This is a genomic window from Sphingomonas bacterium (assembly GCF_028289855.1).
Classification (GTDB): Bacteria; Pseudomonadota; Alphaproteobacteria; order Sphingomonadales; family Sphingomonadaceae; genus Sphingomonas.
In genome coordinates this window covers 1-49,101 of the sequence record NZ_JAQGKZ010000054.1, presented here as the reverse complement: position 1 = coordinate 49,101, position 49,101 = coordinate 1, and the positions used below count along the sequence as shown (strand labels likewise).

Annotated in this window: 52 protein-coding genes, 1 tRNA gene, 2 other RNA genes and 1 pseudogene; 17 read left to right on the top strand and 39 right to left on the bottom strand. The window is 65.5% G+C overall.

Annotated elements, in window-relative coordinates; all coding sequences use genetic code 11:
• From JWM94_RS05275 to JWM94_RS05265, 3 genes are all read right to left on the bottom strand, one after another.
• Positions 1–520 (bottom strand): ATPase domain-containing protein (locus JWM94_RS05275; RefSeq protein WP_299422842.1); only part of this gene is annotated, 520 nt, incomplete at its 3' end.
• A 51-nt stretch (positions 521–571) separates the two neighbouring features.
• Positions 572–1,360, bottom strand: a complete 789-nt coding sequence (locus JWM94_RS05270) for an energy transducer TonB (RefSeq protein ID WP_299422838.1) — start codon at positions 1,358–1,360, stop codon at positions 572–574.
• A 27-nt stretch (positions 1,361–1,387) separates the two neighbouring features.
• Positions 1,388–2,095: a glutathione S-transferase N-terminal domain-containing protein gene (locus JWM94_RS05265; RefSeq protein WP_299422835.1), complete on the bottom strand. Its 708-nt coding sequence runs from the start codon at positions 2,093–2,095 to the stop codon at positions 1,388–1,390.
• Positions 2,096–2,162: 67 nt separating this feature from the next.
• On the opposite strand from JWM94_RS05265, the gene JWM94_RS05260 reads away from it, so the two are divergent.
• Positions 2,163–3,314 carry a glycosyltransferase family 1 protein gene (locus JWM94_RS05260; RefSeq protein ID WP_299422832.1) on the top strand — a complete coding sequence of 384 codons (1,152 nt, stop codon included), beginning with the start codon at positions 2,163–2,165 and terminating at the stop codon, positions 3,312–3,314.
• Between the two features lie 4 nt (positions 3,315–3,318).
• Here the strand turns inward: JWM94_RS05260 and JWM94_RS05255 are convergent, their stop codons facing one another.
• The 10 genes from JWM94_RS05255 to JWM94_RS05210 all read right to left on the bottom strand — a co-directional run bounded on the left by JWM94_RS05255 (position 3,319) and on the right by JWM94_RS05210 (position 11,414).
• Positions 3,319–3,858: a J domain-containing protein gene (locus JWM94_RS05255; protein ID WP_299422829.1), complete on the bottom strand. Its 540-nt coding sequence runs from the start codon at positions 3,856–3,858 to the stop codon at positions 3,319–3,321.
• Between the two features lie 140 nt (positions 3,859–3,998).
• An RNA gene (gene rnpB / locus JWM94_RS05250) (RNase P RNA component class A) lies at positions 3,999–4,354 on the bottom strand.
• A 10-nt stretch (positions 4,355–4,364) separates the two neighbouring features.
• On the bottom strand, positions 4,365–5,054 hold the full coding sequence (locus JWM94_RS05245; RefSeq protein ID WP_299422826.1) for an N-acetylmuramoyl-L-alanine amidase: 690 nt from the start codon (positions 5,052–5,054) through the stop codon (positions 4,365–4,367).
• A gap of 38 nt (positions 5,055–5,092) precedes the next feature.
• Entirely contained in the window at positions 5,093–5,911 is an 819-nt protein-coding gene (locus JWM94_RS05240; protein ID WP_299422821.1) for a protein-glutamate O-methyltransferase CheR, read from the bottom strand.
• Entirely contained in the window at positions 5,905–6,963 is a 1,059-nt protein-coding gene (locus JWM94_RS05235) for a chemotaxis protein CheB (RefSeq protein ID WP_299422816.1), read from the bottom strand. Before JWM94_RS05235 ends, JWM94_RS05240 begins: the two co-directional genes overlap by 7 nt.
• A gap of 27 nt (positions 6,964–6,990) precedes the next feature.
• The gene (locus JWM94_RS05230; protein WP_299422811.1) at positions 6,991–7,356 is read right to left on the bottom strand and encodes a response regulator; all 366 of its coding nucleotides are present in this window, start codon (positions 7,354–7,356) and stop codon (positions 6,991–6,993) included.
• Between the two features lie 62 nt (positions 7,357–7,418).
• Positions 7,419–7,862 carry a chemotaxis protein CheW gene (locus tag JWM94_RS05225; RefSeq protein WP_299422806.1) on the bottom strand — a complete coding sequence of 148 codons (444 nt, stop codon included), beginning with the start codon at positions 7,860–7,862 and terminating at the stop codon, positions 7,419–7,421.
• On the bottom strand, positions 7,859–10,165 hold the full coding sequence (locus JWM94_RS05220; protein ID WP_299422803.1) for a chemotaxis protein CheW: 2,307 nt from the start codon (positions 10,163–10,165) through the stop codon (positions 7,859–7,861). Before JWM94_RS05220 ends, JWM94_RS05225 begins: the two co-directional genes overlap by 4 nt.
• A gap of 57 nt (positions 10,166–10,222) precedes the next feature.
• Positions 10,223–10,867 (bottom strand): histidine phosphotransferase family protein, encoded by a 645-nt coding sequence (locus JWM94_RS05215; protein WP_299422799.1) that lies wholly within the window; start codon positions 10,865–10,867, stop codon positions 10,223–10,225.
• A gap of 157 nt (positions 10,868–11,024) precedes the next feature.
• Positions 11,025–11,414, bottom strand: a complete 390-nt coding sequence (locus JWM94_RS05210) for a M67 family metallopeptidase (protein WP_299422796.1) — start codon at positions 11,412–11,414, stop codon at positions 11,025–11,027.
• 18 nt (positions 11,415–11,432) lie between these two features.
• Here JWM94_RS05210 and JWM94_RS05205 point away from each other — a divergent pair, with 18 nt between their 5' ends.
• The 5 genes and pseudogenes from JWM94_RS05205 to mtgA all read left to right on the top strand — a co-directional run bounded on the left by JWM94_RS05205 (position 11,433) and on the right by mtgA (position 15,906).
• Complete coding sequence (locus JWM94_RS05205) at positions 11,433–12,383, top strand: RluA family pseudouridine synthase (protein ID WP_299422792.1); 951 nt, start codon at positions 11,433–11,435, stop codon at positions 12,381–12,383.
• A gap of 66 nt (positions 12,384–12,449) precedes the next feature.
• Positions 12,450–13,352, top strand: a complete 903-nt coding sequence (rpoH, locus tag JWM94_RS05200) for an RNA polymerase sigma factor RpoH (protein ID WP_299422789.1) — start codon at positions 12,450–12,452, stop codon at positions 13,350–13,352.
• A gap of 42 nt (positions 13,353–13,394) precedes the next feature.
• Positions 13,395–13,892: a hypothetical protein gene (locus JWM94_RS05195; protein ID WP_299422785.1), complete on the top strand. Its 498-nt coding sequence runs from the start codon at positions 13,395–13,397 to the stop codon at positions 13,890–13,892.
• A 7-nt stretch (positions 13,893–13,899) separates the two neighbouring features.
• Positions 13,900–15,093, top strand: a pseudogene (locus tag JWM94_RS05190) (flavin monoamine oxidase family protein); the annotation flags it as partial.
• A 102-nt stretch (positions 15,094–15,195) separates the two neighbouring features.
• Positions 15,196–15,906, top strand: a complete 711-nt coding sequence (mtgA, locus tag JWM94_RS05185) for a monofunctional biosynthetic peptidoglycan transglycosylase (RefSeq protein WP_299422850.1) — start codon at positions 15,196–15,198, stop codon at positions 15,904–15,906.
• A gap of 102 nt (positions 15,907–16,008) precedes the next feature.
• Here the strand turns inward: mtgA and JWM94_RS05180 are convergent, their stop codons facing one another.
• The 8 genes from JWM94_RS05180 to JWM94_RS05145 form a co-directional block, all read right to left on the bottom strand.
• Positions 16,009–16,332, bottom strand: coding sequence for a YbaB/EbfC family nucleoid-associated protein (locus JWM94_RS05180; protein ID WP_299422781.1), 324 nt, complete (start codon positions 16,330–16,332; stop codon positions 16,009–16,011).
• Positions 16,329–17,957 carry a DNA polymerase III subunit gamma/tau gene (locus JWM94_RS05175; protein WP_299422776.1) on the bottom strand — a complete coding sequence of 543 codons (1,629 nt, stop codon included), beginning with the start codon at positions 17,955–17,957 and terminating at the stop codon, positions 16,329–16,331. The genes JWM94_RS05180 and JWM94_RS05175 overlap by 4 nt, the downstream gene beginning before the upstream one ends.
• A 50-nt stretch (positions 17,958–18,007) precedes the next feature.
• Positions 18,008–18,349 (bottom strand): hypothetical protein, encoded by a 342-nt coding sequence (locus JWM94_RS05170; protein ID WP_299422772.1) that lies wholly within the window; start codon positions 18,347–18,349, stop codon positions 18,008–18,010.
• A 161-nt stretch (positions 18,350–18,510) separates the two neighbouring features.
• Positions 18,511–18,607, bottom strand: an RNA gene (gene ffs, locus JWM94_RS05165) — signal recognition particle sRNA small type.
• Between the two features lie 42 nt (positions 18,608–18,649).
• A complete protein-coding gene (locus JWM94_RS05160; RefSeq protein ID WP_299422768.1) occupies positions 18,650–18,907 on the bottom strand; it encodes a hypothetical protein in 258 nt (85 codons plus the stop codon).
• Positions 18,908–19,009: 102 nt separating this feature from the next.
• Entirely contained in the window at positions 19,010–19,339 is a 330-nt protein-coding gene (locus tag JWM94_RS05155) for a 2Fe-2S iron-sulfur cluster-binding protein (protein WP_299422764.1), read from the bottom strand.
• Positions 19,336–20,409 (bottom strand): cysteine desulfurase family protein, encoded by a 1,074-nt coding sequence (locus JWM94_RS05150; RefSeq protein WP_299422759.1) that lies wholly within the window; start codon positions 20,407–20,409, stop codon positions 19,336–19,338. Before JWM94_RS05150 ends, JWM94_RS05155 begins: the two co-directional genes overlap by 4 nt.
• Complete coding sequence (locus JWM94_RS05145; protein WP_299422756.1) at positions 20,406–21,479, bottom strand: aminotransferase class V-fold PLP-dependent enzyme; 1,074 nt, start codon at positions 21,477–21,479, stop codon at positions 20,406–20,408. The genes JWM94_RS05150 and JWM94_RS05145 overlap by 4 nt, the downstream gene beginning before the upstream one ends.
• 111 nt (positions 21,480–21,590) lie before the next feature.
• On the opposite strand from JWM94_RS05145, the gene JWM94_RS05140 reads away from it, so the two are divergent.
• Both JWM94_RS05140 and JWM94_RS05135 read left to right on the top strand, forming a co-directional pair.
• Entirely contained in the window at positions 21,591–22,247 is a 657-nt protein-coding gene (locus tag JWM94_RS05140) for an alpha/beta hydrolase (protein WP_299422753.1), read from the top strand.
• On the top strand, positions 22,244–22,798 hold the full coding sequence (locus tag JWM94_RS05135) for a hypothetical protein (RefSeq protein WP_299422749.1): 555 nt from the start codon (positions 22,244–22,246) through the stop codon (positions 22,796–22,798). The genes JWM94_RS05140 and JWM94_RS05135 overlap by 4 nt, the downstream gene beginning before the upstream one ends.
• Positions 22,799–22,803: 5 nt before the next feature.
• On the opposite strand, the gene JWM94_RS05130 is transcribed toward JWM94_RS05135, so the two are convergent.
• Positions 22,804–22,971 (bottom strand): hypothetical protein, encoded by a 168-nt coding sequence (locus JWM94_RS05130; RefSeq protein ID WP_299422746.1) that lies wholly within the window; start codon positions 22,969–22,971, stop codon positions 22,804–22,806.
• Between the two features lie 115 nt (positions 22,972–23,086).
• Positions 23,087–24,091: a threonine/serine dehydratase gene (locus JWM94_RS05125; RefSeq protein WP_299422743.1), complete on the bottom strand. Its 1,005-nt coding sequence runs from the start codon at positions 24,089–24,091 to the stop codon at positions 23,087–23,089.
• Positions 24,092–24,262: 171 nt separating this feature from the next.
• Here JWM94_RS05125 and JWM94_RS05120 point away from each other — a divergent pair, with 171 nt between their 5' ends.
• The 5 genes from JWM94_RS05120 (at position 24,263) to JWM94_RS05100 (ending at position 27,792) form a co-directional block, all read left to right on the top strand.
• Entirely contained in the window at positions 24,263–25,468 is a 1,206-nt protein-coding gene (locus JWM94_RS05120; protein WP_299422846.1) for a type III PLP-dependent enzyme, read from the top strand.
• Positions 25,469–25,588: 120 nt separating this feature from the next.
• Complete coding sequence (locus JWM94_RS05115) at positions 25,589–26,641, top strand: deoxyhypusine synthase (RefSeq protein WP_299422739.1); 1,053 nt, start codon at positions 25,589–25,591, stop codon at positions 26,639–26,641.
• A 63-nt stretch (positions 26,642–26,704) separates the two neighbouring features.
• Positions 26,705–27,145 (top strand): MAPEG family protein, encoded by a 441-nt coding sequence (locus tag JWM94_RS05110; protein WP_299422736.1) that lies wholly within the window; start codon positions 26,705–26,707, stop codon positions 27,143–27,145.
• Entirely contained in the window at positions 27,138–27,323 is a 186-nt protein-coding gene (locus JWM94_RS05105; protein WP_299422733.1) for a hypothetical protein, read from the top strand. Before JWM94_RS05110 ends, JWM94_RS05105 begins: the two co-directional genes overlap by 8 nt.
• Positions 27,324–27,336: 13 nt before the next feature.
• Positions 27,337–27,792, top strand: coding sequence for a DUF6790 family protein (locus JWM94_RS05100; RefSeq protein WP_299422730.1), 456 nt, complete (start codon positions 27,337–27,339; stop codon positions 27,790–27,792).
• Here JWM94_RS05100 and JWM94_RS05095 read toward each other — a convergent pair.
• The 13 genes from JWM94_RS05095 to JWM94_RS05035 all read right to left on the bottom strand — a co-directional run bounded on the left by JWM94_RS05095 (position 27,789) and on the right by JWM94_RS05035 (position 44,050).
• Positions 27,789–28,901 (bottom strand): 2OG-Fe(II) oxygenase, encoded by a 1,113-nt coding sequence (locus JWM94_RS05095; protein ID WP_299422726.1) that lies wholly within the window; start codon positions 28,899–28,901, stop codon positions 27,789–27,791. The two genes, JWM94_RS05100 and JWM94_RS05095, sit on opposite strands and share 4 nt — an antisense overlap.
• 24 nt (positions 28,902–28,925) lie before the next feature.
• Complete coding sequence (locus tag JWM94_RS05090) at positions 28,926–30,806, bottom strand: XrtA/PEP-CTERM system amidotransferase (RefSeq protein ID WP_299422722.1); 1,881 nt, start codon at positions 30,804–30,806, stop codon at positions 28,926–28,928.
• Positions 30,807–32,339 carry an exosortase A gene (xrtA, locus tag JWM94_RS05085; RefSeq protein ID WP_299422718.1) on the bottom strand — a complete coding sequence of 511 codons (1,533 nt, stop codon included), beginning with the start codon at positions 32,337–32,339 and terminating at the stop codon, positions 30,807–30,809.
• Positions 32,336–33,532, bottom strand: coding sequence for a TIGR03087 family PEP-CTERM/XrtA system glycosyltransferase (locus tag JWM94_RS05080; RefSeq protein ID WP_299422714.1), 1,197 nt, complete (start codon positions 33,530–33,532; stop codon positions 32,336–32,338). The genes xrtA and JWM94_RS05080 overlap by 4 nt, the downstream gene beginning before the upstream one ends.
• Complete coding sequence (locus JWM94_RS05075; protein WP_299422710.1) at positions 33,532–34,605, bottom strand: FemAB family XrtA/PEP-CTERM system-associated protein; 1,074 nt, start codon at positions 34,603–34,605, stop codon at positions 33,532–33,534. Before JWM94_RS05075 ends, JWM94_RS05080 begins: the two co-directional genes overlap by 1 nt.
• The gene (locus JWM94_RS05070) at positions 34,602–35,441 is read right to left on the bottom strand and encodes an XrtA system polysaccharide deacetylase (RefSeq protein WP_299422706.1); all 840 of its coding nucleotides are present in this window, start codon (positions 35,439–35,441) and stop codon (positions 34,602–34,604) included. Before JWM94_RS05070 ends, JWM94_RS05075 begins: the two co-directional genes overlap by 4 nt.
• 20 nt (positions 35,442–35,461) lie before the next feature.
• Entirely contained in the window at positions 35,462–36,502 is a 1,041-nt protein-coding gene (locus tag JWM94_RS05065) for an AAA family ATPase (protein WP_299422703.1), read from the bottom strand.
• A 39-nt stretch (positions 36,503–36,541) separates the two neighbouring features.
• Positions 36,542–38,167, bottom strand: coding sequence for a hypothetical protein (locus tag JWM94_RS05060; RefSeq protein WP_299422699.1), 1,626 nt, complete (start codon positions 38,165–38,167; stop codon positions 36,542–36,544).
• On the bottom strand, positions 38,164–39,114 hold the full coding sequence (locus JWM94_RS05055; RefSeq protein WP_299422695.1) for an AAA family ATPase: 951 nt from the start codon (positions 39,112–39,114) through the stop codon (positions 38,164–38,166). Before JWM94_RS05055 ends, JWM94_RS05060 begins: the two co-directional genes overlap by 4 nt.
• Positions 39,111–40,622 (bottom strand): XrtA system polysaccharide chain length determinant, encoded by a 1,512-nt coding sequence (locus JWM94_RS05050; protein WP_299422691.1) that lies wholly within the window; start codon positions 40,620–40,622, stop codon positions 39,111–39,113. The genes JWM94_RS05055 and JWM94_RS05050 overlap by 4 nt, the downstream gene beginning before the upstream one ends.
• A 15-nt stretch (positions 40,623–40,637) precedes the next feature.
• Entirely contained in the window at positions 40,638–41,285 is a 648-nt protein-coding gene (locus JWM94_RS05045) for an XrtA/PEP-CTERM system exopolysaccharide export protein (protein ID WP_299422687.1), read from the bottom strand.
• Positions 41,286–41,390: 105 nt separating this feature from the next.
• The gene (locus tag JWM94_RS05040; protein WP_299422683.1) at positions 41,391–42,566 is read right to left on the bottom strand and encodes a pyridoxal-dependent decarboxylase, exosortase A system-associated; all 1,176 of its coding nucleotides are present in this window, start codon (positions 42,564–42,566) and stop codon (positions 41,391–41,393) included.
• Entirely contained in the window at positions 42,563–44,050 is a 1,488-nt protein-coding gene (locus JWM94_RS05035) for an acyl-CoA ligase (AMP-forming), exosortase A system-associated (RefSeq protein ID WP_299422680.1), read from the bottom strand. Before JWM94_RS05035 ends, JWM94_RS05040 begins: the two co-directional genes overlap by 4 nt.
• A 79-nt stretch (positions 44,051–44,129) precedes the next feature.
• Between JWM94_RS05035 and JWM94_RS05030 the strand changes: the two genes are divergently transcribed.
• From JWM94_RS05030 to JWM94_RS05020, 3 genes are read left to right on the top strand one after another with little or no spacing between them, the layout of a single operon-like run.
• Positions 44,130–44,411 (top strand): acyl carrier protein, encoded by a 282-nt coding sequence (locus JWM94_RS05030; protein ID WP_299422676.1) that lies wholly within the window; start codon positions 44,130–44,132, stop codon positions 44,409–44,411.
• Positions 44,408–45,100, top strand: a complete 693-nt coding sequence (locus JWM94_RS05025; protein WP_299422673.1) for a hypothetical protein — start codon at positions 44,408–44,410, stop codon at positions 45,098–45,100. Before JWM94_RS05030 ends, JWM94_RS05025 begins: the two co-directional genes overlap by 4 nt.
• On the top strand, positions 45,088–45,852 hold the full coding sequence (locus tag JWM94_RS05020) for a hydrolase 1, exosortase A system-associated (RefSeq protein ID WP_299422670.1): 765 nt from the start codon (positions 45,088–45,090) through the stop codon (positions 45,850–45,852). Before JWM94_RS05025 ends, JWM94_RS05020 begins: the two co-directional genes overlap by 13 nt.
• A 1-nt stretch (position 45,853) precedes the next feature.
• Here JWM94_RS05020 and trxB read toward each other — a convergent pair whose 3' ends face one another.
• Positions 45,854–46,822, bottom strand: coding sequence for a thioredoxin-disulfide reductase (gene trxB / locus JWM94_RS05015; RefSeq protein ID WP_299422667.1), 969 nt, complete (start codon positions 46,820–46,822; stop codon positions 45,854–45,856).
• A 144-nt stretch (positions 46,823–46,966) separates the two neighbouring features.
• Between trxB and JWM94_RS05010 the strand changes: the two genes are divergently transcribed.
• Positions 46,967–47,977: an alpha/beta hydrolase gene (locus tag JWM94_RS05010; protein ID WP_299422663.1), complete on the top strand. Its 1,011-nt coding sequence runs from the start codon at positions 46,967–46,969 to the stop codon at positions 47,975–47,977.
• 535 nt (positions 47,978–48,512) lie between these two features.
• Here JWM94_RS05010 and JWM94_RS16100 read toward each other — a convergent pair.
• Positions 48,513–48,884 carry a DUF6538 domain-containing protein gene (locus tag JWM94_RS16100; protein ID WP_367185868.1) on the bottom strand — a complete coding sequence of 124 codons (372 nt, stop codon included), beginning with the start codon at positions 48,882–48,884 and terminating at the stop codon, positions 48,513–48,515.
• Between the two features lie 91 nt (positions 48,885–48,975).
• A tRNA-Ala gene (locus tag JWM94_RS05005) sits at positions 48,976–49,051 on the bottom strand.
• Between the last annotated feature and the right edge of the window lie 50 nt (positions 49,052–49,101).

Here is a 49,101-nt window from a genome sequence, read left to right as displayed (position 1 = left end):
CGATCACCAGCATCGCGGGCGGCTGCCCCTGCCCCAAGGTCGTCAGGATATCGCGAGTCGATGTCGCCGCGGCGAGCTCAACGTGCGCATCGCCCAGCCCGAGCCGTCGCGCGCGCAGCCGCACCTGATCGGCGGCTTCCTCGCCCGACACATACACCACGCGCTGCCCGCGCCGCGCGAGTTCGGCGGCCGCCTGGAGCAGCAAGGTCGACTTCCCGATCCCCGGATCGCCCCCGATCAGCGTGGCGGACGATTCGACGAACCCGCCCCCCATCGCACGGTCGAGCTCGGCGATCCCGGTCGCCATGCGTTCTGGCAAGGTCACTTCGGCATCGAGCCCGATCAGCTGGATCGATCGCCCGCCGGATTGCAGATTATGCTTGGCCTGAAACGGCGTGACGTTGCCGCCGACCTCTTCGACCAGCGTGTTCCACTCACTGCAATCGACGCATTGCCCCTGCCACCGCGACCCGACCGAGCCGCACGATTGGCAGACGTAGCGTTTTTGCGGTTTGGCCATATGAGAGGGTTTAGACGACTTGGAACGTTAAGGGAACAAAAAGCTTAGGCTTCAATTGTCCAGCGCCCATCGCAGCGAGACCACGGTATACCGCGTCGTGGAGATTTTGGTCGGGGGAAAAGAACCGCGTTTTACAACGGCGGCACACGAGGCTTCATCGAGGTCAGGTGCCCCGGCGCTTTGCACGACACGACACGACACCTTCCCGTTTGAACCGGCAGATACGATCATCACCGCCACTCCCTGTACGCCGCTGCGTTTTGCGGCGGGCGGGTATCGCACGTCGGCGAACCAACTCTGAGTTGTTTTCGCGAGAAGGGCTATCACTTGCTTTTCGTCCAAACCCCAATCGGCAATTCGGCGCGATCGGCAAGCGTCGAGCGACCGCGCAACCGATTCGGGCGAACCAAGCGGCAAGCTGAACGAACTACCATCGCCGCTATCCACCGTGACCGTAGTGCTACGGGTGAACTCGACATATCGCGCGGTCGGCAAATCCGCGACATAGCCCGAGCTGATCGTCCCCCTGTAGAGGAGGTCCAGCATCAAGCCCGAGGGTGCGAACGTAATCGTCGGCTCAGGATTGATTGCGACGCTTTGATTGCCCTGCCGGTCGGTACCGTTGTTTACAGCGCCGCGTCGTTCGAACTTCAATATTATTCCGGCAGGATTAGCACTTGAAAAAGCCCGTTTTATGGAGATTTCGACTGGCGATCCCTGCACGTCGTATCGGCGCGTTGCACTACACGAAGCGCCGGTAACTGGGTCATTCTGCCAATCGCTCAGCGGAGTCGCCAAAATCGTCGCGGCCTGCCCCAATACTGCCAGCACAATCCACACGACATTTTTCCCTCAGCCCCCGATACCCTAGCTTGCCCGCGCCGGAATCGTTAGCCCCTTCTGCACCGCCGGCCGCGCCAGCCCGCGATCCAGCCAGGCCGCGACGTTCTGGAAACCGTCGAACCCGACAATCTCCCGCGCCTCGTAAAACCCGATCAAATTCCGCACCCAACCCAACGTCGCGATATCGGCGATCGTATACTCATCGCCCATGATCCACGTCCGCCCATCGAGCCGCGCGTCGAGCACACCGAGCAACCGCTTGCTCTCCTCGACATAGCGGTCGCGCGGGCGCTTATCCTCCCACTCCTTCCCGGCGAACTTGTTGAAGAAGCCGAGCTGCCCGAACATCGGCCCCAGCCCGCCCATCTGCCACATCAGCCACGCGATCGTTTCCCAGCGCGCGGCAGGATCGGCGGGGATGAACTTCCCCGTCTTGTCGGCGAGGTATAGGAGAATCGCGCCGCTTTCGAACAAGCCAATCGGCTGGCCGTCCGGGCCGTTGGGGTCGATGATCGCCGGGATTTTGCCGTTGGGGTTGAGGCTGAGGAATTCGGGCGACTTCTGGTCGTCCTTGGCGAAATCGACCAGATGCGCCTCGTACGGCAGCCCCGTTTCCTCGAGCATGATCGACACCTTCACGCCGTTGGGCGTGGGCAAACCGTAAAGCTGAATGATATCAGGATTTTCCGCCGGCCATTTGCCAGTGATCTTGAAGTCCGAAAGGTCCGCCATCACTATCTCCGCGTCTTGTCGTACGGCTTAGATAGGCAAGCCCCATTCATCCCGCTATGGGCGGCGAATGGAACCGGGCGATCTTCGCGTCGCGCTGTTCTCGGGCAATTACAATTATGTCCGGGACGGCGCGAATCAGGCTCTGAACAAGCTCGTCGGGCATTTGCTCGCGCGCGGGGTCAAGGTGCGCGTCTATTCGCCTACGACCGACACCCCGGCCTTCCCCCCGGTCGGCGACCTGGTCAGCGTGCCCGCGGTGGCGATGCCGGGCGGGCGCGACGAGTTCAAGCTGGCGCGCGGCTTTCCGGCCAAAATCCGCCGCGATGTCGAGGCGTTCGCGCCCAATATCGTCCATCTGTCAGCGCCCGACATTCTCGGCCACCGCGCGCTGACCTGGGCGCGCAAGCAGGGGCTGCCCACGTTCATTTCGATGCACACGCGCTTCGAAACCTACCCGCCTTATTACCATATCGGGTTCGTCGTACCGTTGGTGATCAAGCTCGCGACGCGCTTCTATAATCGCGCCGAGCAGATCGTCGTGCCCGCGCCGTCGTCGGGCGAGTTGCTGCGCAGCTGGGGCGTGACCACGCCGATCAGCATCTGGTCGCGCGGGGTCGATCACGACCGGTTCAATCCGCAGGCGCGCAGCCTGGAGTGGCGGCAGTCGCTGGGGATCGCCGACGACGAAGTCGCGATCGGCTTTCTCGGCCGGCTGGTGCTCGAAAAGGGCCTCGACATCTTCGCCGAGGTAATCGCGGCGCTGAAGGCGCGCGGCATCCGCCACCGCGTGATGGTGATCGGCGAAGGCCCAGCACGCGGATGGTTCGCCAGCCAGGTTCCGGAAGCGGTGTTCACCGGTTTCCAGAGCGGCGACGCACTGGGCCGCGCGGTCGCGTCGATGGACGTGTTCTTCAACCCCAGCGTGACCGAGACGTTCGGCAACGTGACGGCGGAGGCGATGGCGGCGGGCGTGCCCGTGGTCGCGGCGATCGCGACCGGCGCGGTCGACCTGGTGCAGGATGGAGTCACCGGGTTCCTGGTGCCGCCGCGCGACGTTGGCGCCTATGCCGACGCGATCGGGCGGCTGGCGCAGGACGATGCGCTGCGGCTGGCTGCAGGCCGCGCCGGGCACGAGGCCGCCAAGGTCTATGAATGGGACCCCGTCAACGAAGCCGTGATCGACGCCTATCTCGCGATGCTGGCGCGGCGCGCCAGTTAGACGGCTAGGCGGTCGGCTTCCACTCGCGTTCTTCTTCCGCGACGCGCAGCACATCATACGCCGCCTGGATCGCCTGGAAGCGCTTTGCCGCTTCGGCGTCGCCGGGGCGCAGGTCGGGATGGTTTTCCTTGGCCATCTTGCGCCACGCCGTGCGGACCTGGTCGAAACTGCAATCGGGTTCGAGGTCGAACAGGTCGAGCGCGCGCATTTCGTCGCGCGACCGACTGCCATCCCCCGGCCCGGCCCAGGCATTATGCTTCGATGCGGTATAGCCTTCGGCAGTGCGGGTTTCGGCCGCTTCGCGCTCAGCGGCTTCCTCGGCGGTCAGCCCTTCGAAGTAATTCCAGCCGCGATTATACTCGCCGGCATGCTCCTGGCAGAAATACCAGCGTTCGGGGCTGTTGGGCGATTTGGGCGCGGGGCAATCGCCCTTTTCGGTGCAGCCATGACGGTCGCACAGCCGCACCGTCGTCGCCTCGCGCGACGAGCCGTAGCCGCCCCAGCGGGGGAAACCCCAATTATCGGTCCGTGTCGCGCGCGCCATGCGGGGGCACTTAGGGGCGCCGGGAAAGAAACGCCACATCTCCCGACCGTCATCCCCGCGAAAGCGGGAACCCAGCTTCTTTCCTCATGCGGTTCAAGAAAGCTGGGTCCCCGCTTTCGCGGGGATGACGGAAAGAGAAAAATGCCAGAGGGTCTGTAAGCCGGGTTCTGTACTCCCGAAGGAGCGGCGACCATTCCTCTAGGGCGACGCTTGCGCGCCGCCTCAAGCAACCAACCCGGACGACGAGCTGAAACGAAGCCCATATGCCGCCCCTATTCGGTCTTGCTCCCGGTGGGGTTTGCCATGCCGCGACCGTTACCGGCCACGCGGTGCGCTCTTACCGCACCCTTTCACTCTTACCGGGCGAACCCGGCGACCTGCTCTCTGTGGCACTTTCCCTGGGGTCACCCCCGGCGGGCGTTACCCGCCACCGTCGTTTCGCGGAGCCCGGACTTTCCTCGCGTGCTTGCGCACCCGCGGCCGCCCGACCCTCTGGCGGATCGGCCTTACTCGTCGCCTTGCGGTTTGGGAAGCAGCAGAGCGAGGAGCAGGCTGCGGCATTCGCCGTCGATCTCGCCGTCGATCAGTTCGGGGCGGAAACGGCGCTGGAACGCGACGACTGCGGCGAGCTTGTCGGTGACCTCGTAGCCGAAGCGTTCGAGCGCGAGCAGGAAACCGGCGTCGCTCCACAGCGGGTCCATCAGGTTCTTGGTCGGACGCGGCATCGCGAGGCGGACCTTGGCGAGCTTCCACCACGGGAACAGCTCGCCCGGGTCCTGCTTGCGGGTCGGGGAAATATCCGAATGGCCGACGATATTGCCGCGGGTTATGCCGTGCCGCTGCTTGATGTCCGCCAGCAGCGGGAGCAGCGCGTCGATCTGCGCGGGCGCGAAGTCGCGATAGCCGAATTCGTGGCCCGGATTGACCAGTTCGATCCCGATCGAAGCCGAATTGACGTCGGTGATCCCGCGCCAGTGCGCCGCGCCGGCATGCCACGCGCGTTTTTCCTCGGCTACCAGCCGATGAACGGTGCCGTCCTCGTCGATCAGGTAATGCGCTGACACTTCGGCGGCCGGGTCGGTCAACCGCTGGAGCGCGGCCTCGGCGCTTTCCATGCCGGTGTAATGGAGCACGATCATCGTGACCGGCAGTTGCCGCTCGTTGAAATTGGGCGACGGGGTATCGACGATGCTCACGCCCTCAGAATTGCGGCGTTCGAGCCGGAATGTAAACCTCAGGCCGCGGCAGCGGCGGGCCAAGTCGGCTCGTACAGTCCGCGATAGCGCTGGCTCGGCTTGAACGCGTCGGTCTGGCCGATCACCGTCTCGCCCGCGCCCAGCACCAGCAACCCCTCTGGCCGCAGCACCTGCGCCAGCCGCTCGAGCACCTTGCGGCGCAAATCGAGCGAGAAATACAGCAGGACGTTGCGGCACAGGATCACGACCAACCGCCCGATCGGCAACGGATCGGCGACCAGGTTCATGCGACGGAACGACACCATCCGGGTCAGGCCGGGGTTGGCGATCCAATCGCCATCGACGGTGTCGAACCATTGCATCATGCGCCGGATCGGCAGCCCGCGCTGGATTTCGAATTGCGTAAAGCGCCCCGCCTTGGCGCGATCCAGCGCCGAGGCCGACACATCGGTCGCGACGATTTCGGGCATCTGCTCGTCGAGCTTTTCGGCGAACAGCATCGCCAGGCTGAGCGGTTCCTGCCCAGTCGAGCAACCCGCCGACCAAATCCGCGGACGGCGCGTGGCCGGTACGGCTGCAATGACGTTCGCGATCAGGTCGAACACCGGTGCGTCGCGGAAGAACGAGCTCTCCTGGTTGAGCAATTCGTCGACCACGCGGTTGGCCAGCGCGCCGGTGCGATCGGCCTTGATCGCGGCGGCCATGCTGTCGAGCGACTCGTGCCCGGTGTCGCGCATCGAGGGTTTGAGCGCGGTTTCTATCCGCCAGCGGCGGTTGGCATCGATCTGCTGACCGGTGCGCGCCTCCAGCAACGCGGCGAATTCGGCGATCGGGCCGGTGGGGCAAGGGTTCAACATACGGGACGCCGCCGCCGCGCGATGAGCTGGCCGATTTCATCGGGCGGCAGGATCGCGTCGGCGATGCCGCCCGCCACAACCGCGCCGGGCATGCCCCAGATCACCGACGATGCACGATCCTGCACGACGACACTGCCGCCTGTACTGGCGAGCGCGGCGGCGCCGATCGCGCCGTCGCGGCCCATCCCGCTCAGCACAACGCCGAGTGCACGTGCGCCATAGGTTTCGGCGACCGATTCGAGCATCGGATCGACGGACGGCACACAGCCGCTCGGCGCGGGCATGGTCGATAGCCGCACCGCGGCGCCGTCTCCCATCGACACGCAACGCATGTGCGCGCGCCCAGGGGCGATCAGGATGCGGCCGGGGCGAATTCGCGCGTGATCCTCGGCGACTTCGCACGGGCGCCCGGCGAGCACCGCCACTTGCGCCGCGAAATACGGCATGAACGAGTCGGGCAAATGCTGCGTGATCAGCACCGGCAACCGGAACTCTACCGGCAACGACCGCAGTAACAGGCTGAGCGCGTGGATGCCCCCGGTCGAGGCGCCGATCGCGACGATGTCGAAATCGTCGCCGGGCGCGATGCTCGCCGCAGGCGTGCGCGGCGCAACCACCGCGTCGGGCTCGACCAGCCGCTCGATCTTTTCGTTGAGCAGGTCGGCGAAGCGGCCCGCGAACGCGCCGACGTCGGGCTTGACCAGCGTATCGGCGGCGCCGAGCGCCAGCGCCTGAACCGTGGTCGCGGCGCCATCCGCACAGGCCGATGACACAATTAGCACGCGTGCGCCGCGGCTCGCGGCGAGCAGGTCCGGCAAGGCGGTCAGCCCGTCGATCCCCGGCATTTCGATGTCGAGCACGATCACGTCGACTCGGTGCTTGGCGAGGAACGCCTGTGCTGCGTACGCGTCTTGAACCGCCCCCGCGACGATGAACCGCCCGGCACCGTCGATCGCGCGCGCCATCACGGCCCGCGCGACAACCGAATCGTCGACGATCAGGACCGACGGCGGGGCGTCGAATTCTTCGCTGTCTGGGACCGGCACGGCCATCTCGGCAAAGCCGCTACTGGGCCGAAATCAAGCCATACCGACGATTTGGAGCTTACTTTCCAGCGTCTCGCGATCGAACGGCTTCATGACATATTCGTCGGCGCCCGCTTCGATCGCGGCGCGGATATAGGCCATGCCGTTCTCGGTCGTGCAGAACACCACCTTAGGGCGGCTGGCGAGCGCCGTGTCGCGCAGCGCGCGCAGAAAATCCATTCCGCTCATCACCGGCATGTTCCAGTCGAGCAGGATCACGTCGGGTACGTTCGCCATGCAGCTGTCGAGCGCCTCGCGCCCGTCAGCGGCTTCGCTCACCTCGAAATCGAGCGTCTCGAGAATATGGCGGGCGACCTTACGGATCACCTTGGAATCGTCGACAACCAGACACGTCTTCATGACCGAAACACCCTGTTACTTGGCCCCTACCAAGGATTTAGCGGCAAACTGTGAGTGGCGAGTTAATTGACCGCCACCGAATCGACCGACGGGCCGTGAATCAGCGCGGTCAGGTCGATCGCGAGGATCGGCTCGCCGTCGCGCTCGATCTGGCCGCAGCCCGCCTCACGCCACCCCCCGTCGAGCGCAATGCCCGAGGGCAATGGCGAGGACACGAACGGCGCGACATCCTCCAGCGAATCGACCAGCACCGCATAATGATGCCCGTCGATCACCGTGATGACCGCGCGCGATCCGGCGATGCCGAGCGGCGGCATGCCGAGCGCTGCGTGCGTGTCGATTACCGTGACGACTCGGCTGCGCAACGCGGCAAGCCCGCGGATGTGCCGGGCGACTCGCGGGGTCGGGGTGACGTGACCGATATCGACCACCGATTCGACTTGCGCCGAATCGATCGCGACGCCGCGCCCGGCGATGTGCGCGATCAGGAAAAGCTGTTCGGTCATGCTGCCTCCACGCGTTTGGCGACCGCCGCCAGCAATCCGGCGCGGTCGTAGCGATAGACGCGGTCGGCGGACCCGATATCGCGGCGGTCATTGCTCAGGTGCAGCGTCCGGCCATCGCGGCTTGCGCCCGCGTCGGCGCTCAGGATCACAACCGGCTGCTCGCCGTCGTCGGCCTTGGTCGCGACGCGATAGCCGGCGGCCTCGAGCACCGGCTTGAGAAAGGTGGCGATCCAGGCATCCGATTCGCCGTCGATCAGGCACAAAGGCGCGCCGGGCTGAACCGAATCACCGGTGTCGGGGCCGAGCAGCCATTGCGGGTCGAGCAATTCGATCTGCTCGTCGCCGATCGTAACGACGCCTAGGATCGGGCCCGCCTGTGCGGAAGGAATGATGTCCGCCGGGATCGCGACGATATCGACCGGCTCGGCGATCGCGTACGCAACCTCGGCGTCGCCGTCCTTGATCCGCAGCACCGCCAGCTCGGACCGCCCGGCGGTTTCGCCCAGCGCCGCGAGCGGGATGATCCGCCCATCGACCAGCAACCGCATCCGCCCGCCGGTAAAGCGCGCGGCGTCGGCAGGCACCGTCTCGACCCGGTCGATGATCGCCAGCGGGACGGCACGGCGGCGGCCGTCGAGATCCTCGAACAGCAGCGCGTCGACCGTCGGCGCGGCGGTTTCCTCGGGCTCGTCGTCCTCGACCACGGCATCGCGCGTGAAATTGATCCCGGCCTCCGCCGCGATCCCCGCGCAATCGAGCAGCAGCATCGGCGATCCGCTGTCGGGCAAGGTCTGGCCGGCATAGATACCCGCTGCCATCACCGCCGGCGCGGCGGGCTTGATGACGAGCTCTTCGTGATCGAGCACCGAATCGACCGCGACCGCGAAACTGCCGCCGCTCGCGCTGATGATCGCCAGCATATCGACCGTCGTCGAATTGGCCGCGCACAAGCCCAGCAGCGCGCCGAGATCGACCAAAGGCATGCGGCGGTCGCGCACCGTCGCGGTAGCGGTATCGCCAAGGCGGTCGATCCGGATTGTGTCGCCGCCGACATGAACGATTTCTTCGATCGCCTGGCGGGTCACGGCGAAACGTTGCCCGGCAATGCCGATGACGATCGCCGGAATGATCGACAAGGTCAGCGGCACGTGGATCAAGATGCGCAGGCCCCGGCCGAGCGCGTTGACCAGTTCGATCCGCCCGCCGATCTGCTCGATATTGGCGCGCACCACGTCCATCCCGACGCCGCGGCCCGAAATCGCGGTGACCTCGTCCTTGGTCGACAGGCCGGGTTCGAAGATCAAATCGAGCTTGGCGCGCTCGCTCAGCGCCGACAAATCGCGCCCGCGCGACTGGCCTGAAGCGGTCAGTTTCTGGACGAGCCGGTCGGTGTCGATCCCGCGTCCGTCGTCGGCGATTTCGATGATAATCTGGTTGCCCGACTGGCGCGCGCAGACGACCAGCCGGCCGACTTCGCGCTTGCCTGCGGCGCGGCGATCTTCGCTGGTTTCGATGCCGTGGTCGATCGAGTTGCGGACGATGTGGACCAGCGGGTCGCGCATCATCTCGATCATCTCGCGGTCGAGTTCGACGTCGGCGCCCTCGATGACGAGTTGCACCGATTTGCCGACCTCGGCGGCGGTGTCGCGCACCATGCGCGGCAGCGCAGAGAACAGCGCGTCGACCTTCTGCATGCGCGTCCGCGTGACGGTGTCGCGCATTTCGGCGACGGTCAGCGACAGGCGGTCGAGCGCCGCCTCGATCGCGGGATCGGCTTGCTGGTCGCGCATCCGTCGCGCGAGTTCGTTGCGCGCCAGCACCATGTCGGACATGCCGCTCATCATGCGGTCGAGCAATTCGGTGGAAAGCCGCACGCTGCGTTGCGACACGCGCTGGTTGGTCGGCGCCTGTTGCGCAGCCGGCGCGGCGGCTTCGGCCCCGGCATCGAGCGCCGCGATCAGCATGTCCTCGCCGCTATCGGGCAGCGCCACCCCGACATCGATCGCCTCGACGATCTCACCGATGCGGTCGACGATTGCTAGGACGGCAGAGACCAACGGCGCGTCGGGCTTGCGATCACCCGCGCGCACCGCCGCGAGCACATCCTCGGCGGCGTGGCTCAGCCGCGCCAGACGCGGCAGGTCGAGGAAGCCGCAGCTGCCCTTTACCGTATGAACGAAGCGAAAAATGGCATCGAGCCGCGCACGGTCCTCGGGCTGAATTTCCCACGCGACGATTTCACCCGAGAGCGCCTCGAGCGTCTCGCGCGTTTCGGCAATGAATTCCTGGAGCAGGTCGTCCATGGGTCCCCGGGGCTAAGCGCTGGGCGGACCTTGGCCGACGATTGGTTAAGGAGGGCTTTACCCGGCGTGAATTGTCACGCCGAACAGGAGGATAGGCGCGTCGGGATCTGAAATCTGGACGCTGCCGTTTCCGGCGGCGACCAGCGAATGGACCAGATAGGCGGCGGCACCGCGCGGCGTGACCGCGTCGTCGCCCAACTCTCCCATCAGGGTCGTGCGCAATTCCTGGTCGAGTACCAGCCGCGGCCCTTCCGCACGCACCACGATCTCGACCTTGTCGCCATTGGCCTCCGCGTCGATGTCGAGCTGCCCGCCGCGGACCAGCGCGTCGCCCGCGATCAGCGCGAGGTTGAGCAGCACCTTGATCGCCGGCTTGGGCAGTGCGCCTTCATCCACCATCCAGCCGATCGTGACCTTACCGCCCTCGCCGAACAGCCCCTCGATCGCTGCGCGCGCTTCGCGCGTGTCGACCGTCTCGCCGAACCCGCCGGCGGCGCCGAAGGCGAGGCGGAAGAATTTGAGCTTGTTCGCCGACGCCCTGGCGCTTTCGTTGAGCAGATCGAGGCACCGCGCGCGCATTTCCGGGTCGTGCTCGTCGGCGAGCAGTTCAAGCCCGTTGTTGAGCGCTCCAACCGGCGAGAGCAGGTCGTGGCACAGGCGCGAACAGAGCAGGCTGGCGAAATCGACCGGGGTGATGGTCATTGCAGGCGGTTCTTTCTTATTTGCTGGCGCGCGTTCTGGCGAAGCGCGAGGCGGCACGCAAGCACCACACCCAAAGCCGTCATGCTGAACTCGTTTCAGCATCCACTGCGCCACAAGCGGCGGCGGTCATTGCTGCACGATGGATACTGAAACAAGTTCAGGATGACGGATGGATAGGTAGATGCGCAAAACCCTCATCAATGGCCAACCAGGCCCGAAGCTCTTTCGACGTTACGATCACCCAAACCTCACCACCACTCGCCGCCGCCGCATCGCGCGCCGACGGCTCGGCCCGTCCAGTCGGATGCGAATGGTAATGCCCGATCACCGCCGGCCCGCCTGCCCGCGCAGCCTTGTGTGCGGCGATCAGTGCCTGCGGGCCGATCTCGAACCCTATCGCCGGTTCGTCAGCCACGTTGCGGCACGGAACCACCCGTTCGACCCGCAACTCCTCGCCCAGCAACAGTCCGCAAACCTCCACATCGGGCGACGCCGCCGCCTCCGCTCGAATGCCTGCCAGCGCCTCCCTTGAAATTTCCAGCCTCATGCCCATTTCCCTAGCCGAATGGTCTCGGGGGTTTCCATCCTGCAAGCGATGATTTCGGCGAATGCCAATGGGTGGCGGTTCGACCGCGCCCTGGCCGACGCCCTCCCCACTCTATCGCGCGAGCGCTTGAAGGCGCTGATCTCCTCCGGGCACGTGAGCAGCAGCGATGGTGCACTGATGCGTGATCCAGCGAAAAAGGCGGTCGCGGGTACCACATTCAGCGTCACCGTGCCCAACCCCACGCCGGCACATAACGAAGCGCAGGATATCCCGCTCGTCGTCGCGTTCGAGGACGAGCATCTGATCGTGATCGACAAGCCGGCAGGTCTCGTTGTCCATCCCGCCGCGGGCAATCTCGATGGCACCCTAGTCAACGCCCTGCTCCATCATTGCGGCGGTAGTCTCTCCGGGATCGGCGGCGTCGCGCGGCCCGGGATCGTGCACCGGATCGACAAGGACACGTCGGGGCTGATGGTCGCCGCCAAGACCGACCGCGCCCATGTTGGATTAGCTAAGCAATTCGCCGACCACTCGATCGACCGCCGTTACAAGGCGATCGTGTCTGGGCAACCTTCGCCGCTTTCGGGCACGGTCGATGCGCCCCTCGCGCGCAGTCCGCAGAACCGCAAGAAGGTCGCGATCGTCCGTACCGGCAAGCGCGCGGTGACGCATTACAGAACGCTCGAACGCTTGCGCGACGCGACGCTGGTCGAGTGCAAACTCGAAACCGGCCGCACGCATCAGGTGCGCGTTCACTTGGCATCGATCGGTCACCCCTTGCTGGGCGACCCGGTTTATGGTAGAACAAAACAGGCTCACCGGAAGGATTTGGAAACCCTGAATTTCCGCCGCCAGGCGTTGCATGCGGCGGTTCTCGGGTTCATCCACCCCATCACAAGAGAAGCTTTGTCGTTCGAAAGCGAAATGCCTGCCGATATGCAGGAACTGTTCGATATACTCAGTCATTAGGTTTTGTTGCAGCGCGGCATGTCGCCTCATCTGGGGCATGCCGGCTCAGTTAAGGGAGAAGTGATCATGGCAAACCGCAGCAACGTCCCCGCGACGATTCCTGCCCTTGGCGGAGAGGCGAGCCTCAACCGCTATCTGGCCGAGATCAAGCGTTTCCCCGTCCTGACCCCCGAACAGGAATATATGCTCGCCAAGCGCTTCGAGGAGCATGGCGACACCGATGCCGCGCATCAGCTGGTCACCAGCCACCTGCGCTTGGTGGCCAAGATCGCGATGGGCTATCGCGGCTATGGCCTGCCGGTCAGTGAGCTGATCAGCGAGGGCAATATCGGCCTGATGCAGGGCGTGAAGAAGTTCGAGGCCGATCGCGGCTTCCGTCTTTCGACCTATGCGATGTGGTGGATCCGCGCGTCGATCCAGGAATTCATCCTGCGCTCGTGGAGCCTGGTGAAGATGGGCACCACCGCCGCGCAGAAGAAATTGTTCTTCAACTTGCGCCGGATGAAATCGAAGCTCGACGCGTTCGACGACGGAGACTTGAGCCCGGCCAACCTCGCCAAGATCGCCAAGGATCTCGGCGTGACCGAGGACGAGGTCACCAGCATGAACCGCCGCATGTCGATGGGCGGCGACACGTCGCTCAACGTCTCGGTGCGCGAGGACGGCGAAGGCCAGTGGCAGGATTGGCTGCAGGACGATTCGCCCTTGCAGGACCAAGTCGTCGCCGAGACGCAGGAGGCGGACGTCCGCCACAGCCTGTTGACCGAGGCGATGGACGACCTCAACGAGCGCGAGAAGCATATCCTGACCGAGCGCCGCCTGACCGACGACCCAAAGACGCTCGAGGAGCTCTCGCAGGTCTATGGCGTCAGCCGCGAACGCGTCCGTCAGATCGAGGTTCGCGCGTTCGAGAAGCTGCAGAAGGTGATGATGCGGCTCGCCGGCGAGAAACGGTTGCTCGCGGCGTAACGGGCGCGGTAGCGTCGGTCCTCAATCAAAAGGGGACCGGCCATGTGGCGTTACGTCAAAATACCCAAGGCGATCGCGCTGCTCGCGTTCCTGTTGCCGTGGATGACCGTTTCCTGCTCGGGCACGAAGGTCGCCGAGGCGAGCGGCTGGGAGCTGGTGCTCGGCCACATCCGGCCAGTGATCGCGGCCGCCGCAGACAAGCCGCAGGCGACCCACCTGAATTACTACCTTGCCGCCGCGGTCGCGCTGAGCGCGATCGGGCTCGTATTGTCGTTGATGCGGCGGCGCCTAGCGATGGCAGTCGTCGCAACCTCGCTTGGCGCGGTAGCGCTGATCTGGGCGGGTACCAATCAGTACAGCAACACGCGGCTGGCCGAAGCGGCGGCGAAGAGCGGCAAGGAGTCGGGCCTCGATTCGGTCGCAGCGTCGATGATCCGGGTCGACTGGCAGGTCGGATATTGGGTCGCGCTGGCGGCACTGGCGGTCGCAGCCGTGCTCGCTTTCCTCGCAATCCGCGACCCCGACGAGCCGCCAGCCTGACGCTGCGATGAAGCACGACTTTGTTGTCATCGGCGGCGGTGCGTCCGGGATCGCGGCAGCGCGCCGGCTGCACGAGGCGCGTGCTGACGTGTTGCTGGTCGAGGCGAGCGGGCGGCTCGGCGGGCGGGCGCATAGCGTCCGCGTGCGGGGCGAAGTGCTCGACCTAGGCTGCGCCTGGTTGCATTCGGCCGACCGCAATCCGTGGACGCGGATCGCGCTGGCCGAAGGCTTCCAGATCGACCGCACCCCCGCGGGCTGGCGAACACAATGGCACGATCTCGGCTTTCCGAAGGACGAGCGCGCGGCATTCGAGGAAGACTACGTTAAGTGGCACGACCGCGCCGAGGGTTTCGTCCACGGTCCCGATCGCCCGCTGAGCGATTTCATTCCCGCCGATTCGCCGTGGCGCCCGCTGATCGACGCGATCTCCGGCTATGCCAACGGCGCGAATCTGGGCGACGTGTCGCTCCATGACTGGGCGGCGTATGAAAATACCGCGGGCGACGACAATTGGCGGCTGCAGGAAGGCTATGGTTCGCTGATCGCCGCGCACGCCAAGCGGTTGCCGGTCAAGCTCGACACGCCCGTGTCGCTCATCGACCATCGCGGCGCCTTGATCCGGCTGACCACACCGGGCGGCGTGATCGAGGCTGACCGAATCATCGTCGCGGTGCCTACGCCGATCATCGCCGACGGCGATCTGGCCTTCGACCCGCCGCTCGACGCCAAACGCCACGCCGCCGCCGCGCTCCCCCTTGGGCTTGCCGACAAGATCTTCCTCGGCATCCGCGACGGCGACTATCCGCACAATGCGCACCTGATCGGCAACCCGCACAGCTCCAACACCGCGAGCTATCAGGTCGGCTGGCTCGGACGGCCCTTGGTCGAAGCGTTCTTCGGCGGCGATTGCGCCGAGGCGCTGGAGCGACAGGACGATCGCGCCGCCGCCGACTTCGCGATCGGCGAACTGGCGGGGCTGCTCGGCAACGACTGGCGGCTACGGCTTCAGCCGCTCGCGCGGACGCGCTGGCGCGCGGAAAAGTTCATTCGGGGCAGCTATTCGCACGCGAAGATCGGCCAAGCCGCACAGCGCGGTATCCTCGCACAACCTCATGACGACCGCCTGTTCTTCGCCGGCGAGGCTTGCCACGCGAGCGACTTCTCGACCGCGCACGGCGCCTACGAGACGGGGATCGCCGCCGCCGAAGAGGCGCTTGCCGCCCAGCGCCGTCCCCGCGTAGTGGCGACGATACCGCTGACCGCGGCCCCTGTCCCATCCACGCCAGAGCCGCCAACCGAGCCAATGCCAGCCAAGCCCGCCAAACCCCGCCGCTCGTGGCCACGCCGTATTTTCGGCTGGGTATGGAAGGGCACGCTCGCCTTCATCGTGCTGAGCGTGGTCTGGGTCGGGCTATATCGCTTCATCGACCCGCCGGTCACATTGACGATGCTCGGCGACGGCATATCGGGCAACGGCATCGTCAAGAGATGGATGTCGCTCGACGAGATGGACCCGCGCATGGCGCGCGCCGCCATTGCCGGTGAGGATTCGCGCTTTTGCCTCCACAACGGCTTCGATTTTCGGGCGATCGAGCAAGCGTATAGCCGCAACCAGAAAGGCGGGCGCATCCGCGGCGGATCGACGATCAGCCAGCAGACCGCGAAAAACGTCTTTCTGATCCAGAGCGGGGGGTACGTCCGCAAGGCGTTCGAGGCGTATTTCACTTTTCTGATCGAGCATCTGTGGGGAAAGCGGCGGATCATGGAGGTGTACCTCAACGTCGCCGAAACCGGGATCGGCACGTACGGCGCCAATGCCGGGTCGATCCGCTATTTCGGACACGATGCGTCGCGGATGACCGCGGTCGAGGCGGGGCGGATCGCGGCAGTGTTGCCGCTGCCGAAGAAACGCGATGCCGTCGATCCGACCGGCTTCGTGCGGCGCCATGGCAACGTCATTGCCCGCTACGTCGATATCGTGCGGGCCGATGGGCTGGACGGGTGTTTGAAGTAGCGCGGACCGCCATGGGCAAAGCCCATGGCGTCGGACGGGCCTAAAGGCTCGCCGGCCGGTCTTGCGCGAGTCAGCCCGGCGTGGCCGGCTGCCGCGCTGCGACTAGAACGGCAGTTTGAACCCCGGCGGCAGCGGCAGGCCCTGAGTCATTTTCGCCATCTCGGCATTCGACGCCGCATCCGCCTTCGCCCGCGCATCGTTGAACGCCGCGACGATCAGATCCTCCAGCATCTGCTTTTCGGACACCTGGACCAGCGAATCGTCGATCGCGATGCCGATGATCCGGCCCTTGGCCGATGCCGTAACCTTGACCAGCCCGCCGCCCGACGCTCCCTCAACCTCGATCGCGTCGAGCCCGTCCTGCGCCTTGGCCAGTTCGGCCTGAACGTTCTGCGCCATCGCCATTATGTCTTCGAGACTCTTCACGCTTGTGCTTCCTTGTTCCAGTTTTCGAGGACCGCATCGGGAAACGCCTCGAACGCGGCTTTGACGATTGGGGTTTCAAGGATCGCGGCGCGTTCCGCCTCTTCGGACGCCTTGCGCCGCTCGGCGAGGGTTGCCTCACCCTCGGCATCCTCGGTCAAAATCTTCCATTTGACGCCAGTCAGGTCGTGGAGCCGTGCCGCGAGCGCTGCCGGCAGATCGGCAGGAAGCGGGCGCTGCGTGCTCAGCGTGAGTTCGGGCGGTGCGTAACGCACCGGGCGAGCATTGGCGTTGAGGTGCGACAATAACGAGCCGCCGCCGTTGCGCTGAATCAACGCGACCATGTCATCGAAGGTCGCGGGCAGCGCCTGGACCGGTGCAGCGGCCGGTACCGGCGCTGTGCTGGATGGTGCAGCGGCGGTACCGACCGCTGCACCGGCGGCGATCTGCCGCGCCAATTCCCCCGGATCGGGGAGGCTGGAGGCATGGACGACGCGCAGCAGCGCCATCTCGCCTGCCTCGATCGGCAAAGCGGCGCGCCCGATTTCATCATGCCCCTTGAGCAACAATTGCCACAACCGGTGCAGCGCCGGGAACGACAAGCTCCGCGCCCAGCCTTGATACGCCTCGCGCTCTTCGACCGATTGCGCCGGGTCGGCATCGCCGCCGAGCTTGGCGAGTGTTGTCGCGTGCACCGTCTCGAGCAGCCCGCGCAGCACCGATTGGGGGTCGACGCCTAGGTCATATTGTATCCGCAACGCGGCGAGCGCGCTCGCCGCGTCGCTGACGAGCAACAGCCCGAACAGATCGCGGATCGCGGCGCGGTCGGACAGCCCGAGCATCGCGCGCACCGCCGATGCGGTCACGCCACCGCCCTCCATCCCGGCATGCGCGATTGCCTGGTCCAGGATCGAGAGGCCGTCGCGCGCCGACCCGTCCGCCGCGCGCGCGATCAACGCCAGCGCCTCGAATTCCGCCGTCGCGCCCTCCAATTCGGCGATCCGTGTGAAATGCGTCGCCAGTTTATCCGCGGGAATACGTCTCAAGTCGAACCGCTGGCACCGCGACAGAACCGTTACCGGTACTTTTTGGACTTCGGTGGTGGCGAGTAGAAACTTCACATGTTCAGGGGGTTCTTCGAGTGTCTTAAGAAGCGCATTGAACGCATTCTTCGACAACATATGGACTTCGTCGATGATGTAGATCTTGAACCGCGCACCGAACGCCGCCAGCCGCGCCGCGTCGATTACCGCGCGCATATCGTCAACGCCAGTGTGCGACGCCGCATCCATCTCGATCACATCGATATTACGCCCCTCGGCGATTGAGATACAGGGCTCGCAAACGCCGCACGGGTCGATCGTCGGGCCGCCCTCCCCGTCCGGGCCGATGCAATTGAGCGCCTTGGCAATCAGCCGCGCAGTGCTGGTCTTGCCGACGCCGCGGACACCAGTGAGCAGGAAAGCGTGCGCCAGCCGCCCACGCCGGATTGCGTTGGCCAGCGTCTGGACCATGGCTTCCTGCCCGATCAGCTGGTCGAAATTCTGCGGCCGGTATTTGCGCGCGAGCACGCGGTAAGCGGTGTTGTCGGGCTGTGGCGGCTCGCCAAGGTCGAAGGAGTCGGACATCGACTCCTATCTAGGCACGGCGAGCCGCGATGTCGAAGGGCTAACCGCGCTTAATAGACGCGATAACAGCGCCGGATCGGACGACGGTGGTACCAAGTGGTCTGGCACACGAGTCGGCCACGCCGCCACCTGCGGTTGGACCGGTAGGCGTAACCGCCACGAAAACGGGAATTGCTGCGCCAGCCATTGCCGCCACGCCAACCGCGATCGCCACGCCAGCCACGCCGGTCGCCGCGCCAGCCGCGATACTGGTCGGCGGTCGTGGCGCTACCTGGCTGCGCGACCGGGGCAACCGCGACCGTTTTGGTCAGCGCAGTTTCGGCGGCAGCGGGGGCGGCGCTTGCGATACCAGCAAGCGCAAGCATCGCGGCGAAGATCGAGGTGAAACGCATTACAGGACTCCTTTGACTAGAGACACTGGTGGACGTTCGTGAGATTTGGGATTGTAGCAAAATCGGCGCGCCGCAGCAAAGCCGCTTCGTCGGACGGGCCGTCGGCCCGCCGGCCGCGCTTGCGCGTCTCGACGGCGGCTTCGCTGCCGGCGTGCGCGCTGCGCGGTGAGAGCCGGACGACCCGGGGCAAAATCGTTGTGGCTGCTGCCTTCCGGCTCTGACCAGGTTGGCGACGACCCCGTCCGCCCGACTCTCGCCACGCATATGGCGGGGTCGGGCGGCGGTTTCAAGCGGTTAGGATTACCAGCGCACGCGCACGTTGCGGCACGTCCGGACCTTGCGGCCATGATGCCACCGCACGGTGCAGGTGCGCTTCATGTGCCAGCCGCGCCGCACGCCTGGACGCGTTACCACGACGCGCGTCGTCGCCCGCGGGGCATCGGTCGTGACGGTACGCGTACGCACGGTCGTCGTGGTCTGCGGCGAAGCGTCGGCGGACATGGGAACCAAGGTGGCGCCGGCGACGAGCGCAGCACCGATAGCGAAGATCATTTTCATGCGAACATTCCCTTTCAACAGCCCCCCGATGGCGTCCAAACGGCCGAAAGCACGTGTCGTTCCGTATCCGAAATATCGTTACGGATCGGTCGGAATTTATCGTCAGCGACCGCGCATGTTCTTGGCTTCGGGAGGAATTCGCACGGTGATCGCGTCGATCGCATCCAGCCAGATCTGGCACGACAGCCGGCTGTAGCGCGTCGCCCCGGCGGCGAGGTCGAGCATGTCCTCCTCTTCCTCCACCGCACGGGGTAGCCGGGCAAAATCGTCGGGATCGACGATCACATGGCAGGTCGAGCAGGCCATTTGCCCCTCGCACGTGCCCTCGAGCGGCTGATCGGTATTCTGTGCCACGTCGAGCAGCCGGTCGCCGGGCCGCGATTCGACCTCGCGCCGCGTACCGTCGCGTTCGATGAAGGTGACGCGCGTCACACCGCAATCCGTTGCGCGCGGGCGGCGGTGTCGATCCGGGTCAGGGCCTCAATGAGTTCGGCTTCTGTGGTGTAGCGCCCGAAACCCAGTCGAATGCTCGATTTCGCCTCCGCATCGCTCAACCCGATTGCGCGCAAGACATGGCTCGGCCTGCCGGAACCGCTGGCGCAGGCCGAACCGGCGGAAAAAGCGACGTCGCGCAGGTCGGACATCAACCGCCCCACGTCGAGACCGTCGCGGCGGATGTTGAGGTTGCCGCGATAGCGGTGATCGACCGCGCCGTTGATCGTCCAGCCATCGAGGCGACCAATGGCCAAGCCCCAGAGCAACTCGACATGCGCGGCGTCCCGCTCCCGCCGCTCGCCCATCAAGGCGGCAGCGACGCCGAACCCGGCGCACAAGGCCGGCGACAGCGTGCCCGATCGCCCGCCCTCCTGATCGCCGCCATGCAGCAGCGTCGCGAGGTCGACGCCGTCGCGGATCCACAACGCGCCGATGCCCTTGGGACCGTGGATCTTGTGCGCGGAGACGGCGATCAAATCGCAGTCGTCGGGGATCGGCACGCGCCCATAGCCTTGCACTGCGTCGCACAGGAACAGCGCTCCTGCTTCGTGCGCCAGCGCCGCGAGTTCGGCGACGGGCTGAAACACCCCGCTCTCGTTGTTGACCAGCATCGCCGCAACTAGCTTCACGCCGGGGCGGATCGCCGCGCAGGCCGCGCCGAGATCGACCAAGCCGTCACGTCCCACTGGCAGGATCGTCGCGCTCCCCATTGCCTCGGCCGTGTCGAGTACGGCGGCATGTTCGGTCGCGATGGTGACGACCGGCCCACCGGCCCCCTTGATCGCCCAGTTGAGCGCTTCGGTCGCACCGCCCGTGAATGCCACGCGTCCGCCCGGCGGCAGCAACGCAGCGACTTGCTCGCGTGCCACCTCAACCGCCGCCTTTGCCGCGCGGCCCGCGCTGTGCGCCGAATGCGGATTGGCGTGCCGGTCGCGTAGCCACGGAAGCATCGCTTCGAACGCCTCCGGGGCGAGCGGTGTCGTCGCCTGATAATCGAGATAGATCATGCCGCCTGTGCCCGGCTGGCGGCGATCTCTCGCCAGACCGCGATGAACGCGTCGCAATCGGCTTTCGTTGTGGATCGCCCGAAACTTACTCTCACGACCTCCCGCGATGCCGTCATGTCCCAGCCCATCGCGGTCAGGACGTGGCTCGGCTTCATGCTACCCGAAGCGCAGGCACTACCTGCTGACACAGCGATCCCGGCCATGTCGAAGCGGATCAACTGAGTGGTCGAACTCACGCCGGGCAAGCGGTACGATCCTATTGCCGGATGCCGCAATGCCCCGGCCAGCACGGGTTCGGCGCCAAGTGACGTCAAGGCGTCGTCGAGGTAGCGGCGCAGCTCGGCGTAGCGCACAACATCTTCCGGCTCAGCCAACGCAGCGGCATAGCCCAGCACCCCGGGCACGTTCTCCGTCCCCGGCCGATACCCCCGCTCCTGCCCCCCGGTGGGGTCAAGCGTGGCGAGATCGCGCACCAGTAGCGCACCGACCCCGATCGGCCCGCCACGCTTGTGCGCCGATAGCGCGACGAAATCGGCGTGCCGCGCGACGTCGCGGTCGGCGCCGGCGGGCATCTGCGCCGCATCGACCAATAGCAGATGGCCAGCGGCGTGAATCTGCTCGGCCAGCGTAGCGATCGGCTGGCGAACGCCAGTTTCGCTGTTGCACCACTGGATCGCGACAACCGCGCGTCCCTCTCCTGTCGTCGCCGCGTCGAGCGCGTCGGTATCGACGATCCCGTCCGCACCGACCTTCACCAGCGCGATGTCATACGTCGCGCGCAACACCGCATCGTGCTCGACCGCCGAGGCCAGCCTTCGCTCGACCGCACTCCGCGTCAGCGCGACGTTCAGCGACTCGCTCGCCCCGCTGGTGAACAGCACTTCGCCCGACCAGCCATAGGCCCCGGCGATCTGCCCTCGCGCCGCCTCCAGAGCCGCTTTTGCCGCGCGTCCCTCAGCATGCGGCGACGACGGATTTGCCCAGCGCGCGAAGCCGTCTGCCATCGCCTCGCGCGCCACGGGCAGCAACGGCGTCGTCGCGGCATGATCAAGATAGATGCGAGTCGTCACCGGTCCGATTCGTTCCAATTGCGCGAAAGCGCTTCCTGCCTATATAGCGCGCAACCTTTCCCGCCACACCGGCGGTCGCAATTCGCCAAAAGACCAAGCTGTCAGGATACCATGCCCGAAGTCATCTTCCCCGGCCCCGAAGGCCGTCTCGAAGGCCGTTTCAACCCCGGCCCCAAGCCGCGCGCACCGGTCGCGATGATCCTCCATCCGCATCCGCAAGCGATGGGCACGATGAACAACCGCATCGTGATGGAGCTCTACAAGACCTTCCAGCGCCGCGGCTTCGCGACCTTGCGCTTCAACTTTCGCGGCGTGGGGAAGAGCCAGGGCACGTTCGACAACGGCATCGGTGAGCTGAGCGACGCCGCGTCGGCGCTCGACTGGGTACAGAGCTTCCACCCGGAAGCCTCGACGACGTGGATCGCCGGGGTCAGCTTCGGCGCATGGATCGGCATGCAGCTATTGATGCGCCGCCCCGAAATCCGCGGCTTCATCTCGGTAGCACCCCCCGCCAATCTCTACGACTTCACCTTCCTCGCGCCGTGCCCGGCGAGCGGCATCCTGATCGCCGGCGAGAATGACGAGGTGGCGACCCCGGTCGCGATCCAGAAGCTGGTCGACAAGCTGCGCACCCAGCGCCACATCACGATCCACCACGACACGATCCCGAAGGCGAACCACTTCTTCGAGCACGAAATGCCGGAGTTGATGGGCAGCGTGGACAAGTATCTGGATATGAGGCTCGACCCTAATTCGCCGATCCGGTGAGCTGGGAGCAGCGATTAGCGCCAGCTAATCGCGTCACGATGTCGAGCCGGCCGGCGGCGCAAGCGCCGTCCGACGACATGGGCTTTGCCGACGTCAGCCAACTAAGTTGGTCGGCCAACCTGACATACTTGACAAGGGCCCAGCCGAGCCCGCCATATATCCATATGATTTTGTCAGCGATTTTGGGGGCCACTCTGATGTCGGGGAATGTGCAAACTGATGAATTAGAGTGGCTATCGTGTCGCTTTGAAAGCGGAGAAGAATCCCTCGTTTTGGCGCTAGACGGTCCAAGTGAAGGATATTCGATGCAGGGCGACGAGCTTATTAAGTTGATAAACATCGATTTACCCAACGGCGTGAAGGTTCGGTCGTCCGTCACGCCGGATTTGGTGCGGTTCGAATTTTCTAAGGCTGACGGCGTGAGTTGGGTCGATATCGTTGATCGCCATACCCTCAAATACACTAAGTTAGTGACGAAGGAGGGAAAGCCATACGAAGGCCGCGGAACCTGCGTCCGTATTCCGCCAAGGCCATATACGCGCAAATTCTGATCGGACTACAACGTCCAAATCACCACATTTCCCACCAGTACCAGCGCCATCACCACCATCAGCACGCCCTTGGTCCGCGTATCTGGCCGCATCGCCAGCCTGACCCCGAACCAGGCCAGCACGAACGCTGCGATCATCGCGATCGCGGGCGCGACTTGCTCCAAGCCGGTCATGTGGAAAGAGTTCGTGCTCCGGCGAAGGCCGGAGCGTTGGAGATCGAAGGCTGCGACTGCCAACACTCCGGCCTTCGCCGGAGCACAGTGCAATAGCCGATTGGTAGAAGTCCCATCATGTCTCGCTGAGCGCCGGAAATGCTGATGCCTCGGCCGGCTCAGACGCGATCGCGGCGGCATAGGCCTCGATATCGACGTTTCCGCCCGACAGGATCACCAGCATCCCCGCCTCCGCCGCGACCTTGCCGGTGAGCAGCGCCGCCAGCCCTACCGCGCCGCCGGGCTCTATGACCAAGTGCAGCACGCTCGCAGCCCAATGCTGCGCCGCGCGCACCTCGGCCTCGCTGACCGCCACGCCCTTGGCATCGCGCCGCGCCAGCACCTCGAAGGTCAGCGGCGACACCTCGGGCGTCTGCAACGCATCGCACGCGGTCGGCGGCGGGTTGGGGCCGACCGGCTCGATCCAGCTCGCCTCCAGGCTGCGGCGCATGTCGTCCCAGCCTTCGGGCTCGACGACGGTGATCTTCGCCTCCGACAGCCCCAGTGCGATACCCGACGCGAGCCCGCCGCCGCCGCACGGCACCACGACATGCGTTGGCTCGCCCAGCCCGATTGCCTCCATCTGGCGCCGCGCCTCGATCCCGACGCTGCCTTGCCCCTCGATGATCCACGGATCGTCGAAGCTCGGCACCAACGTCGCGCCCCGCGCCTCGGCCAGCGCCGACGCGATCGCGATTCGATCCTCGGTCATGCGGTCGTACGCCACCACTTCCGCCCCCAGCGCGAGCGTACCGTCGCGCTTCGCCTTGGGCGCATCGCCGGGCATGACGATCGTCGCCGGCATCCCCAGCCGCTTCGCCGCCCATGCCACGCCCTGCGCGTGATTCCCCGACGAAAAGGCGACCACGCCCTTCGCACGCTGCGCGTCGTCGAGCGCGGTCAGCCGATGCCACGCGCCGCGCAGCTTGAACGCGCCAACCGGTTGCAGCGACTCTGCCTTAAAAGCGACTTGCACCCCGTTGATTTCATGCACGAATAATGGCGTCGGCGGCAGGATCGCGGCGATCTTGGCCGCGGCGTCCCTGACCCCTGCCCGTGTCGGCTGTCGCACAATCGTCACTGTCCATCTCCGCGCCAGAACCAGCGATTCAATAAGGTCTTTACATGCAAAAGCATGGACCCTAAATCCGCCCTCCGCTGCCCCATGGGACTTCCAACCGCAAGGCAGCTTTTGTCACCGTAGGCGCAAGCCACTTGGAGGTCCCTTGAATTGGCCAAGCATCATAGCGCGTTGGGGCTAGTCGCCCCTGGCAATTCCGCTCTTGGAATTGCCATCGCCCAGCGTCCGGTCCAGCCGGTAACGCTCATTCGTCCGCACGCCGCCGCGCGCGCCGCCCGATTCTTCGTGGAGAAGTTTCCGGGCCGCTCGATGTATGCGGTGAAGGCGAACCCGTCGCCCGACCTGCTGCGGATCCTGTGGGACAATGGCGTGACGCACTACGACGTCGCCTCGCTCAACGAAGTGCGATTGGTCGCGCATACGCTGCCCGAGGCGACCTTGTGCTTCATGCACCCGGTCAAGGCCGAGGAAGCGATCGCCCAGGCCTATTTCGAGCACGGCTGCCGCACGTTCAGCCTCGATTCGATGGACGAGCTCGACAAGATCGTCCGTGCCACCGCGAAGAACGGCGTGGCCGCGGCCGACCTGACCTTGTGCGTTCGCCTCCGCGTATCGTCGGAGCATTCGAAGCTTAGCCTCGCGTCGAAGTTCGGGGTGGGGCCCGAAGAGGCCGGCGACTTGCTGTTCGCGGCTCGCCAGGCGGCCGATGCGCTCGGCATCTGCTTCCATGTCGGCAGCCAGGCGATGACGCCGGACGCTTATGGCCAGGCGATGGAGCGCGTCCGCGCGGCGATCGTCAGCGCGGCGGTGACGGTCGACGTGATCGACGTCGGCGGCGGCTTCCCCTCGACCTATCCGGGCATGGAGCCGCCCCCGCTCGAACGTTATTTCGAGACCATTCACCGCGCGTTCGAATCGCTGCCCGTCAGCTATTCGTCCGAACTGTGGTGCGAGCCAGGCCGCGCGTTGTGCGCCGAATACAGCTCGATCATCGTACGCGTCGAAAAGCGCCGCGGCGACGAGCTGTTCATCAACGACGGCGCCTATGGCGCGCTGTTCGATGCCGCGCATATCGGCTGGCGCTTTCCGGTCACCTTGCTGCGCGAGCCCGACAGTCGCGCCAAGGACATGCCGTTTTCGTTCTACGGCCCGACCTGCGACGATCTCGACCATATGGCCGGGCCGTTCATGCTGCCGGCGGATACGCAAGCGGGCGACTATCTCGAAATCGGGATGCTCGGCGCGTACGGCACCGCGATGCGCACCGCGTTCAACGGCTTCGGATCGGACGAGACGGTGATCGTCGAGGACGAGCCGATGGCGAGCCTGTACGTGGACGAGGATCGCAAGGTCGCGTCGAACGTCGTCACGCTGTAACAGCGCGCAATCATTTCTATCGTCACCCCGGCCTCCGAGCCGGGGTCCCGCTATCTTGCGTTGAAAAGCGGGACCCCGGATCAAATCCGGGGTGACGAATATTTCACAGGACCGAAACCTATGACCGATGCCCCCACCACCAACCGCAAGGCGGAATTGCTGTCGAAAGTGGTCAAGCACATCGACATCAAGAGCTTCGACGCGCGTCCGATCGTCGATGCGATGAGCGACATGAGCTTCACCAGCCGCGACCTTGGCCGCGCGACGAGCATCTACAACCAGATGCTGGCCGATCCCGATTGCACGATCGTGCTGGTGATCGCCGGATCGACCTCGGCGGGCGGGTGCATGGATCTTTATGCCGATCTGCTGCGCAACAACATGGTCGATTGCGTCGTCGCCACGGGTGCCACCATCGTCGACATGGATTTCTTCGAAGGGCTCGGCCACAAGCATTATCAGGCGCTCGAAGTGCCCGACGACGACACACTGCGCTCGCTCTACATCGACCGCATCTACGACACCTATATCGATGAGGAGCAGCTCCAGGACTGCGACTTCACGATCAACAAGATCGCCAACGAGCTCGAGCCCAGGGCCTATTCGAGCCGCGCGTTCATCCGCGCGATGGGCAAGTATCTGTCGGAGCATGGCAAGAAGGAAAACAGCCTGGTCAAGCTCGCCTACGAGCATGACGTGCCGATCTTCTGCCCGGCGTTCGTCGACAGCTCGGCCGGGTTCGGGCTGGTCAAGCATCAGGTCGATCAGATGAAGGCGGGTAAACCCTATCTGATGATCGACGCGGTCGCCGATTTCCGCGAGCTGACCGACATCAAGATCAAGGCCGGCACGACGGGCCTGCTCATGATCGGCGGCGGCGTGCCGAAGAATTTCATCCAGGACACCGTCGTGTGCGCCGAGATCCTCGGCCACGAGGATGTCGAGGTGCACAAATACGCCGTGCAGATCACCGTCGCCGACGTCCGCGACGGGGCCTGCTCGTCCTCGACGCTGCAGGAAGCGGCGAGCTGGGGCAAGGTCAACACGGGCATCGAACAGATGGTGTTCGCCGAGGCCGGCAGCGTGATGCCGCTGCTGGCCAGTGACGCCTATCACCGCGGTCACTGGAAGGACCGCGCGAAACGCGCCTGGGGCAAGCTGTTCGCCGACTAAGGTTGCGCGCCGCAACCGATTGATGCAGCCTCCCCCGACATAAATCTCGGGGGAGGCTTTTTCATGCACAGCGAAATCCTGAAGCCGGTGGTCGTCCTGATCGCCTGGACCTTGGTCATGCTCGTCTGGATGATCGTCACGCGGCTGCCGGCGCTCAAGAAGCTCGGCGTCGATCTGAGCAAGGTGCGCGGCAGCAAGCCCGGCGCGCTCGACGGTGTCGTGCCCGACAAGACCCAATGGCCGGCGCACAATTACATTCACCTGATGGAACAGCCGACGATCTTCTACGCCGTCGCGTTGGTCATCGCCTTCTCCGGCACCGGCAACGGCATGAACGCATGGATCGCCTGGGGTTATGTCGGGCTACGCGTTGTCCACAGCCTGTGGCAGGCGACCGTCAACCAGATCAACATCCGCTTTATGATCTTCGCACTGTCGAGCCTGTGCCTGATGGCGCTCACGCTCCACGCCGCGATGGCGGTGTTCGGGTGGCACAGTGGCTAAGAGCGAAGGGTTCGAACGCCACCGCCAACCATGGCGTCAGGACGAAATCCAGAAGCTGCACACGCTAGCCAAGAAGGGCATGGCGCTGAAGGCGATCGCCAAGGCGCTGACGCGCAGCGAAGAGTCGGTGAAGCAACGCGCCAAGGAAGACCGACTTTCGATCGTGAAACTGCACTGACGCGTAGAGCCGCATGTATATCGCCATCGTCCTTTGCCTGATGCTAATCTTCCCGTTCGCCGGGATCGGCGTCGAGTATGGCCACGCGCCGTTGATGGCGCTCGTCGGCAAATGGTTCGTGTTCTTCGGCGTCGGCTGGCGGCTGGCGATTGCGGGCATCCGTCAAATCGCCCAGCCGCGCTTCACTGCAGAGCATATCTTCAACGTCACGGGCGGCGGCGGTGTGTTGGTGCTGGTCCGCGAACTGGGGTTTGCCAATTTGGGGACTGGGCTGGTCGGCATCGTCTCGCTGTGGCGCCCTGATTTCACGCTGCCCACGGCGATCGTGGCTGGGATCTTCTACGCGGCAGCCGGTGTGATGCACTCGCTGGAAGCGAATCGCAGCACCAACGAAAATGTCGCGATGGTCAGCGACCTGGGAATCGCGATCGTCCTGGCCGCCTATGTCGTTTGGCGGCTGTGCATCTAGTCGCCAGTCGCCGCCCCCGCTCGATAATGCTGTAATTCGGGGGCGACCATCGACAAATTCCGCTCGCGCAACTGCGCCGCTGCCTCGTCGTAGAAGAACGGGAGGAAGGCGTAGCGCTTGCCCTTGGTCACCGGTCGCGCCTCGTGCAGCAGCGAGCATGAAAAGATCACCGCGCCGCCGGTCGGCGCGCGATAGGTGCGGGGGCCGAATTCCGGAAAGCACAAATCCCCGCCCTCATAATCGTCGGCATTCAGGTTGATCGTGCACGCGAAGCGTCGATGCGCGGTGCCGTTGGTGGTGTTGTCGCGGTGTGCGCGGAAATGCCCGCCGCCCGCCTCGCTGTCGTAACAGGCGACCAGCAGCCGCTCGACGCGCGTGACCTCGAACTGGAACGCGCGCTGAATCGCCGGCGCCAGCAGCCGCTTCAGCCGGGCATGGATCGCGCGTTGCAGCTCGGGATCCGTCACGAGGTAATCCGACCGTCGTTTGTGATCGTGATCGAATTGCTCGACCGTCACGCCGTCGACGTCGCGCATGAACCCCGATTCCTGGCCGCCATCGCGGTCGTATGCCTCGATCAGCGTCCGGCAGAACACCGGCTCGAAAACCCGCGGGGCGATCAGCACCGGCGCATTGGCCGGCTCGTCGGGCGATGCGATAAGGTCGCGCAACGCCGCCATCGCCGCCTCGCCGTTGTCGATCGGATAGCTGCCGATCACGCGGAGCATGCGGTCCAGCACCAGCCAATGCGGGCGATATCCCGTCTTGCCGTCCTTTGCGACCGTCGCGTGATAGGCTTTCGAAATGGCGTGATCGTCGTCGATAAACCAGCGGATGCCGGGCAATTGTTGGGCGATACGGCGGTCGCTGATGTCGCTCGGATCGACGCTGACCCCGAACAGGCTCGCCTGCACATCGTCGAACAGGTCGCGATGCGCCGCCACCGTCGCCAGTGCGGCGGCGCCTGCCGGGTGTGCGCCGCTGGCGTGGAACAGCATCATCACCGGCCGGCCGGCGACGGTGTGAAACGCAAAACGTGGATTGCCGTCGAGTGCCTTGGCGTGAAACCACGGCGCGGGTTCGCCGGGGACGAATCTGACGTCGCTCATGATTCCCGCATAACCGCGCCGGCGTCAGCCGAACAGCCGCGCCAGACTTTTGTCGAGCGTTACCAATTGCCACAAGGTCCGGCCGTGCTCTGCCCTACCCGCCTTGTGGTCGGCGGCGAGTTTTTCAATCGCCGGGCCGTCGAACCATTGCAGCAGACGCTGCGACCGGGCGAGGCTCGCCGCTTCGTCGGCCAGGCTCCCGCGAAACCATGCGCCGATCGGAGTCACGAACCCCATCTTGGGTCGATACAGGATGTCCTTCGGCAGATAGCGCTCCATCGCCTTCTTCATCAGCCACTTGCCCTGCCCGCCGCGCAGCCGCATCGACACCGGCAGCGAGGCGGCAAATTCCATCAATTTATAGTCGAGCAACGGCTCGCGTGCTTCCAGGCTGACCGCCATGCTGGTGCGATCGACCTTGGTAAGAATATCACCGGTCAGCCAATGCTGGATATCGGCATATTGCGCACGGTCGAGCGCATCGCGCGCCGGCGCGCCGCGCATCGTGGCGATGTAGCGATCCTCAGCGCGGTGACCGCCAAGTCGGGCCCAAGCGGCGGCGGTGAAGAGTTGCTGGCGCAGGGCCGGCGTGGTTACGCCGACCGAGCGGGCATAGGCGGTCGCGCCATCGTCGGCGAGCGCGAGCAAAGTGGTCTTGGCGCGCAACGGCCGCGGCGCCCAGTCGGCCTTTGGATAGAGCCGCCCGAGAGTTCCGAACACCGTCGATGACAGGCCGCGCGGCAATAGCGCCCTCACTCGCTCCTCCGCCGTCTGGAACTTGTAACGGCGATAGCCCGCGAACGCCTCGTCTGCCCCATCCCCCGACAGCGCGACCGTCACCTGCTCGCGTGCCAGCTCGCACACACGGTACGTCGCCAGGGCGGAGGCATCCGCGAACGGCTCGTCGAACGCGGCGGTCAGCCGGTCGATCAGCTGAAAATCGTCCGCCGCGACCACGCGTTCACGGTGGTCGGTGTGGTATCGCGCGGCGATAGCATCGGCATAGGCGCGTTCGTCGTGCCCTGCCTCCTGAAACCCGATCGTGCACGTCTTGACCGCTTCCTTCGACGCTTCGGCCATCAGCGCGACCACCGCCGAACTGTCCACCCCGCCCGACAGGAAGGCACCGAGCGGCACGTCGGACACCATCCGCAACCGCACAGCCGCGCGCATCCGCTCGACCAGTTCGGCTTCGAGGTCTTTGACCGACCCGGTAGCGCGACGGGTGAAGTCCATATTCCACCAGCGCTGGGGCTTGCCCATCGGTCGCCCACGTTCGAGCAGCAGGAAGTGCGCAGCGGGCAGTTTCTTCACGCCAGCGACGATGCAGGAATCGTCGGGCACGTAGCCGAGCCCCATGAAATCCTCGATCGCCGACAGATCGGGCGACCGCCGCAGCAACGGATGGGCGAGCAAGCCTTTCAGCTCCGAAGCGAACGCCACCGACCCGTCGCTCAGCTCGACGTAATGAAGCGGCTTCACGCCCAGCCGATCGCGCGCCAGGAACAGGCATTGCCGCCCGGCATCGTGCAACGCGAAGGCGAACATGCCGTTGAGCCGGTCGAGCATCGACGGCCCCCATGCGCGCCATCCGTGCAGCAGCACTTCGGTGTCGCCGTTGGTGACGAACTTCGCGCCCATCGCCTGAAGCTGGCTGCGCACTTCGGCGAAGTTATAGATTTCGCCATTGTAGGTAACGGTCAGGTCGCCATCCTGCATCGGCTGCGGGCTGCCCGCGACGTCGATGATCGCGAGGCGGCGGTGTCCCAGCCCCACGCCCGGCGCGGTCCACACGCCCGACCCGTCGGGTCCGCGATGCGCCTGAGCGTCGGCCATCGCCAGCACGCGCGCGCGATCGACCGGCTTGGGGGTTCCGGGATGAAACACCCCGGCGATGCCGCACATCTAGTTCGCCATCCCCGCGCTGCGGTCGGCCAGCACATCGAGAGAGCCTAGCGCCGCCAAGAACTTCGCCATCGCCGCGCGCGCCTCATGCCCGGGCAGCACCTCCGCCGAGACATGAATCGCGACGGCACGCTGCGGGCCGCCGAACAGTTTGGCCTTGAGGGTCTGGAGCTTCACAATCTTCCCGCTGCTGGTCGTCACATCGCCGACCCGGTACCATGTCGCGACCTGCCGCTCCACCGGCCCCGCGGCAGACATATCGATCACTTGGCCGCCGTCCAGATCGTCGAGGTCCTTGATCCTCACCCAGCGGTCGTCCTGCTGCATGATGCCGATCCCGAACCCGACGATCTCCTTGCCCTGGCGCTGGCTGCCATAGACCGCGATGGCGAGATCGACGGCATTGCCGTCGGCATCGACGTAGCGGCCGAACAGTTGATGGTCCGCCCCCGGATACGTGGGCGTCCACGGCGCGCGCGCGCTGACCGGCGCGCGAGTCCATCCCGCCACTTGCGGCAAGTCGATATGCGCGGGCAGCGCCTGCGCGCGGTTGGCGATCGCCGCGCTCCACACCGGAAACACCGCTGCGGTCGCCAGCACCAATGCGCTCGCCACGACCAGATCGAGCCGCCAGCGGATCGCGCCTTGCAGTTTTGCCGGGTCGAAAGCCGGCGCGTCGGGCGCCCGGTCGAACCACTTCCACCCGATCGCCAGCACCGCCGCCATGACAAGGCCGAAGAACACCCAGCCGAACACGATATGGTCGTACCCCGTCGCCTGCTCGACGCTGGTCAGCACCGCGGCATAGATCGTCCCGAACGCCCGTAGGCCGTTGGCGAGCACCGGCACGACGATCGCCATCGCCATGAACGCCATCCGCCGCGGCCAGGTGCGGTAACACAGGTTGGCCACCAGCACGCCGTACGCGACCATCGCGATCACGAACTTGGAGCCCGAGCACGCCTCCGCCACTTCGAAGTATTTGTCGCCAGCGGTGATCAGCACGCCGTCCACCGTCGCAGCGACGCCGACCAGATGGAGCAAGTGCATGGTAATCCACACGGTGATCGTCTGCAGCGGCGGCTCGAGGAAGTCTCCAAACGGTACCAGGAACAGCGCATAAGCGAGCGGAAACAGCAGCCCCCGCGCGACGTTCGGCCCCAGCGTCGTCACGACGGCGCCTTGCAGCATCATGACGAGTCCCAAGTGCCGCGCGAACGAGACGCCCGCAGCGTCGCCGAGTAGCCAGCCTAACCCGCCAGCCGCGACGAGCGCCAGTCCGGGCGCCCAGCTTTGCGGTGTCAGCTTCGCCAACTCGGCGCGACGGATCCACACCAGCCAGCCGATCACCGGCGCGATGAAGAGGCAATGGCCGAAGGTGGTGTTGGTCCAGTAGAGATCCGCGAGATCGCCAACGTCGTGGCGGAACATCGCCAGCAACACGACTGCGACCAACCCGAGCGCGACCAAAGGACGGCGCCAAGCCGGTCCGACCGAGAAAGCGTGGGGGGCGGTCTGTGCGACGCTATTCATGCCGCGTCCCGGACCGCTGGCGTGCAGCCGATCAGTGCGTCGAGCGGCGCCAGCCGTGCGGCCCAGCCGTACCGCTTGCGCACCTGCGCGCGCGCTTGCCGCCCAAGTTCAGCCGCGCGCTCCGTATCGCCGAGCAGCGCAATAACCGCCTGAGTGATATCGTCCACCCCCTCCCCGGCCAGGATCGCACCGCCATGGTCGATACCCTCGGCCGCCGGACCGCTCGCGACTACCGGGCGAGCCATCGCCATCGCTTCGAGCACCTTGTTCTGGATACCGCGCGCAATCTTCAGCGGCGCAACGACACACGCCGCCGCTGCTAGCCAGCCGCGCACGTCGGCGACTTCGCCGGTGACGAGTACCGCATCGCTTGCCAGCGCGCTGACATCGGCGGTGGGATTGCGTCCGACAATGGCGAAACGCACGTCGGCGTGCGCCGCACGGATCGTCGGGAGGATGTCGCGCGCGAACCAAGTCACCGCCTCGACATTGGGACGGTAATCCATCTGGCCGGTGAACACGATCAGCGGCGCGCTTTCAGCGATCTTGTCGAACGCGGCAGCCGGGTCGAAGAAATCGGTGTCGATGCCGTTTTCCACCGCCGTCACGTTCGCCGCACCGGTTTTCTGACGGAACAGCTCGGCCTCCGCCGCACTGACGAACAAGCTGGCATCGACGCGCTTCGCCGTTTCCGCTTCGAACGTCATCAATTTGGTCGCCTCGCGCGCCATCAGCCAGCGCATCGGGCCACGCGCACCCTTCGCATAGTCCGCGAACTTCAGCGAATCCATGTCGCAGAAATCCATGATGACGCGCGCGGCTGTATCGGCAGGCACGTACTGCGCCATTTGCCCCGAAAAGACATAGATCGCGTCGATCGCTTCGCGTGCTAGCACCTCCGCCACCGCCGTGCGCATCTTGGCGCTATCGAAGGCAGTCAGCGAGGCCGCTTTGCCTTGCGCCAGCGCTTCCAGCGTCGCGACGACACGCGACTTGCCGCGCCACAGCACCTTCCGGCTCGCCGTGAACGGCATCAGGCCATCGCTATCGAGATCGCGCCGATCATCAGCAAACGCGAGCAAATGCACGCGCTTCCCGGCCGACAGATATTTTAGCACGTTGTACGCCCGGGTCTTGTCCCCGCGGTCGGGCGGGAATGGCGATCGATGCGCGAGGAACAGCAAATCGCCCATCAGCCCAAGCCTTTGGCAATCACCGGGCCCATCGTGTTGGCCAGCCATAGCGGCAGCCTCTTCCAAACCGCGACCTGAAGCCGGTACTTGGGGCTCATCGGATTCATTTCGCGGGGTGCTTCCCCCTGCTGGACGCGTTTGGCGTAGCGCAGCGGCACGCCTTCGAACCCCCAATTCTTCTTGAACGCGGCGACTCCAGTACCCGCCTTCGACCGCCCGAAATCGTAGCGAGTGCAGCGCTTGTTGGCCCGCGCATGGCGCATCAGTTCATAATACAGCCGATCGTTCGCTTTCAATGCTCGCGCCTCGCGCGTGCCGCCGCCCCAGAAGGGGTAGACGGTGCCGTTAAGGTAGAGGCTGAACACGCTGGCATGCGGCGTGCCGCGGTGGCTGACGGTCACGATATCGGCGTGGTCGCCGAGTTCCTTTGCCACCTCACGGAACAACGCTGCCGGAAATACCGGCGTGCCGAGGTTGCGGACGCTCTCGGAAAACACCGCGTAATGCATGGCGAGATCGTTCGGCCAATTACCGATCGCAACGTGCAGGTCGCCGTCAAGCGACTTGCGCACCTCGGCGCGCTGCTTGCGCGGGATCGCGAGCAGTTGCGCTTCGTCATCCGCCGCCAGATCGCGCGCGAAACCAAGATAGGTCGTCTCATCGACCAGCCACCCCTCGCCCGGTGCCGGGCCGCCGCGCAGTTCGAGGCTTGGGCAGCCGAGCTTTTCCGCCAGCGCCCAGGCCGACGCCGCCAGTGCGTCCGCCACCGCATCGCGCCGCGTCAGGATGCCGCCATCGACGGCGAACCCGGCCGACACCAACGCCTTGCCGAACAGGGGCGAGCGGATTTCGGTGAGCGGCAGGACGCCGACGATCTCGCCATCGGCTTGCTCGGCGATCAGGCAGTGCGCCGTCTGGCCGCACGCGCGCGCCACCGCGACGTTCCAGCCTGTCAGGTGGAACGGCGTAGCGTCGGGGTGCGCGCGGACGTATTCGTCGATCCGTGCGCGATCACTGGCATCGGTCAGATTAGCAGGCGTGATAGCCACTAGGGTCGCGGGCTGGATCGTCATGATAGCCTCGCCGCTTCGGCGGCAACGACGGCGTCGACCCGACCCCATTCATGGCGTGCCACCAGCCCGCGCAGTTTGCCTGCCATCGCGCCCAATCGGCTATAATGGCGCAACCGCGATTTGAGCGGCGCGTTCGCGACACGCGGCTGGCCGGGATCGACCTCCCACGGATGAAAATAGAATACCGCCGGGCGGGCGTCGCCGTTCGCCTGCGCTATCGCGGCGTCGGTGATCGCCGCAGGGAACAGGCGGAAGAACCCGCCCCCCGTCGTTATCTTGCGCCCCGCAATGCTCGCCAGCGTGATCGGCAACTCGATCAGATCGGACCCCGCGACTGGACGATAAGCATGCTTGGGCGCGTCAGCCCATCCATAGTGGTCGTGCCGCAGCGGCGCGACGCTGGACGAATATCGATAGCCCTCGTCGGCCAGCACCTGGTGCGCCCAAGGCGTCCGCTTGTCGATCGAGAAGCTCGGCGCGCGATAGCCGGTGATTTTCTGGCCCGAAGCCTGTTCCAGCGCCGTCCGGGCGCGTGCTAGGTCGGCGCGGAAGCTATCCGCCGTCAGCGTGAACACCCGATCATGGTCCCAGCCATGGCTAGCGACTTCATGCCCCTCATCGGCAATGCGGCGGATCAGCGCGGGATAGCGTTCGGCCACCCAGCCAAGCGTGAAAAAGGTCGCCTTGACCCCGCTCTCACCGAACAGATCGAGCACCTTGCCCGTATTATATTCGACGCGGCTCGTCAGGCCGTCCCACTCGGCCTTGGCGATCACGCGTTCGAACGCGCCGACCTGGAACCATTCCTCGACGTCGACCGACAGGCCGTTCAACATGGTGGTTCCCCGAGGCGGCGTCAGGCGGCGCGGCCGCCGCGCGCCGCGGCCGCCTCGTTACCCTCTACCCAGTCGACCAGCAACGCCAGCACGCGGCGCAGCGCCGCATCCTGTTCCTCGAGCCGCGCCTCGATCGCGGCGAAGCGATCCGGCGCGATGGCAATCGCATCGTTGGCCGGGCGCGACATCGGCAGCGGTTCGGCGATCGGCTGCGCGGCCGGCGACGGCAGCGGCATGTGCACCACCGGCATGTCGCCGTTGATGTCGGCCGCCACCAGATCGACGGTATGGCCGTCGATCACGTCGATCTTTTCGATCGCGCCGTGCAGCAGGACCCGCGCCGCCAGCTGGTTGAGCCGGCGCGGCACGCCGTCCGACCCGCGATACAGCGCGGCCAGCGCCTCTTGCGTGAAGTCGGGACGCCCCTGCCAGCCCGCGAGCGACAGGCGGTGTGCCATGTACGGCTCGACTTCCTCGGGCCCCATCGGGTCAAGGTGGTGCACGGCGATGACCCGCTGACGCAATTGCTCGAGCCGGTCGGAGCCGTTGAGCGCCGCGCGGAACTCGGGCTGCCCGAGCAGCACGATCTGCAACAACGCATGCCCGCCCGCCTGAAAGTTGGACAGCATGCGCAGTTCCTCGAGCGCGTTCGTGTGAAGCGCCTGCGCCTCGTCGACGATCAGCAACGTGCGCCGCCCCGACCGCGCCATCGCGTGCAGCCCGCGCTCGATCGCGACGAGCAACTGTGCCTTGGCCAGCCCTGCCGTCTCCACGCCGAGTCCGTCCGCGACCATCCGCAGCAGGTCGTCGGCCTCGATCTGGGTCGATACCAGCTTGATGACATGCAGTAGTTCGCGGTCGATCGTCGCCATCAAATGGCCGACCAACGTGGTCTTGCCTGCGCCGACATCGCCGGTGATGACGATGAACCCCTCGCCCAGCGACAGGCCATAGCCGAGATAGGCCATCGCCTTCTTGTGCGTGGCGGTATCGAACCAGAATTTCGGATCGGGCGTCAGCGCGAACGGGCGTTCGCTCAATCCGTAATGGTCGTCGTACATCGTCACCATCCTCGTTGCGGGCGAACCCGCCGAAAAACCTCAGAAGTGATAGCGGGCCCCGAGCGTCGCCTGCGCCTGGGTCTGATCCTGCTGGCCGTCCTGATTGAACGTATAGACCCCGACCGACGCGCTGGTCCCCAGCCGTCCGAAGCTGCGCGACAGCGATCCGGTCGCACCGAGGCTCAGGATGCCGGGCGCCAGCCCGCTGTCGTAATAATTGGCGAACAGGTCGCCGCTGAACGACGTCCGCGCGCCGATCGCGCGCGAATAGAAGAATTGCGCGTAATAGCTGTCGTCGCTGATGCCGTTGATGACGACACCCGGGCTTTGCGGCGAGTAGAATTTGCGCGTGGCATAGCCCGCGCCGAAGCCCATCGACGTGCTACCGCGCGTCAGGCTGACGACGCCATCGACCCCGCGCGAACGATATGTCGCGTTCGACAACGATTGGAACACCGAATTCAGGCACGCCCCCGCGGCACCACCGCCGGTGGTCCCGAAGGTGCAGCCGCTGAATTGTTGCACGAGCATGTCGCGCGTCGCGGTGAATTCCTTGGGCAGGCCACGAAGCCCACGCTGGAGTTGGCCGCCGAAGGTCTCGACCTGGTCGTAGACGCCGATCTGGACGCCGACCCCGGCGCTCGGCGCGTAGCTGAACGATCCGGTATAGGACCACGAATCGTAGCGCCGGCCGACGCGCGCCTGCAATGTCGTGCGTGGGCTCGGGCGCCACAGCACGCCGGCATCCCAATAAATGCCGTCGGTGCGATACGCGATGCGCCGCGGCGACGCCGGGTCGGTGACAAAGCGCCCGTTCTTGTCGAGTACCGGGTTGCCGCCGGCATCGACCAGCGGATCGCGCGAACTCGACGTGATCTTCTCGTACCCGACGCCGCCTTCGACCGCGAAGGTGCCGCTCAACGGCATCACGACATCGCCACGACCGTACAGCCCCTCGAACCGGCCACCCAATTGCCCCTGATCCTCACGCGTCCAGCCGCCGCTCAGCGTCGCGCCGAACGGCGCCACCGTGCCCGACTTGAAGCCGACCGACGCGGTCGCGATCTGGATCTTCGAATCGTCGAAATAATCGAGCGCCGGGCTCCCCGGCGCCACACCGGTCGATCCGGGCTGAGTCACCTTGGTATAGCCGAACAGGTAGGACGCGTTGATGCCGATCGGGCCGCTCCCGGTGGCCAGCGTCGGGCCGATATAGGCCGAATAGACGTTGCTGACGTTACGGTCGTTATTGCCGAAGAACACCGGTGCCGCACCGCGAATGTCGGTCCGCGTCCGTGTCGCCAGCGCGCCGGCGTCGATCGACAGCCCGCGCGTGATGCGGACCTGCGCATTGGCGAGGCCGGTGACGACGTCGGCATCGCTCGACTGCTTGTCGTAGGCGAACTGGTGCTCGTAGCGCGCGCTGATGTTGACCGACACGCGCTGCGTCTCGACCGACGCATCGACCCCGGCGGCCGCCGACGTATAGGTCAGCACGTCGTCCGACTGCGAGTCCCACGTCAGCACCTGGCTGAGCTCGATGTACGGGGAGATGCTGACCCGGCGCTGGCTCTTCGCCGCGCCGCCGTCGCGATCCTGCGCGATTGCCGGCGTCGCCGCCAGCAATGCCGCGATCGCGGCCCCGCCTGAAATCTTGCCGATCATTGGCCTTCGTCCTCCTGGCCGTAATAACTGCCGAAGCGTGCCCCCCCGGGGGCGAATGAGACGCTGTTCAACAAAAGCTGGATGTGCTCGCAGCCGTCGAGCCGATGCACCGCGTCGCGGATGTCGCTTTCCGGGGTGCGGTCGGCGCGCACCACGAGCATCACCTGGCCGACGTGCAGCGCGAGCACCGACGCGGGCGACGCGGCGAGCGCGGGCGGCGAGTCGAAGATCACCATGCGCTCCGGATCGGCGGCGAGCAGCCGCGCGATCAGTTCGGGCGTGCGATCGCTGGCGATCAGCTCGGTGTCGGATGTCGACCCGGCGCCCGCGGGCAACAGGCTGAGATTGGGGATGTCGGTGCCGACGATGCACGATTCGACGTCGATCGCGGAATCGCCCAGCGCATCCATCAGGCCGAGGCCGTCGGGCACGCCGAGACGGCTCATCACGCCGGGCTTGGCGAAGTCGGCATCGACCAGCAGCACGCGCAAGTCGCGCTCCGCCGCCATCGAGATCGCGAGGTTGACCGCGCAATAGGTCTTGCCGTCGCCCGGCTTGGGCGAGCAGACCAGCATCGTGCGCGCTTTGGCCGGATCGCTGACGGCAAGCCGGCGCGCGGTCAGCAATAGCTCGCGCTTGGCGAGCCGGAATTCCTCGGCGAGGACGCCGACCGGCGCGCCCGGCACGAGCAGGCCGTTGTCGGCCAGCATGGCGCGATCGATCACCGCCTGGCAGCTAGGGACTGGCGGTGCGGGGCGCGGCATGGGCGCGAAAGCAGCTGGCGGCGGAGCAACCGGCGGTGATGCCGCGGCCATCGGCTTGGCGACCGGCGCCGGCGGCAGATCGTCGAGCGGGATCGCCGGCGCGCGGAAGTGCGCCGAGAAATCATAGGCCTCGGCCGCGCGTTCGAGCAGTGAGCCGTTCTTGTTGATGATCGGCTTGTTCATGCCGCCAGCCCCCGCATCAGCATTTCGACACCGAGCAACCCGACGAACGCGACCCCCAGCCCCGCCGCGGCACCCGCAAACAGGACGAGTTTGCGCTTGCGCAGGCTGGCTTCGACCCGCGACACGCGCTCGCTGATCGATCCGATAACCGGTAACCCGGTCGCCTTTTCGAGGCGGCCCGCGGTCGGGAACGTCGCCTTGAGCTGCGCCATGCCGAACGCCGTCGCGACGCCGCCGCCGATTGCCAGGAACAGCACGCCGAACAGCAGCACCGGCCGGTTGGGCGCGGCCGGCGCACGCGGCGCCGCCGGCGGATCGATCGTGCGGAACTTGATCGCGTCGGTCTGCGCCTGCGCCTGCGCGCGGACGCGAAGCTCCTCGCGGTCGCCCAGCACCTTGTCGTATTGATCCTTGAGCACCTGATAATCGCGCTCGATCTGGCTTTGCTCGCTGGCGACCGCGGGGTCGCCGTTCAGCTTCGCCATGATCGCGTTCATGTCACCCTGGAGCTGCGCCTTGCGCGCGCTCAGCGCCGCGACAGCGGCTTGCTTGTCCGCCTGCATCGACCTGAGCGAAAGATAGACGGGATTGGGCTGGCCGCCACCACCCGCGCCGAGCGGCTCGCTATTGGCCGCAGCGCGTGCGGCCGCGAGCTGGCTCCTGAGCGCGATCACGTCGGGATGGCTCTCAGTATAACCCTTGGCGCGCGCATCCGCGAGCTGGCCCTCGATCGCCGCGAGCCGCGCGCGGGCCGGCCCGCCGACGACGCCGCCAGCGCCCGCCACGTTGGCTTGCGTTCCCGCCATCTGTCCGTTGATCGCCGCCAGGCTGGTCTGCGCGCCGGCGAGGTCGCCGTCGATCTGCGCCATCTGGGTGCGCGCCGCCGACATGCGGTCCTGTAACGTGCCGGTTCCGGGCAAGGCACCGAGATATTGCGTCTGGAACGCCGTCCGCTTGGCATCGGCGTCGGCCAGCCGGTTTTGCATCTGCTCGACCTGGCTGTCGAGGAAGCGCAGAGTCGTCTGCGTTTCGTTGCGGTCGTCCGACAAATTCTGGTCGACGAAGATCGAGATCAATTTGTCGACGATCTGCTTGGCAAGCTTGGGGCTCGAGGCGGACGCGGTGATCTCGAACAGGTTGTTCTGCTGCGCGACGATCTTGATGTTGGTCTGCAACCCAGCGACGCGGTCGGCGATGTCCTGCGGCCCGGCCACGGTATTGGCGAGATCGGTGCCGCGCACGACTTTTTCCAGATTGACCGCACTGGTCAGCGTCTGGCGGATCGTGTCGACGTCGTTCTGCTGTTCTTGCGCGTTGATGCCGACCTTCGCCGACAGCACTTGCCCCATCTGGACGAAGACGCGTGCCTTGGCTTCGTAGCGGTTGGGCAATTGGCTGACGACCAGCCAGCCGAGGATCGCAATCCCCCATGCCACCGCCAGCGCGAGCCAACGGCGCTGCCAGATCGAGTGCATCGCGATGCGGAGTTCGTCGTAAAGGCCGTTCACGTGCCGCGGCCCCCGTTAAAACATCGACTCTGGGATGATGATGACGTCGCCCGGCTCAAGCCGCACGTTCGCCGACGGGTCGCCGTTCTTCAGCAGCTTGCCGATCTTGACGTTGAATTCCTGCTGCTTGCCGGTGTCGCGGTTGTAGCGGATCAGCCGCGCACGATTGCCGGCGGCGTACTGGTTGAGCCCACCCACCGCGATCATCGCGTCGAGCAGCGTCATGTTGGCGCGGTAGGGCAGCGACGCGGGCTTCTCGGTCGCCCCGACGATGCGGATCTGCTGGCTGAACGTGCTCTGCGCCGACTCGACAATGACCGAGACGATCGGGTCCTTGATATAGGTCGATAGCGAGATCTTCATGTCGTCGGCGAGCATCGCCGGGGTCTTGCCGACCGCCGGCATGTCGCTGACCAATGGCGTGGTGATGCGCCCGTCGGGGCGCACCGTGACCTTCGCCGAGAGTTCGGGATTGCGCCATACGAAGATGCTCAGCTGGTCGAGCGGCCCGATGATATATTCCTCGCCCGGCTGCTCCTTCGACGCGACGAATGCGGCGGGCGGGAGCGAGGCGCGGCCACCGCCACCGCCGAGGCACCCGGTCAGCGCGCTGGCGCTGACGCCGACAAGGGTCAAAGCCCTGGAAAGCTTGATGAAACGCATAACCGGCCTCCTGTCTCGCGCTTGACGGTGCCGGTGACGTCATTCCGGCGCGCGCAGACTTTCAGCGGCGGCTATGCGGTAATGGGGGTAAAGATAGCGTTAGGATTACGCTGGCGTACCGACCAGCAGCTCGGCGGGGCGCGAGTGGCCGAGGAATTCGTGCGGGCTGGCGGTCAGGCCGTAGGCGCCGGCCATGAAGATCGCGATGACGTCACCGGGCCCGGCGACGGGCAATTCGACCTGATCGGCCAAACGGTCGAGCGGGGTGCAGAGCGGGCCGACAACGGTGACGGTTTCGGTGGGAGCACCCGGAGCGGCGGTCGCAACTGCAACGGGATAGTTGCGGCGAACCACCGTGCCGAGGTTGCCGGTCGCCGCGAGTTGATGGTTGAGGCCGCCGTCGCACATCAGGAAGGTCTCGCCACGGCTGACCTTCTTGTCGATCACGCGCGTAAAATACACGCCCGCCTCGCCGACGAGCCAACGCCCCAGTTCGATCGCAAAACGGGTATCCGGGAATTCGGCCAGTCGGGGCAGCAACGCCGCCCCGATCGCCTCGAGATCGACCGGTGTCTCACCGGGGAAATAGGGAATGCCGAACCCGCCGCCGAGATTCACCAGGGGCGGCACGGCGCCCGCCTGATCGCCCAGCCGCGCGACGAGATCGAGCGTATGCGCCTGACTGTCGACGATCGCTTGCGCATCCAACGCTTGCGACCCGGCGAACACATGAAACCCCTGCCAATCCGCCCCCGCCGCGATCAGCCGCTTGACCAGCGCCGGAACGCGATCGGCATCCACCCCGAACGGCGATGCACGCCCGCCCATCCGCATCCCCGATCCTCGTAGTTCGAATTCGGGATTCACCCGCACCGCGAGCCGAGGTGTCTCGCCGAGCTGCTCCCCAAATGCCAGCGCGCGGTCGGCCTCGCCTTCGCTTTCCAGGTTGATCGTGATTCCGCCGCCGATCGCCATCGCCAGCTCGCCATTGGTCTTGCCTGGGCCGGCGAAGCTGATCGGCTGACCGAACGCCGACACCCGACCGACTTCGCCAATCGACGCTGCGTCGAACCCGTCGACCAAAGGCGCCATCGCTTCGAGCAGCGGCCCGAACGGATTGGCCTTGACCGCATAGTGCAGGTCGACGCCCGGAAACGCCGCACGAAAGCGGGCGACACGGTCGGCGACGACGCTGGAATAATAAAAGAACGCCGGTGTACTGTCGGGGATCGTAAACACCAAATCGTTGAAATCGCTCGGGATCGCGCCCATCGGCTTCATGACGTCACTTCCCCTTTGAGCCCCGCGCGGTCGAGCTTGCCGTTGGCGTTACGCGGCAGCTCGGCGCGCCAAATATAGCGCACCGGCTGCATGAAGTTCGGCAGGTCGCGGCGCAAGCGTTCGCGTAGGCGCTCCTCGGTCGATCCATCCCCTTTCGCGACGACGACGATAGCCTGACCAAGCTTCTCGTCGGGCACGCCCAGCGCGACGGCCTCGCCCGTCTCGCCGCCCGCCGCGACCGCCTCCTCGACTTCGGTCGGACTGATCCGGTTGCCCGCCGACTTGATCATCTCGTCGTCGCGCCCGACGAACCGGAGCAGGCCGTCAGCGGCCGCTACCACAGTGTCGCCAGACCATACAGCGATTCCGCCCGACTCGGCCCAATCGGGCGCCGGCCTGAAGCGTTGCCTAGTTCGGTCCTCGTCTCGCCAATACCCTTGGGCGACCAGCGGCCCGGCATGAACCAGCTCCCCTGCTTCGCCCGGCGCGGCGCGGCTTCCATCGGGCCGTGCTACCAGCACTTCGGCGAACGGGATCGCCCGTCCGATCGAGTCCGGGTGGTCAGCGACCAGTGAGGGATCGAGATAAGTCGAACGGAACGCCTCGGTCAGGCCGTACATCGGATAGAGGTCGGCTTGCGGGAAGCGCGCGCGCAGCCCATCGATCATTCGAGGCGTCAATGCGCCGCCCGAATTGGTCATTGTCTTCAAGCTACTTACATCAATGTCCTGCGGATCGACCTCAAGTAGCTGCGCCCAGAGCGGCGGCACGCCGGCCAGTGTCGTAATCCCCTCACGCCCGATCCCGCGATAGACGTCGCGCGGCAGCAGATAGTCGAACGGTACCACGCGCGCGCCGGCCGCCCAGGTCGAGAACAACTGGTTCTGCCCATAGTCGAAGCTTAGCGGCAACACGCCGAGCACACGATCAATTGGTGTCAGCTTGAGATAATGCGCGACGCTGATCGCCCCGAGCCAAAGATTGGCGTGGCTGAGCATCACCCCCTTGGGCTGCCCGGTAGATCCCGAGGTATAGAGCAAGGCCGCCAGTGTATCGGGATCGGCGTCCGACGGCGGCAAGGGCACGCCATCTAGCGGGGAATCGTCGGTCACAATGCGGCATTCGCCGGGCTCCAGCGTTTCCGCCCGTGCGGATTGGGTCATCAGCAGCCGTGACCCACTATCGGCAAGAATATGCCGGACCTGCAGATGCTTCAGCAGCGGGTTGATCGGAACATGCACCAATCCCGCGCGTGCCGCCGCGAGAGGCATCAGGCACGCTATCCGCGTCTTGGGCAGCCACGTCGCCACGCGATCGCCCGGCGCCAGCCCATGCTCCGCCAGCCAGCCAGCCAGCACACCCACCGCCGCTTCCAGCGCGGCATAATCCAGCGCGCCCTCACGCCCCGCCAATGCGACATCGCCCGGCGCCCCGCGCAACGTCAGGTGGTCGATCGGGCGCGGCACGGGATCGAGCGGGATCATGCCCCCTGATAGCCATGTCCCGCGCTTCCCCCAAGCGCCCCTTCCCATCGCGTCGCACGGAAGCTAACCCGCCGACACGATGACCACGCACCATCACGCCACCGCTATCGACAAGACCCTGCGCGCCGTCCTTCGCGACGTTCTCGCGCTCGGCGACAGCCGCGTCGCGGCATTCGACGATGCCACGCCCTTGTTCGGTGCGTTGCCCGAGCTCGACTCGATGGCCGTGGCCGGCGTGTTGACCGAACTCGAGGACCGGCTGGGCTTCCTGATCGAGGACGACGAGGTCGATGGCGAGATGCTGGAGACGTTTGGCGCTTTGCGGCGCTTTGCCGAAACCAAAGCCGGGGCAAAGACTTGAGCGAGTTCTACGATTGGCCGGGCGGACGCGAAGCGATGACACGCTTCGGCCATGCCACCGGACCGGTCGTCGTGCTGGCGCTGCCACTGTTCGAGGAAGCCAACCGCACCCGCACCTTCACGGTCGGGCTGCTCCGCAAGCTCGCCGATCGCGGTATTGCCAGCGTCCTGCCCGATCTGCCCGGCCAGAACGAGAGCCCGGTCGCGACCGAACATGCCATGCTCGCCGGCTGGCGCGCTGCCTTTGCCGCCGCGGCGAAAGCCGTTGGCCATCCGGTGCACAGTGTGACCATACGCGGGGGGTCGCTGGTCGATCACGACGCTCAGTTGGTGTCGCGCTGGCAATTGGCCCCGGCCAAGGGCGAAGCGCTGATCCGCGAACTGTTCCGCACCGCGCAAGCGGCCGGCGAGCCGATCGAGATCGACCTCAACGCGTACAATGACGAAGGCGGCCCAGTGACCATCGCCGGCAACCGCATCGCGCGGCCGTTGCTTCGTGACCTGAATGCCGCCGATTGTGCGCGCGAAGGCAATGTCCGAGTGGTTCGGCTAGATACCGACCCCGCCGTCGCCGACCGCAAGGTGGAGGGCGCGCCGTTATGGCGCCGTAGCGAACCGGGCGACGACCCCGCGCTCGCCGTCCTCCTCGCCGACGACATCGCCGACTGGATCGCCAAATGCGCGAGCTGATCTCATTTCCCTGCCAAGGCGACGCACTCGCCGGGACGCTCGACGACGCGGCGGGGAGCACCGGGCTGCTCATCGTATCGGGCGGCAACGAGATACGGTGCGGTGCGCATCGTGGAATGGCCCTGCTCGCGGCGGACCTGGCAGCGAGCGGCATTCCCGTATTTCGCTTCGACCGCCGCGGGATCGGCGATTCGGAAGGCGCCAATCACGGTTATGCGGATAGCGGCCCTGACATCGCCGCCGCTGTCACCGCGTTTCGTACAGTCGCGCCGCAGGTGAAACGGATCGTCGGCTTCGGCAATTGCGACGCGGCAACCGCGCTCGCACTGTTCCACCGGGAGGCGGGTATCGAGTCGCTGGTACTCGCCAACCCCTGGGTCGGCGATGAAGGCGACGATCTGCCCCCCGCGGACGCGATCCGATCGCACTATGCCGATCGCGTGCGCGACCCGAAGCAATGGCTGCGGCTGGTCAGCGGTGGGATAAATATCGGCAAGGTAATCAAGGGTTTGCGAAAAGCTTCTGCTGCAATACCGGAAGTCAGCAACCCGATCGCCGAGCGCATGGCAACGGCACTGGGCGATACGCCACACCGCTTCCTGCTGGCCAATCGCGACAACACCGCGATCCGGTTCGCCAGCGCTTGGCCGCATGGCGGCGACAAGCGCGAATGCGCGACTGACAGCCACAGCTTCGCGCGCGCCGGCGACGCGGCCTGGCTCGCCAACCAACTCCGCGAGGCGCTCGCCTAGCCTATTCCGCCGCTTCGGCGATCTTCTCGAAATCCGCTTCCGCCAGAAACTTCTCGGCATCGAGCGCGGCCATGCACCCCGTTCCCGCCGCGGTCACTGCCTGGCGATAGATTTTGTCCATCACGTCGCCGCACGCGAAAACGCCAGGCACGCTGGTCCGCGTCGAGCCGGTCTCGACCTCGATATAATGGTCGGAATCGAGCTTCACGTGCCCGCGAAACAACTCAGTCGCCGGGTGATGCCCGATTGCGACGAACCCGCCCTCGACATCGAGCCGCGACAACTCCCCCGTCACCGTGTCTCGCAATTCGAGCGCGACCAGCCCGGTCGTACCGCCACCATCGACGAAGCTTTCGACTTCCTTGTTCCACAGCATGCTGATCTTGTCGTTGGCATGGAGCCGGTCCTGCAGGATTTTCTCCGCGCGCAGCGAATCGCGGCGGTGGATCAAGGTCACGTCGGGCGAATGGTTGGTCAGGTACAGCGCTTCTTCGACTGCAGTATTGCCGCCGCCGATCACCGCGACCTTCTTGCCGCGATAGAAGAAACCGTCGCACGTCGCGCACGCGCTGACCCCCTTGCCCTTCAAGGCCTCCTCGCTGTCGAGCCCGAGCCACTTGGCCTGCGCGCCGGTCGCGATGATCAGCACCTCGCCCTCGTAAATATCGCCGCCATCGCCGACGAGCCGGAATGGGCGCTGGGTCAAATCGACTTCGACGATCGTGTCCCACATCATCCGCGTGCCAACATGCTCGGCCTGCGCCTGCATTTCCTGCATCAGCCACGGACCCTGGATGACGTCTCGGAAGCCGGGATAATTCTCGACGTCGGTCGTCGTTGTCAGCTGGCCGCCGGGCTGAATGCCCTGCACGACGATCGGCGACAGGCCCGCGCGCGCGCCGTAAATTGCGGCGCTCAGGCCGGCGGGACCGGAGCCGAGGATGAGCATGCGGGTGGTGTGCGTCGTCATGGATCGCGTCCTAAGGGCGAAGGCTGGTTGCGTGCAAATGTGGTCGCCGATTTATCCACAACAAGCTGCGGCGGCGCGCAGAAAAGCTTGCGTCGGCCCAAGCGCCGAAGGATGTTCGGACGATCCGCTCGATGAGGGAGAATCTTGTTGCGCCACGTCGGGTTGCCGCTCCTAGGTGCGCTGGCGCTGACCAGTCTTGCGTGCAGCGCCTCGACCGCGCCGCAGCCTGACAAGCCGACCCCTTCCCCAATTGCGAACGCGCCGCCGGTGCGCACTACCGGCGTCTGGCAACCCGCCGCCGGGCTGACGCAGCAGCCCATCTGGCCCGGCAGCCCGCCCGACGGCACGCTCAACCCGCAACCGCCCGAAAGCGTGGACACTTACAAGGAACCGGCGGAGTTCGGCGGCAAGTCGGAAGCGGTGCTCGACATCGCCATCCCGACGATGACGGTCATGCCGCCCAAGGGTCGCAATACCGGCGCCGCGGTCATCGTCTTTCCCGGCGGCGGGTTTCAAAAGGTGTTCATTACGCTCGAGGGCACCGAAATCTGCGACTGGCTGACCGCCAAGGGTATCACCTGCATCGTGTCCAAGTACCGCGCGCCCGGTGGAAACGACTATTGGGACAGCACGCTCAAACGCCAGATCACGCCCAAAATTCCCCGCGCACTGCAGGATGCGCAACGGACGATTCGGCTGGTGCGATCGAAGGCGAAGGAACTAGGGATCGACCCCGGCAAGATCGGCGTCATGGGCTTTTCGGCGGGCGGTTATCTGGTCGCGCAGGCCAGCAACATCCTGACGCCCGCCTACAAACCGGTCGATGCGATCGACACGATCAGCAGCCGCCCGGACTTCGCCGTCGCGCTCTATCCCGGCCATATCTGCCGCAACGGCGGCACGACGTTCGATCCCAAGCTCCCGATCATCAAGACCGCGCCGCCCACCTTCATCGCGCAAGCATGGGACGATCCGACCGACCCGATCTGCAACAGCCTGATGTACGCCAGCGCGCTCGACAAAGCGGGAGTGTCGACTGAGGTTCATTTGTTCGCGAAGGGCGGGCATGCGTTCGGGCTGCGCAAGAAGGACCAGCCGGTCGGCGTATGGCCGGAACTCGTTGAGCGGTGGCTCAAGCAGATCGGGACGCTTTAGATCGGACCACCCCACGGCCTAATTAAGAAATCGCGCCGCGGCAAAGCGGCGGCGTCGGACGGCGCTCGTCGCGCCACCGCCCGTTCGCGATTTGTGGGGGCGATAGCTTCGCTATCTTGCCCAAATCGTGAAATGGTGGAGCCGAGGGGGATCGAATTCGACCGGCGTAACCATTGGAAACTAAGGGCTTTTTTCTTGTGCCTGTAACAACCGCTGATACGTGATGTAAAACAATAGTCAATGCTCTTGGAGGTGCTGAGGCCAGCACAGGTAGCTGGCTAGGAAAGGGGCAATTGGTCGCTGGCTGGCCACTCGCCATATCTCGGCTTGGCGCAGGATCAGATTGCGTATCTGAGGACACAGTTGAGGGCTGCTAGGCTGGCGCGTGATGGCCAGCTATCGGGTGGCGGGCTTGGTTCTGCCGCTTGCGGGGTAACGATGGGCAGGAAGCCTCTGTCGAAGGAAGTTGAGACAGCTAGCTCCTTGAGCACATTACGCAGGCCGCAAGAATGATCGGTGTCCGGATGCGTACTAATTACATCTGAGACGACGGACTCCGCACCAAATTGCGTCTTGATATGCTCAACAATCGCAGAGCCTGCTCGTGTGCCGCCCACATTGCCTCAGCTTGTGGCGACATCCGCCTAGCGGGCTTCTGAGGGGACTCCGAGGCGGCATCTGTTTGGCCGCTCGCTAGCGCGGCGGCTGCCCGGTCAATCTCTGCCTGGGTGGCCACCGTCCAACCCGGCAGTTCGCGCTTGGCCGTCTCACGGTCTTTCGTTCGGAGAGACAGCTTCCATTCTGTGCGCGATGCACCAGACGACGTGAGGATGTAGCGCCGCAGCTCAGCGGGGACGACGCGCCTAAAATAGTAGGTCGCGCCAACTTGATCGAGATAGGTACACATAGGCCTTTGCTCCTATTACAAATGTAACAGGCACCTGTAAAAAGCCTTGGTTTTCCAACGATGTTCCGCGTTTTTAGCGGCTTAAAAAGGTTGGTGGAGCCGAGGGGGATCGAACCCCTGACCTCTGCAATGCCATTGCAGCGCTCTCCCAGCTGAGCTACGGCCCCACACCCTTGGGAAGGCGCCGCCCCTAAACGAAGCGGCGCCCCTTTGACAA

What these genes read in the sequence shown, in the direction of transcription:
- xrtA (WP_299422718.1), bottom strand. Translation starts at nt 32,339, where the DNA reads ATGAATAGCGTCGCACAGACCGCCCCCCACGCTTTCTCGGTCGGACCG.
- JWM94_RS05140 (WP_299422753.1), top strand. Translation starts at nt 21,591, where the DNA reads ATGCCCGAAGTCATCTTCCCCGGCCCCGAAGGCCGTCTCGAAGGCCGT.
- JWM94_RS05160 (WP_299422768.1), bottom strand. Translation starts at nt 18,907, where the DNA reads ATGAAAATGATCTTCGCTATCGGTGCTGCGCTCGTCGCCGGCGCCACC.
- JWM94_RS05170 (WP_299422772.1), bottom strand. Translation starts at nt 18,349, where the DNA reads ATGCGTTTCACCTCGATCTTCGCCGCGATGCTTGCGCTTGCTGGTATC.
- JWM94_RS05225 (WP_299422806.1), bottom strand. Translation starts at nt 7,862, where the DNA reads ATGACCGAACAGCTTTTCCTGATCGCGCACATCGCCGGGCGCGGCGTC.
- JWM94_RS05235 (WP_299422816.1), bottom strand. Translation starts at nt 6,963, where the DNA reads ATGGCCGTGCCGGTCCCAGACAGCGAAGAATTCGACGCCCCGCCGTCG.
- JWM94_RS05040 (WP_299422683.1), bottom strand. Translation starts at nt 42,566, where the DNA reads ATGAAGCCGATGGGCGCGATCCCGAGCGATTTCAACGATTTGGTGTTT.
- JWM94_RS05095 (WP_299422726.1), bottom strand. Translation starts at nt 28,901, where the DNA reads ATGAGCGACGTCAGATTCGTCCCCGGCGAACCCGCGCCGTGGTTTCAC.
- JWM94_RS05255 (WP_299422829.1), bottom strand. Translation starts at nt 3,858, where the DNA reads ATGGCGCGCGCGACACGGACCGATAATTGGGGTTTCCCCCGCTGGGGC.
- JWM94_RS05030 (WP_299422676.1), top strand. Translation starts at nt 44,130, where the DNA reads ATGACCACGCACCATCACGCCACCGCTATCGACAAGACCCTGCGCGCC.
- JWM94_RS05205 (WP_299422792.1), top strand. Translation starts at nt 11,433, where the DNA reads ATGGTCTCGGGGGTTTCCATCCTGCAAGCGATGATTTCGGCGAATGCC.
- JWM94_RS05065 (WP_299422703.1), bottom strand. Translation starts at nt 36,502, where the DNA reads ATGTACGACGACCATTACGGATTGAGCGAACGCCCGTTCGCGCTGACG.
- JWM94_RS05130 (WP_299422746.1), bottom strand. Translation starts at nt 22,971, where the DNA reads ATGACCGGCTTGGAGCAAGTCGCGCCCGCGATCGCGATGATCGCAGCG.
- JWM94_RS05090 (WP_299422722.1), bottom strand. Translation starts at nt 30,806, where the DNA reads ATGTGCGGCATCGCCGGGGTGTTTCATCCCGGAACCCCCAAGCCGGTC.
- JWM94_RS05055 (WP_299422695.1), bottom strand. Translation starts at nt 39,114, where the DNA reads ATGAACAAGCCGATCATCAACAAGAACGGCTCACTGCTCGAACGCGCG.
- JWM94_RS05045 (WP_299422687.1), bottom strand. Translation starts at nt 41,285, where the DNA reads ATGCGTTTCATCAAGCTTTCCAGGGCTTTGACCCTTGTCGGCGTCAGC.
- JWM94_RS05265 (WP_299422835.1), bottom strand. Translation starts at nt 2,095, where the DNA reads ATGGCGGACCTTTCGGACTTCAAGATCACTGGCAAATGGCCGGCGGAA.
- JWM94_RS05230 (WP_299422811.1), bottom strand. Translation starts at nt 7,356, where the DNA reads ATGAAGACGTGTCTGGTTGTCGACGATTCCAAGGTGATCCGTAAGGTC.
- JWM94_RS05210 (WP_299422796.1), bottom strand. Translation starts at nt 11,414, where the DNA reads ATGAGGCTGGAAATTTCAAGGGAGGCGCTGGCAGGCATTCGAGCGGAG.
- JWM94_RS05260 (WP_299422832.1), top strand. Translation starts at nt 2,163, where the DNA reads ATGGAACCGGGCGATCTTCGCGTCGCGCTGTTCTCGGGCAATTACAAT.
- JWM94_RS05100 (WP_299422730.1), top strand. Translation starts at nt 27,337, where the DNA reads ATGTATATCGCCATCGTCCTTTGCCTGATGCTAATCTTCCCGTTCGCC.
- JWM94_RS05240 (WP_299422821.1), bottom strand. Translation starts at nt 5,911, where the DNA reads ATGTTGAACCCTTGCCCCACCGGCCCGATCGCCGAATTCGCCGCGTTG.
- JWM94_RS05115 (WP_299422739.1), top strand. Translation starts at nt 25,589, where the DNA reads ATGACCGATGCCCCCACCACCAACCGCAAGGCGGAATTGCTGTCGAAA.
- JWM94_RS05150 (WP_299422759.1), bottom strand. Translation starts at nt 20,409, where the DNA reads ATGATCTATCTCGATTATCAGGCGACGACACCGCTCGCCCCGGAGGCG.
- JWM94_RS05110 (WP_299422736.1), top strand. Translation starts at nt 26,705, where the DNA reads ATGCACAGCGAAATCCTGAAGCCGGTGGTCGTCCTGATCGCCTGGACC.
- rpoH (WP_299422789.1), top strand. Translation starts at nt 12,450, where the DNA reads ATGGCAAACCGCAGCAACGTCCCCGCGACGATTCCTGCCCTTGGCGGA.
- JWM94_RS05020 (WP_299422670.1), top strand. Translation starts at nt 45,088, where the DNA reads ATGCGCGAGCTGATCTCATTTCCCTGCCAAGGCGACGCACTCGCCGGG.
- JWM94_RS05070 (WP_299422706.1), bottom strand. Translation starts at nt 35,441, where the DNA reads ATGTTGAACGGCCTGTCGGTCGACGTCGAGGAATGGTTCCAGGTCGGC.
- trxB (WP_299422667.1), bottom strand. Translation starts at nt 46,822, where the DNA reads ATGACGACGCACACCACCCGCATGCTCATCCTCGGCTCCGGTCCCGCC.
- JWM94_RS05175 (WP_299422776.1), bottom strand. Translation starts at nt 17,957, where the DNA reads ATGTCCGACTCCTTCGACCTTGGCGAGCCGCCACAGCCCGACAACACC.
- JWM94_RS05035 (WP_299422680.1), bottom strand. Translation starts at nt 44,050, where the DNA reads ATGATCCCGCTCGATCCCGTGCCGCGCCCGATCGACCACCTGACGTTG.
- JWM94_RS05060 (WP_299422699.1), bottom strand. Translation starts at nt 38,167, where the DNA reads ATGATCGGCAAGATTTCAGGCGGGGCCGCGATCGCGGCATTGCTGGCG.
- mtgA (WP_299422850.1), top strand. Translation starts at nt 15,196, where the DNA reads ATGCCAGCCAAGCCCGCCAAACCCCGCCGCTCGTGGCCACGCCGTATT.
- JWM94_RS16100 (WP_367185868.1), bottom strand. Translation starts at nt 48,884, where the DNA reads ATGTGTACCTATCTCGATCAAGTTGGCGCGACCTACTATTTTAGGCGC.
- JWM94_RS05220 (WP_299422803.1), bottom strand. Translation starts at nt 10,165, where the DNA reads ATGGACGACCTGCTCCAGGAATTCATTGCCGAAACGCGCGAGACGCTC.
- JWM94_RS05075 (WP_299422710.1), bottom strand. Translation starts at nt 34,605, where the DNA reads ATGACGATCCAGCCCGCGACCCTAGTGGCTATCACGCCTGCTAATCTG.
- JWM94_RS05195 (WP_299422785.1), top strand. Translation starts at nt 13,395, where the DNA reads ATGTGGCGTTACGTCAAAATACCCAAGGCGATCGCGCTGCTCGCGTTC.
- JWM94_RS05080 (WP_299422714.1), bottom strand. Translation starts at nt 33,532, where the DNA reads ATGGGCGATTTGCTGTTCCTCGCGCATCGATCGCCATTCCCGCCCGAC.
- JWM94_RS05215 (WP_299422799.1), bottom strand. Translation starts at nt 10,867, where the DNA reads ATGACCATCACCCCGGTCGATTTCGCCAGCCTGCTCTGTTCGCGCCTG.